This is a genomic window from Streptomyces sp. YKOK-I1 (assembly GCF_054660435.1).
The window spans coordinates 1-52,380 of record NZ_BAAGDR010000004.1; the positions used below are offsets into that span (position 1 = coordinate 1).

Here is a 52,380-nt window from a genome sequence, read left to right on the forward strand (position 1 = left end):
CCCGCGGAGCGGGTACCACATCGCTGCGCGATGTGCAAGCGGGGCGGTCGCTGCGCTCCCGCTGCCCGTGCGGAGCACGGGCGGATCCCTGCGCTGCGCTCCGGGATCCGGTGGGGCCGGCCGCGATGCGGCGCGGCGGGCGCGCGGTGCGCGCCGGGCGGCTGAGAGGGTGTCAGGTACGGCTAGTGGGGGCCTTTCGTTGGGGAGTTGGGGAGTCCTGCGGACTCCGGGCGGGTCCGCTGCGCTCCCCCGCCTGACGGTCCTTCCGGCTGCGCCTCCAGAACCTTGGGGCCCGCTGGTGCGGGCGGGGCTGGCTATGGGGGTGGGGGTCACTCGTTCGTGTCGGGTTCCAGTATAGCGTGTGCATCAGGTTGATGCAGCATGTACCGTTGGCGGAAACACGAGACACCCCCCAACCACACGGGGCGGGGGCACTTTTTGACGATTAGTCAGCGCGTGAATTTCGGTCCACAAGCTAACGCGAGGAATCACGAATTGGGCACCTTCGAGCCTCGGCCAAAGAACGTCACCTCAGATACGAGAAAGGCCGAATTCCGGGGTGCGGAGGTACCTGAGCCGAACGGCCCCTCGGGCCGGGCGGCGGAACCCGCCACGGACATCACCCCGGTTGCTGGTGCTTGTCGTTCGTCACGGCCGGCACCACCCGAGACTCAGAGCCGCTGGTGCCGCCTACGGTCTGCGCGGGCCCACGGGCCCGCACGCGAAGCCCCCTCAGCCGTGGGGGGTCCGGCCGGCGGCTGCGGGTGGACCTCGGCCACCTTAATACTTACGCAGACCAAGAAACCGCAGGTCAGCGGCGTGCACATCCGACGATCTGTCGGTTCAGGAGGTACACAACGCCGTTGATGTGTACCTCCTGAGGAGTCACATCGAATGCTGAATGTCAGCCTGACCGACAGTTCTGGGGGCGAAACGTCAGCCTGGCCGACACTCGCGACGGCGTCCCGTTGAGCGGTCCGTCGGAGCGCGTAGGGGGGAGATCTGTCCCCCTGGGGGGACACAACACGCCGGAATGTCAGCCAGACCGACATATCTGTCGGCGTGGCTGACATACTGCTGCCGTTCAAGATCAGCGAAGTGGAGAGCAGCCTCGTGTCATCCGAGCCACAGCGCCGCCGTCCCGCACCGAAGCGCGCGCCGCGCCGCCCGGAGCTGCCCCTTGACGATGAGATCCAGGCGTGGTCGAAGCCGACCCGGCCGGTTGAGGACCTGGATTCGCTCGCCGGCCGGTACCCGGACCGGCACATCTCGCTGAGCAGCAAGCGCAAGCCGATGGAGTTCTACGACACTCCGGAGCGGCCGAAGGCGTTCTCCATGGACTCGTTGGAGTTCTTCTTCCTGATCGCGCAGTACTTCCGCGAGGCCCTGCCGCTGCGGCTGATCCTGCTGATGATCGCCTGCCAGAAGGCCGGCGGGCGGATCCGCCTGACTCAAGAGGAGATGGCGACGGTCCTGGACGTGCACCGAGGGAAGCTCAACGAGGCCCTCGGGGAGATCATGTCGCACGGCATCGTCTTCAAGGTCCGCCGGGGCATCTACCAGTTCAATCCGCCCTACTCGTACCGCGTAGCTGAGTTCATCCCGGGCACCGAGCTGGTCGAAGCCGGGTACGTCCAGGTCGACCAGGACAAGACGATCGCGAAGATCCGCAAGGATGAGAGCCTGCCGCAGCTGGTGCGGTTCCCGTCGCTGGAGCACATGCGCGAAGCGATCGAGGAACTGCGCAAGGAGCGGGCCGAAGAACGCGCTGCACGCCGACTGGCCCGTGCCCAGCGCCAGGAGGAGGGAACAGCCCAGTGAGCACCTTGAAGTGGGCGGCGACCAACGCCGACAGCCTTCTCGCCGACCTGGACCTGCCGCCCGCCGCCTACCGTGCGCTGCTCAAGCTCCGGGGACGCAGCGAGGCTGGCGGCCTCATCAGCATTGACCAGGCCACCCTCGGTGAACTGCTCAGGCTCAGCCGCCCCAGCGTGAACGCCGCGCTGCGGGAGCTGGAGCTGGCCAAGCTCGTCAAGAAGGTCCGCAACGGCGTCTACCAGATCAACCCGATGCTGGCCGGCCACGCCTCCCCCGAGGACGCCCTGGCCGCCGTGAAGGCCATGCCCAAGGCGGACCGACTCGACAGCAAGACGTACGTGGCGAACTACCACAAGGCCGTCGCCGCTTACCAGGATCAGCTTGCCGAGCAGCGCAAGAAGCGCGCCGCCGCAGCGGCCGCCAAGAAGACCGCGGCCGCCAAGAGGCGCGGTTCGCTGCACGCCGTCAGCTGACCCGGCCGCCCGCCCGGCCGGGTAACACGACATCGCGGCGCTGCACCTGCGGGTGCAGCGCCGTTCGCGTGCTCCGAGCAGTACATCGTTCCCCTGGAGGGGAAACCCGCAGGTGAGCTCTATGGGCGAGGCCGTCCCCCGCCGGTCCTCGCGACCGCGAGGCGGGAGCGGATCCCAAGTTTCTGCCCGCCGGGCGGGAGCGGAGGCGGTGTCTCGGAGCGTACGGGCCTGCGGGACGCCAGGGTCGGTGAGGTTGCTGGCACTGGCGACCCGTACCCCATTGGAGGAGAACCGTGCTGGACCCCGAGGTGGAGATGCTGATCGAGACGGACTCCGACGCGTACGCGCTGTGGAGGGCGTTGAGCACGGTGGTGGCCACCCACCCGCTCGCCCCCAGGCCGGTGCGCGAGGACACCGCGACGGTCTTCCTGTCCGTGCTGGACGCCGACGACCTCGGGCACCGCACCCGCGTCCCGCTCGCCGGGCGCCGGCTCTCCGAGGCCCTGCTCATGCAGCTGCTCGCCGCGGAGCTCCCCGCGCTCATCGAGGCGGAGCTCGCGGGGTACGGACCGGAGCCCAGCTACCTGACGGTGTCGATCGGCGGGGACGTCGGCACGCTGCCGCTCGACACCCGGCTCGTACGCGGGCTGACCGCCCTCGCCGAAGTCACGACAGCGAACGAGTGCGGCCTGGACGGCGAGCGGGGCATCGCCGGGCAGTGCCGGCACTGCCGCGGGACGGGCCAGGCCCGCACCATCTGGCCGCCCGGCCCCGGCGCCCGCGCGGACGACCCGAGCGCGTGAACGGGTCCGCTGCACGGACCGCGGGCCGTGCAGCGAGAGCAGCAACCGGGAGCAGCGGGTGAACCGTTTCGTTGCAGCAGAGCAGCACGACCAGGTCCCGGTCGCGGCGGTTGGCACTGCCGTTGCAGCGCGCGGGGCGGGAACGCGCCGGGGCCCGTTGCTACCCGTTGCTACCCGCTGCTGCCCGACCGAGGCCGGCCTGCTGCCCGTGCAGCACCCTTGGGCCGCACGGGTCGTGCGAATACTGCGCCACAGTCCCCGACCCCGAGCAGCAACCGGCCTTGCACCCTTCACCACCAGGAGTAGCAGCCCGTCGCTCAACCCCGCTGCACCGTGCAGGCCGGGAAGGGTGCAAGGCCGCTGCACACGGGCAACCGGCAGCAACAGCGGACTCCACCGGGAGCACCAGCGCCCCTCGAGGACGGGGGGGCACCGGCGCCGAATCTTGCACCCCAATAGTGGTTAGTACAGATAGCGGTCCTCTGCGGGTTGTAGATCCTTCCCCCCTGAGAGCAGAGCTCGGTCCGGGAGCAGCCGAGAGCACCAGCGCGACGGAACGACGGCGGCAAGACGATCGTGGAACTGCTCCGAGGGGATCAGCGGTGCCTCGGTCCCCCCCGAAGCGCTGTGCGGCGCTGTGAGCGCCTCTGGCGGCCTTGATTGTCGTCCGGAGCCCGGAGGGCGTCAGAACGCCGCAGATGGCCGTACGGGGCCGGGAAGGATCATGTGCACGGAACGCTGGCAGGCCGTCCTCACAGGCGAGGGCAGATCACCGGGTCCCGTTCTGCGAGCTCCGCTCTCAGGGGGAAGGATCTACAACCCGCACCAGAAGCACTATCTGTACTACCCACTAATGGGGTGCAAGACCGGTCCGCGGCAACAGCTCCTGGGAGACGGTCTCGCAGTACGCGAGCGGGACCAGTGCGTGGAAGAGGTTCCCCTCGGAGACGTTCTGGACGGCCATGCCCAGCATCATCGAGAGGCTCTGGAGCGGTCCGTCCTCGCCGCTGCCGTCTTTCTCCAGGCGGGCGAGCACCACGCGGTTGCTCTGGTCCAGGACGTCGTACCAGAAGTGCTTGAGGGCCTGCGGGTCCACCCCGGTCAGGGGCGTGAGCCACAGGTCGGCGTGCGACTGCAGCACCTGCTCGGTGGGCCGGTAGTCCAGGACAACCCCGCAGTGCAGGCGGGAGTCACCGCCGACGGCGACGGTGGCAGCACCCGGCCACCCGGGCAGGTCCTCGGTGTGCGCGGGGCACAGGTACGCGAGCCAGGCCGGGTCCGTCCCGGCCTCAACGGCCGGTCCCTGCCGGATCGAGGTCGCCGTGGTGGAGCACTCCAGCACGATGCGCATCGAGGTGATCTGACGGCCGGCGGACAGCTGCTCCAGGACGGACGGCACGTTGGGCTCCTTCGGCGGCTAGACCTCGATGTACGCGACGACCACGACGGTGCGCAAAGCACTCACCCAGTACAGGAGGCGTACGCGCTCGACTTCGTCGGCGTACTGGCGCAGCTGGGGACCGCTGGCGTCGCCGGGGATCGGCTCGCCGACGTCCGGGTCAACGGAGACGACGACCAGGGAGCGGTCCAGGGCGTGGATCTCCGACTCGCTGCTGATGCCCTCCAGCTGCTTCGCGGCGGAGTCCGAGAAGACGATCCGGGCACGGCGGGGGCCGTGCTGCGGGGCCATCAGGCGACGGCCGGGCGCTGCGAGGCGAGCCGGGCGAGGTGGGTCTCGCGCAGCTCCTCCCACGGCGTGCAGTCCTCCACCGCGGGCAGCCCGTTCTCCGCGATGTCCTCCAGGACGGCGGCGAACTGGTCGGCGTTCTCGCGGGTCCTGGCCGCGTACGCGCGCACCGCGTCGGCGGCCGCGGGCTCCAGCTGCGGCCGGGCGTGGTCGGCGGAGGCGGCCGGCTGTTCGCTCATCGAGGGCTCCAGAGGGCAGAACTGGCGTCTGCTCCCACGGTATCGGCCGCCCCGGGCCTTGGGGACCGCTCCGGACGAACCAGCTCACACGAGGGTGCAAGACCCAGGGTCCGGGCCGGGCGCCGGGTCCACCTGGGTCTGCCCGGGCGATGACACAGATCAGCTGAACAGTGACACAGAAGGCCATGCCCACCAGGGAAAACAGGGGGTCGATGACACAGATCGGCCGGACTGTTCAGGCAGGGAGGCCGGGCACGACCTGGCCGTTGGTGATGTGCGTGCGGGCGGTCAGTGCGTGCCCGTCGCACACGGCGTACCCGCCGCTGCCGTCGTCGACCCGGACGCTGTGGGTGGCCGGCTCCGGGCACCGAGCGTCCAGCCGGTCGTACTCCCACACGTTGAAGCAGGTGAAGTCCGTGCACCAGGCGCGGTTCCCGCTCGACTTCAGCGTGGCGCCGTGCTCGGGGCACACGCCCCACGGCACGACGCACTGCCCCGGGCGGTCGGCGGTGTCCTGGAGGGCCTGGGCGTAGAGCTCGGCTGTGGTGGCGGTGTTCGTGGCGGTCACCCGGGAATTCTCCCAGTGCGCCCGCCGCCCGAGCAGGCGATCCGGGACGAACACGCACCGTAGCCGCCGCGGGCCCCGTGTCACGCTGATCGGCCCGAGCGCCGAAATCGGCCCTTGAGCCCGTGTTTTCGGGCCCGGAGGGCAGCGTGACAGTCGAGCGTGACACCCGATCGGGTGAACGTGACACCGGGTGCGTGACAGCCGTGACACTCACTTTCGGTGATCGCGGTGGGCGGCGCCGACACCGTCCGCACGCCTTGGCGCCGAACCGGACCCGCCACCGTGACTCACTGCGGTGGCGGGAAGACCGCGTCAGGACCGATACCGGGCGCCTCCACCCGCACTTTGAGGCAGTCGCCCAGGCCGTCGGCCAGCCGGTCCGCGACGGTACGGTGCAGCCACCGGGCGAGGTCGTTGAGCGTTGCCAGTCCGCCGTCGCCGAGCCGTTCGAGTTCCCGGAACTGTAGATCGCGTTCCAGTTCGGCGACCACGGTCTTCAGGGCAACGGTCTGGTCGTCGGTCACACGGAGTGCCGGGGCGGTGAGTTCGAGTGTGACGTGGTGGTCGTGTCCGAGGTCGGGGGAGCCGGCGCGGTGGGACAGACGCACCGTGAACGCGTGGCCGCTGGTCAGTGTGGCCTGGTCCAGATCGGCGGTCTGCTCGAGGAAGTGGTGGACGAAGTGCAACCGGGCCGGGTTCACCCAGGTGCCGTCCTTGAGGTAGATGTCCGTGCCGGGCAGGGCGAACTGGGCCATCGCCACCGCTCCCCGACAGTCCCGACAGCCGTCCCGACCCTTCAGGGCGATCGTCGGGTGGTACTTCACGAGGTGCTCGTAGAACGCCAGCTCGTCAGTCCTGAGGCCGCTGCGGTCATCGGCGAGCCCGTGCTTCCACCACGTATCGACGATCTCACGGCACTCGGGGCACGTTGCTATCTCGGATGCCACAGTCACCCGCCAACCCTATCCACCGTGGTAACACCCGGAGCGGGACTCGGGTTGTAGTCGGGATCGTCCTCGCCGGGATGGACCGTCTCGCCGAACGGCGGCTCGGTCCACGCGAGGAAGTGCCCGTCGGCGAGCAGTTCTTCGTAGTGGTGCCCGATGGCGCTGTGCTCTGCCCAGACCACGACGACGGCGCCGTGCTCCTGGCGCTCGCTCATGACACGCTCCCCGCGGAGTCGGCTGGCTCGGTGGCGCGGGTGAGGAACGCGGCGAGGGCGGCCGCGGCTTCGGGTTCGGCGGTGGCGAGCCGGGCCGCGAACGCCAGCTGGCCGGTGTCCGCGGCCGGGACCAGGCGGGCGAGTTCGGCGAGCAGCGCGGCGTGGGTGAGGACGGGCGCAGGCAGGAGGCCGGCGGCTGCTTCGCGGGCGGCAGGGTCGCGGTAGTGCCCGAGGTGCGCGGCCAGGGCGTGGGCGAGCCACGCGTCGACGTCCTGCTGCACGTACGACCCGGCGCGGCGGGTGAGTTCGTCCCGGACGGCTTCATCGCCCTCTCGGGGCTCGGTCTGCTCCAGCGTGCCGAGCTCGCGCAGCGCCTGGAGCTCATCGGCCCGGGCGGCGATCCGCTGGGCTTCGCGCCACTCGGCTTCCCGGACGGCGGCGGCCGCAGCTTCGGCGGCGAACTCCTCCTGGACGACGACGTCGACGCCGGGGTCGTACACCGTGTCCGGGGCCGCGCCGGCGAGCAGCTGGGCGAGGCGCTCCCACTCCGCGAGCTCCGCGCGGCCGCGTTCGTCGTCGGCCAGGTGCTCGTGACGCGAGTCCTGCCGTGCGTCGAAGCGGGCGTCCTCGAGGGCCGCCGCGACGGCAGCCGCCGACATCCCCGTCGCCCGGCGGCGCACGACCCGCCGTCCGATGCGCGCGGGGTCGACCGGCTCGCGGGGCGCGGCCGCGCGAGCGGCGAGAGGCCGACGGGTCCAGGGGGTGCTCATCAGGGCCTCGCAATTCGTCGCCGCAGAAGAAAGGCGGGCCGCCGCAGAGCGCTGCACGACGGCCCGCCGATACGTTTTATAGCAGACCTCGAATTCCGGTTTCTCAGAACTTGAACTCTATCGACCTGACGTGCGTGAAATTCGCCTGGAGACCAGCCGCCCGGGTGCCCCATTCCGTGAAATACGACTCGGTGATGGCCTCCGCGACGACCGGATGCAGATCCTCCTCCGTCGCACCTTCCTCCTGGAGACGGAGGATCTCCTTGGCGTAGGCGGGCGAGATCGGGGTGCTGACGAACCGTTCACGGCCGTCGTCCGAACTGCCCCTGCAGGCGAACCCGAAGTAGGCGTGGACGTTCACCATCATGCCGCCGGAGGTCGCCGCACGCTCCCTTGCCTGCGCCCTGACCTGTGGTTGCCACTCCGATGCGGTCTCCTCCACCAGCGCCGCCTGGAGGCGCTTCTGAGGCTTCTTCAGCTGTCCGGCGCGGTAGCGCTGCACCGTACGGCGCGAGACACCCAGACGTTCGGCGAGGTCCTTCGTCGACCCCTTCGCGCGCGTGAGAAGGAATTTGATCTGGGCTTTCGCGGATTTCGGCGCGGGCCGGGTGACGGTCTGGCGCTCCGCGCGGGTGAGGGCGTCCAGGACCTTGCCGCCGCGCGGGGCCGGCTGCTGCGAGTCGTGCTGATCATCCATGAAGACAGCCTCGGGCAGGTCGCCTGTGGACAGGTGCCGGCGAGCGCGGCCCCGGTGTCGGACAGGCGGCACTGTCGGCGGCTCGAACTACTGTTGGGCCGTGACGACGTACGACTACCCCGACGATCTCCTCAAAGCGCAGCAGTCCCTCAACGAGGTGCGCGCCAGCCTCAAAGCCCTGGTCAAGACGCTGCCGTACTCCGTGGAACCCATGGAGGCATGGCAGCGCCCCGACGGCTACTGGCTCGCCACGTCCCCCGCGCATCCGGCCTCGCCGGGCTGGTCGGAGCAGGAGCAGAACGACGTCGCCGCGCTGCGGGCGCGGGAACGCGGCCTCGCCGCCGCGATCGTCACGCACACGTTCTGGAACGAGGTCTCCGCGCCCGAACGGCCCGATGCCCGCTCCCGGCTCCGGCACGCCCTCGGCAGCGGGGACGGCGAGGGCCTGGAGGCCGCGTAGCCGTGGCGGACACCCCGCACGCGAACGAGCCCGGACCAGTCGGTCCGGGCTCGCAGGCTGTTCGGGGCGTCTAAAGATCGAATTCCAGGTGCTCGATATCGGTGAAGCGCACTTCCTCCAGCTGCCCGGCGCGGCGGCCGTTGTCCTGGAAGTACACCTCCTTGAGCGCTTCGGCCGCGAGCTCCTTGAGCTGCTGGTCGGTGGCGCCGGCCTCCTGCGCGTCGAAGAGGCGGGCAGCGTAGCGGGGCGGCAGGGCGACGGTCAGGTGCCGGATGCGGTCCTGGTCCGTCGACCCGATCGGCGCGGTGTAACCGAGGCGGGCACGGGTGTCGATGACGATGCCGCCGGTGGTCGCCGCCTTCTGCCGGGCCTTTGCCCGGATCTGCGGCTGCCACCGCTTCTTCACCTCGCTCTCCAGGCGCGCGGCGAGGTCCTTGCGGGGGTGCTTGGCCGTGCCCGCCACGTACCGTTCCACCTGCCGCTGGGACATCCCGAGCAGTTCGGCGACGGCCTTGGTGCCCTTGAGCTTGTCGACCAGGTACCGCATCTGCGGGCCTGCGTTCTTGGGTGCCGGGCGGGTGAACGCCTTCTGCACCGCCTTGTCCAGGCCGTCGCCGAACAGGCTCATCGCGGTCTACTCCCCGCTGCTGTGGTGGTCGGTGGTGTGGGTGATCTCGATGTCGGCCCATCCGTCGGCGGCGTAGTGCCAGTTCCCGGCGCTCCTGGCGCCGTGTTCGGCGTGAAGCTCCAGGCTGGCCAGGAGCCTGTTCCAGGGGGTGTCCAGGGCGTCGGCTTCGTCCTCGGTGAGGCCGGCCACCGACTGCTCGGCTGCCCTGGAGACGGCGGACAAGGCGTCCTCGAAGGAGGCGACGCGGGCGGTTCCGGTGGTGACGCCGGATGGTGTGGTGAACGACCAGCGGGCCGCCCAGGAGCGCGTGTCAGAGTGCATGGTTCCGTCCTTGCCTCGCATGTCTCCTACTCTCCGTTGTCGACGTTGGTGACGGTGCCGTCCTTGATGTACCGGGCCAAGTTGAGTTCCGGCGCGTTGAACTGCTCCCGGACGCCCTCGCCCCACAGCAGCTCCTGGGTGCCCTCCCACTTCACCAGGCCGGGGTTGATGCCGAGCTTGAAGCCGCCGGGCAGCGGCTTGCCGTCCCGGTAGGGCAGGAAGTCCAGCGGGCTGGCGCCGTCGACCGCGTACACGACGCAGTCGGACAGGATCGCCACCGGGTACTGCCCGGTGAACGCCGCGTGCCTGACGATCTTCCGGTGCAGGTTGATCCGGGTGCGGGAGATGACCGCCGCCCGGATGTCCGGCCGCCACGTCGGCCGGGACAGCGCCCGCCACGGCTCACCGGCCTTCCAGCCCTCGCCCCGGGGCCGCTCGCGCAGCTTGCCCAGGCCGCTCTTCACGGTGCCCTTGACCGCGTCCACGACGATCGCCAGCTCCGGGTCGCGCTGCCGCCAGCCGGACATCGCCGTCAGGAAGTCGGCCGGGTCCGTGTCCGCGTGCACGCCGAGGTCGGCCATGGTCGCGAGGAAGGCGTCACGCAGCCGGTTGTACCAGGAGTCCAGGTAGCGGCCGGAGTCGTAGCGAACCCACGCCTCGAGCGGCGTGACGTCGTAGCCGAGCTCCACCGCGTACGCCACGGTCGGCGTCGCGTACCAGGCCGGACCCGTCGGACGCTCACCCGACGGCGTGAACGGGCTCGGCAGCAGACTGCCGTCCAGGTCCACCCACTTGTCCTTGCCGACCTTCACCCTCGACAGGTCCACATGGCTGAGGTCCACCAGCCACGCGCCGGGCAGCTTCGCATCGAACACCGGCGCCTTCACCTGCGTCGGCGCACCGAGACCGACGGTCAGTCCGTTGGCTCCGGCGGCAAACGCCATGTTCACGTCGATACCCACCAGGTGCCGCCGGGTGTATTCGGCGTCGGTGAACGGCCGCGCCCAGTCGTACGCCTCCTCGAACAGCTTCTCCGCCGGGGTCCGCGTGTGGAAGCGCGGCAGATCCTTCAGGAGCGGGTGGTTGTCCGGGGCCTCGCACGGCGCGCAGTCCACCGGGTCCTTGCCCAGGCTGCCGGGGTTGTGCTCGGAGTGCCGCTGACCGTCAGCGTCCGGCTCCGAGGCGCGGGTCGGCGGGTGGAGGGCGGTCATCAGCTCCAGGCTGGTGACGCCGGTGGAACCGCGCGGCGTCATCACCCGCGCCGCGTACACACCCAGGACCCGGGCGAGGTCCGCCGGCGCCAACTGCCCGGCGTCGCCCCAGCTGCGGGGATCGAGCGCGTTCCACGACGGGATGCACAGCTGCACGCAGGCCCGCTCCGAACCGGTGGCCGGACGGTAGATCCGCGCCCACGGCCCGAAACCCCTCTTGGTCAGCTTCCAGTCCGCGCGGACCAGCTGCTTGATGACCTTGTGCCCCTCCGGGATCCGCCCGGCGTGCCGCTCTTCCTCGGAGAGGCCGACGGGCAGACCGTAGCGTTCCAGCGCGGACGGGGTGAGGACGATCAGCGGGTCGGCGTCCTTGCCCGGGCCGGACAGCTTCGGCTGGCCGAGCAGGGCCTCCTTGAGGGTCCAGTCGACCAGGGACGGGAGGGACTTGGCGGGCACGTCCAGGACCAGGCCGCCGACGCAGTACGCGAGGACCTGGCCGTCGGCGTCGACGTCCACGACGGCGAGCGGACCGTTGGCGAAGCGCGGGTCGGCACCGGCCGGGGTGTTCGCCGGGGCCGCCTTCCGCGCGGCCGGACGCCGCGACGTCGACGTCGGCCTGGCGGCGGGCGCCGGACGCGACGCGGCGGCCGGAGCGGTGGCGGGACGGGACGGGGTGTTCTGTTCAGTCGTCATGACCGCAGCCTCGGGCGCTGGACCTGTGGACAGAGTCCGCGCTTCCGGCGCCGGGGCGGGAGCGCTCGCGAACGTCGCGGGAACGGCCGTGTCCTGCACGGGTGTTGAGGCGTTGGCATCAGCGGGGTAGAGCTCCGCGAGCTGACTGAGCAGACGGGCGTACGCCTCACGCTCCTTACCCCGCGGCTCGGTCGCCTTGGTGCTGGACTCCCAGCCGCTGACGGTCGCCCGCCGCACCTCCAGCGCTTCGGCCACCTCGTCCAGGGTCAAGCCGTGCGCGACACGCAGCCGCTTGCGCTCCGCCGGCGGCGGCAGCGGGGACCGGGACGCAACCAGCGCGTCGACCCGGTCGAACAACTCGGACATGGAACACCTCCTGTCTCTCAAGCATAACGGAAACCGTACGGATCGCGTACCAAACGCGTACGGATCGCGAACATTGGGCATGATCGTGCTGCTAGGGAGTCAACCGAGCCCCGACGGGTCAGGCCCGTACGAGCGGGCCCGCCGCGGCGACGAAGGCGTTGTGCGCGGCCCGGGCGAGGCCTGCGCGCCGGTCACGGTCGGACCGGTCGGAGGCCTCGTGCAGGGTGAAGGTGACGTCGACGACCCGGTGGGCGAGCGCCAGGACGCGCGGGTCATCGGTCAGCAGCTGGAGCTCGGTCAGGGCCTCGCCCACAGCGGTGCGCGCCTCGAGCGCGGCCGTCTTGGCCGCCTCCCGGTCGCCCTCGGGGGCGACGGCCTCCCGCAGGACGGAGCGCTCGTGCTGCAGGCGGCGCATCGCGGCGAGCCGGGAGAGGAAGCGCACGAACACCTGTCGCAGCTCCTGGCGCTGCTGGACCTGCTGGGCGAGACGGTCGCGGCGGGCGGCGGACCGCTCCTGCAGACGGAAGCCGAGCACGGTCGCCAGCAGCGCTATCAGGGCGGCGACGGCGGACGAAGCGAGTTCCATGGTCATGTCTCCCCGGTGCGGAACGAGGTGGGCGGGCAAGCGGCGAACCCCCGGCGCGCGGCCGGGGGTTCGGGCGGGACTACCAGGAGGTCGGGGCGTACTTCTCGATCAGGCCCATCAGCCAGTCGGGGGTGACGTCCTCGTCGATCCCGCTGCGCAGCGTGACGGTGCGGCCGTCCATGTCGACGACGCCGTTCGTCAGGACGCGGTGGCCGGAGACGGCGGCCTCCCAGGTGGTCTCCGTGGCGCCGGCCTCACACCGGTAGGTGATCCACACGCCGTACGGGGCGACCTTCAGGTCCAAGGTCGGGGAGGCCAGGTGCGGCCTGTCCGCCAGGCGCAGAATCTCGATGTGCTGCTGGGCGATCCGCTCGCCAGGCGCGACCTCGGACCGGATCCGGGCCGCGGTGGTCACGCGGGTGGCGAGCTCGCAGAAGTACCGGTCCTGCGCGGTGCCGGTCTTCACGCTGGCCACCATCAGGTCACCGAGGAACCGGCAGAACGCCCAGGGGCTGAGGGCCTGCACGTACTCCAGGGCGGCGGTGGTGGCCTTCTCCAGGTAGATGAACCGGTGCCAGGCGACCGCCGCGGTGTAGCCGGCCGCGATGACGTCGTCGCCGTCCAGCGCGGCCTGGTCCCGGACCCGCTCACGGGCGATGCGGACGGCCTGGTAGGCGCGGCGGTGCTGGTCACGGCCCTGGTGGAACCGGGGCACGTCGGGGGTGAGCCCGAGCGCCGCGCGCAGCCACCACGCGAAGTCCTCGGCAGCCTCCTGGTCGGCGGCACGGGCCGCCTCATCGGCGACGGCGGTCGGCTTGACCAGGGTCTTGGCGGTGCTCTGCATGGTCTCTCTCCACTTCGGAGGTGACGGTGTACCCCGAATTTATAGGGCGCCCTAGAAATTCGTCAAGGGTACTCTAGAAAACAATCTTGAAGTCCCCTACAGTCGGGGCATGACCACGCAACCGGCAGACCTCATCAACAGCGACGCGTTCGACAGAGCCCTTGCCGACGTCGCGGCCATCAAGGACCCCGTGGACCGGGACAAGGCCGCCCGTGCCCTGCAGACCGCATTGACCGAGGCGATCGCCGAACCCCTCACCCGGACCAAAGCGGTACGGCAGCAGACCGTTCTCGAACTGCGCCAGAACCTCACCCTGGCCAAGGTCGCCGAGCAGCTCGGGCTGTCTGTCGGCCGCGTCGACCAGCTCGCAAAAGGCAGGTAGTCGTGACGGACCGAGACGAGTCGTCGTGGACGCATCCGGACGCCACAGCGGAGCTGCCTCCGAACGCGCCCCCGGGCACGGCGCGGGTGACCACCGGCTCCATGGCCCGGCGCGTGAACGCCCAGGAGGCGCAGGACTTCGGCATCTCCACCGAGCGGGCCTGCCTGGTGATCGAGCAGGTCTTCTACGACGCCGAGGACGACGTCCTGCAGCACACGGTGACCGTCAACTACAGCGGCCACCCCCACGAGATCCGCTACCAGCCCACGGCTGAGGACCTCGCACAGCGTGAGTAGCCGGCACCGTACGGACGCCTTCTCGCGGATCAGCCCCACGCAGGTCCGGCACAGGGTTGCGGGCTGCTCGGTCCGGGCGTCTTTGGTCCCCCGGGGTTGTCAGTGGCGGGAGGTATCGTCAGCCAGTTGAGCGCTCGGCAGCGTGGCTGGGCGCCGACTGGAGACGGAACTCGTCTCCAGTACGGCTGGAGGTTGCATGGCCCTGGACAGACGCCGAGTGCAGACGGCAGTGATCGGCCACGCCGGTTCCGAGGATCCTGCGGTCCTTCCGATGGAAGCGATAGAGCTTGACGACTACCGGGCCCGCCACACCGGCCAGACCTTCTGGTGCGGCAAGTGGCTGAACGGGTGCGGGCACCAGCTCTTCACCAAGCTCTACACCGACCGCGCCTGCCACTTCGCGCACGGGCCGGATCCCGAGCACACCTCCACCTGTGCCCGGCGGGCGGGCGGGGTCTCCAGCGCGGACCACCTGTACATCAAGCATGGCCTGCTGGCCTGGATGGCGGAGCAGGACGTCGCCGCCACGGCCACCATCCCGCGCGAAGCGGACGGTTCCGTCGGCGGGCAAGTGCTCTTCACCCCCGCCGGGCAGGCCGGCCTTCGGGTCCTGCTGTCCGAGCCGGCCGGCCCGCCCGCACCGGCGGGAGAGGACCCGGCCCATCTGGTGCTCGGCCCCGAGATGGCGTCCGACCCGGACGTGCTGCTGCGGCAGGGATACGTCAACCGCATCCAGCTCGTTCCCGACGGCACCCGCCGCCGGATCCAGGTCGGGACCGAACGCCATGGCCGCGCCACCGAGTGGTTCGACCTGCACGAGGTCGGGTTCACGGACGCGGGGCTGGTCACCCCCGCAGTCGAAGAAGTCCGCCGGCTGCGGACCACGCGGCGGCCCATCGGTGTGCAGACGCCCAAGGCGGCGCCGCAGCCCCGGCCGACCGTACGCGCCGCCGGTGACGAGACGCACGGCATCCCCTCGCCGGACCGCGCCGACGTCATGACGGCCCTCGAGCAGGCGGTCGGCGACGGGCGCAGCCGCACGGAGATCCGCCGCTGGCTGAACCGGGCGGAAGAGGTGACACACGGCGGGGCCACCGCCGAAGAGAACACCCTGATCAGGGCGGCAGCCGACGCGCTGCTGAGGCTGGAACGGGCCGTCGGCGTGCCCACACCGCGCGAACCGACCCTCCAGGAACGCAAGGCACTGAAGACGGTCCAGCGGCTGCTGGGCAACTTCGCGGTCCAGAAGCGCCATGGGTTCACGCTGGTCACGCCCCAGCAGCGCCGCCAGCTCGCCCAGGCCGCAGACCAGGCCGCGGCGTGGCTCACCGACGCCCAGCGCTCCCAGGTCAAGGAGTGGCGGACAGCTCCGACAGAGTCCGCCCCCGCACCCGCACCGCGGGCCCCTCAGCCGCCGGCGCGACCCCGGGCGCCGCGCATTCCTCCCGCGGCTTCCCGCCCCGCACGTTTCGACGCGGCCGGCCTTGCCGACGCGGTCCGCGACGTCCTGGAGCACGCAGCCCGCATAGGGAAGACCGTGGCCTTCGCCGATCTGTGTGCTCAGGTCAAGGACCTGGGGGAACTGCCGGAGCCTGATCAGGAGCAGGTGCTACGGCGGGTCAAGCCGACCGCCCGCCCCCGCAGCGCGAAGCCTCAGCGCCCCGCCCTGCTCACCGCTCTGATCACCACCGAGGCAGGAGCCATGCACCCGCTCTACCGGCGGCTGGCCGGCCACGCCGGTCATCACCTGCCCCAGCAGGCCGACACCGCGTGGACCGACACCGTCAGCATCCTTCACGACCGGTACCGCACCCCGTAGCGGCACTGCCCCGCCGCCGATGCCCGCGTCAGCCGAAGGTGTCCCAGGCCCGGGCAAGGCGGATCGTGCCCACGGTGGTGATGACGGCGGGGCCGGTCAAAGTCATGGCGCCGTCGGCCGTGACGGAAATGTGCAGGGTTCCGCCGGGGAGGTCGACACGGTAGTCAGCGGCGCCGGTCTGGCCGGTGTTGCGTCGGTGGGCGGCGACGGCGGCGCAGGCGCCGGTGCCGCAGGCCCGGGTCTCTCCCACGCCCCGCTCGTGGACACGCAGCGCGAGGTGATCCGCACCAAGGACGGCGGCGAACTCAGCGGTGACCCCGAAGGGATAGGCACCGGCCGGTTCGACGGCGGGCGGGATGCTCAGGTCTCCGGCGTCGGCAAGGTCGTCGACGAACACCACGGCGTGGGGGTTTCCGATGTCGACGTGGGTGGCGGGCTGGCTCTTCGCGCCGCTGGTGGTGACGGTGATGCGGTCGGGACCGGGAAACTCGGGGACGCCCATGGCCACGGTGACCGGTCCTCGCAGCTCGTCGCTCCGGGCGGGGACGTCGACGTGCCGGATGCCGGCGCGGGTGGCGATGGCGAAGCCGCCCGGTTCGCAGCGGCCGGTGTCCACGAGGTAGCGGGCCAGGACCCGGATGCCGTTGCCGCACATCGCGCCCGTGCTCCCGTCGGCGTTGCGGTAGTCCATGAACCACTCGGCACGGCCGGCCACCGCGGCAGCTTCCGGTTCGGCGGCGCAGCGGACGATGCGCAGAATGCCGTCGGCTCCGACCCCGGTGTGGGGATCGGCCAGGTCGCGGACGACTTCGCCGGTGAGGCGGAGACGGCCGTGGGGGTCGGGCAGGACGATAAACGAGTTCGCACAGCCGTGCCCTTTCGCGAAAGGCAGGGTGACGGCTGGGGAGGCGGTTTTCATGGGCGGGGGCCTTGTCGTCGTAATGCGATGCGCAGCCAGGCGATCTGTCCGTCGGGGGTGCGGATGACGCCGTATTCGGTGCCGAGTTCGAGGACGGCCAGGAGCCGCGTCCAGTGAACTAAGGCAGCGTCGGTGACGTCGGTCTCGATCCGGACCGCATCCAGCTCCGCCGTGACGCGGGGCTCGGTGCCGGTCACCTCGGTGAGCTGCTGGGCGACCGTCTCAGCGGCCGTACGGATGGCGGCTCTCCGGTGGCGGTCGTAGCCCACTGCACCCACATTCGAATTGGCAATTACTGCGCGCTCTTATTGGTCCACCATTTTTTTATTGGTGGACTAAATTGTCAATCCGTTTCAACAAGGCCGTGGGCAAAGGGAGATGCATGGCTGACCGTCAGGAGGCGGGGTACCTGCGCGTCGCCCAGGCCATCCGGGACCGCATCACCGACGGCACCTGGCCGCCCGGCCACAAGCTCCCCAATCGGCCGACGCTCGCTGACGAGTTCGGCGTCGGGGAGAACACGGTCCGTCAGGCCGTGGAGATCGTCCTCGCCGAGGGCCTGCTGGAGTCCTTCCGCGGCCGCGGCCGCGGGACGTTCGTCCGCGCCCCGCGCGAACGCCGCGTCCTGCCGCGCACGTTGACCCCCACCGCCGCACCTGGCCCGCTCGGGCTCACCCCGGCCGGCTCCCCCGTGAGCGTGGAGGCGGAGAGCACCGCCAAGGTCCCGGCCCCGGCGCCCATTGCTGTCCGTCTGGGCATCAGGGAGGGCGAGCTCTGCGTGCGCACCGACTACGAGGTCCTCGCCGACCTGCGGTGCGTGCTGACGGCCACCAGCTGGGAGCCCTACGACCTGACCAAGGGCACCCCGGTGGTCTTGCCCGAGGGCGGTCCCCTTGCGGGCCGCGGCGTGGCCGAGCGGATGACTCAGATCGGCGTCACCGTCGCGCGCGTCACCGAGGTGCCCCGTCCCGTCCAGCTTGAGCGTGAGTCGGCGCAGCTGCTCGGCACGACGCCCGGAGCGCAGGCGATCTCGATCGAGCGCACGCACTACGACACCGGCGGCCGGCCCGTGGAGACCGCGGACATCCTGGTGCCGGCCGAACGGTGGGACATCACGTACGACATCCCCCTCGCCCCGGTGCCCCGCACCTGACACCGGGGTCGCCTCGGGGGTGCCCGCGCCCACCAGGGGGCGGGCGTTGGCCATCAGCAGACAGCGCGGCCCGAAGGCCGTAGAGGGAGGGGACGGGGTTCATGGCTGCAGCGCGCCGCGACTCTGCAGGGCGGGGCGTCGACGCCTTAGCGTCACCCGCGATCACGAACCTGATCGGGCTCATCGGGATCCTCACCCCGATCACCGCCTGGTTTACCGCCGGCGGGACCACGAAGAACGCCCTCCTGATCGTCGAAACGGTGATCGTGATGGCGCTGGTCGGCTCGCACATCTGGCTGCGCAAGGCATTCATCCAGCTCCGGCGGGCCAATAACCTGCGGGACATGGATGACGCGCACTACTACGACCTGGTCCGCGCACAGCTGGAGCACGAACTCGTCTCCGACTACAGCGCCATCGCCGACGGCCACCTCCAGGTCTACGCCTCGGAGGTGCCACGCCTGTCGGTCCTCCTGGTGAAGACCCTCATCGAGTCCCAGTCACAGCCCCAGCGGATCCTCGCCAGCGACCTGACCACCGACCCCGGTCTGTTGACCCGCCGCCGCGAGTACCTCGCCGCCAACCGGCAGCTGCTCCAGGCCGGCGGCACCATCAACCGGCTCTTCATCGCCCACGAACGCGACCTGCTGCGCGAGGACTACGCCCGCAGCCTGCTCCAACTCATCGAATCCCACCGCGACCTGGGCGTCATCTGCGGCCTGGCCGTACGCGACCGGCTGCGCGCCGACCAGGCCGTGGACGTCATCATCATCTCCGCGGCCGCCGCCCTCGTGGAGGATGAGCAGGGCGACGCCGACTACACCAAGGGCCGCAGCACGGTGCACTTCAAGGGCGTCGACCGGTGGGTCAGCCGCTTCGAGTCGGCCTGGGGCAACGGCGCCGACTCCGCCACCGCGGCACTGCGCACCTACGAGAGCGCCGCCCGCTCCCTGCTCGACTCCGCCTGGGACGACACCCGCATCCGGGAGACCGTCGACACCCTGTAGCAGCGCACCCGCAGCCCGCGTCAAGGCCCGGCCTCCTGCCGGGCCTTGACGCCTTTCCGGAACCGATGCCGGGGAATAAATAGTGGACCAATAAGTACGCTGTGTGATGGTCGGCGGGAGGTGCCCGCCCCTCACCACCCGGGATGACCATGCCCTTGCCCGTGTGCTTAGCCCTCCTGATCAGCGGAGTGGCGCTGCGCCAGATCGACCGCATCCACTTCGCACGTCACCGGCCCTACGCCGCCGACGCCGGCCGCCTCATAGCCCTCCAGCGGACCCGCGCCAACGACCTCACCCCGCTCCTGCTGCTGTCGGGACAGTGGATACAGATCACCGGCTGGTGGATGCTCGCCGCCCACGGCCCCCTCCTGGCCGCGACGGCGGCCGCCGCCGTCGCCGTGCACTTCCGCCACCTCCAGGAGATCAGCCACGCCGCCGTCCACGGCGTCCTCGCCCGCACCGCCCGCACCAACCAGCTGCTCGCCGAGATCGGTGCCCACCACCCCCTCGGCCTCGGCCCCCTCCCCGCGCGCCGCCTGCGCCACGTCCGGGACCACCACCCCAACGCCACCCTGGACCGCGACCCCAACCTTGCAGAACTCCGCCGAGCCGGACTGCGCCCCCACGCCACCCGCACCGCCTACGCGCTGACGCTGATCCACCCGCTCACCCCGCGCGGCCTCCGCGCCACCGTCGCCGGCCTCGCCGCGCACCTGCGCGGTACGGGAGCCTGGCACCGCACCGCCGCCCTGGCCGCCATCGGCGCGGCCGCGTATACGGCCGGCGGCTGGCCCGCCCTGCTGTACGGCCTGCTCATCCCCCGGCTGCTGTTCTACCCCCAGCTCGCCTGGATGTCCCTGCTGGCCGAACACACCTGGTTCGACCCCGACCACCGCACCGGCACCCCGGCGTACGTCGAAGCCGGGCGCTGCCTGCGCCTGTACCCGCAGAGCCGCGCCCTGGCGGCCATCGCCGCCGCCACCTGGCTCCCCTACGGCGACCTCCACCACTACGCGCACTCCGCCCACCCCGGCCTTCGGTGGAACTACCTGGCCGCCGTCGAACGTCACCTACCCCCGCCCCACTACACCCCCGACGGACTCCTGCTCGGGAGGGACACTGTGGCCCGCCGTCACCGCCAGGCGCTCGATGCCGCCGCTGCGGCACCGCATCCACAGACCATCTGACCAGGTACAACGGCTGCGGCCCTGAACACCGACGGGGTGTTCAGGGCCGCAGCCGTATGCGGGCAGGCTCAGAGGGCGTCCGGGTCGATGCCCTGCGCACGCGCGAGGGCGAACAGGACGCGTTCCATCTTGTCCAGACGTTGCGCGATCGGCCGGTCTCCCGGTGCGCCGATGGCGTTGGCGAGGGAGTCGATGTTCCCGAACGCTGTGCGCTGCTGCTCATGGATCGTCGCCAGCGCTTCGCTGTGTTCCGCCAGCGTCCGGCCGGTGCGGAAGGCTTCCGCCTCGAGGTCCCGCAGCCGCGCGTCGTACGTCCCCGCCTCATTCGCCATGCCCACCATCCTGTCAGACCAGCGCACCGGATTGCCTCCGCTGACACACTCCGCCAAGGGTCTGCACGGTCGGCGACCGTGGGGAGAGAGCGGTCAAAGATCAGTCGGCGGCCCTGGCTTGCTCTTGGCGGTAACTGCGGTAACTGGCGAGCATGTCGTTGATCTTCTGCCGCGACTTACCCAACTCCCGCGCGATCCCAGCCTGAGTCCAGTCGCCGCTGTCGACGGCTTCGGCGATGGCGGCGCCGCGCTCATGGGCGAGCGCGGCCTTGGCCGTGTCGATGAGGTTGGGGCAGCGCTTCGCCCGCTCGATGGGCGGCAGTTCGGCGAGCTGCTGAAGGGCGGCGATCAGATCGTTCAGTTCGGGCGTCATGGTCGTCCCTCCACGTGAGGAGGGGCCGGGTTTCCCCGGCCCCTGGGCTGGTCTGTCACATGAACTCGGCGTATCCGCTCTGCCGACCTTCGAGCAGTAACCGTCCGGTCCGCTTGTCGCTGATCTCCAGCTTGTGGCTGCTGTCGTAGCGGGCGGCCCATTCGTCGAACATCTCGTAGGCGGTGTCCTCGTCGACCTGGAAGTTGAACCTCTTGACGGCGACCTTCTCGGCGTTCTTGATCTCGATCTGGTAGGTCTTCATCTCCGAGTCCCTCTCTGCTGTTGTCGTCCTTACGCATACGAATGTACCCCCCTAGGGGGGTACGGTCAACCCTGGGGGGGTACAGAATTCAAGATTTTCAGTACACACCCCTGAACAGGGCTTTCCGCTGCCCCGAACAGGCGGAGCAAGGCGCGCGTAGACGAGAGGTGCGGTGGAGGTGGCACCCGAGGTGCCATGGCGCCCTGCTGCCGCCCCGCTTGTGCGACACCCCCGACTCGGTCTACCAATCACAGAACGTCACGCAGTGGTCCGCAGCGTGCCCGCCTCCGGGACGGCGGCCGCCGTCCCGGCTTCCCGGGCCGCACGCTCCTTTCGGGCCCGGCGCAGGGCGGCGGCCTCGGTCGCCGCGGCCTGGCGGCGGCGCTCGGCACGGGCCGTCTCGATCGCGGCCGGAGCGTCGTCCGGCGGCTCGGGGAATGCACGGAGGCTGAGCGCACGCATCGCGCGGGTCTGCCGGGTAACTGCCTCCGCGATGCCCGGGTCGATGCGGCTGGGCGGCTCGGCGGACCGGTGCGCGGCAATGGCCTGGTGGTAGCCCTCGGGCGCCGGCCTCCGGGGCTCCACCGGCGCCTCGGGCGCGGCCGCGGCCGCCGGACCGGGCTGCGTCGCACGACGCTCGGGCACGGCGCCGGCGGGCAGGACGCGGATCGTGTGCACGGCGTCGGTGCCAGCCGTGTGGTTCGCCGTGGCGATGATCCGGGCGGTGATGAGCCGGAGCTGGGTGGCGTAGGCGGGCGAGTCAGGGCGCAGGTCCAGCTGCCGGGTCGCCGGGTTGTAGGCGATGGCGCTGACGTGGCTGGGCAGCTGGGGGGAGATGGCGGCCGCGATGTCGGTCCAGCGGTCCAGAACGGTTCCGCCGGCGGCCGGAACCTCCCAGGCCCGGTCGGCCATCAGGCCCTGGAGCACGGCGGCGAACCCGCTCGGTTCCCGCCCGTCGCGCCGTACGACGGTCTGCTGGCGGCGGCGCGGGGTGCGGGTCTCGCTGTCGCCGCGCTTCTTGGCGGCCTCGCGGGCCTGGCGCAGGGCAACCCGGGCCAGGTCGATGCCGGACACCTCCGGGGTGGTGCCGCTGGTCTGCTCGGCAGGGTTGATCATCTCGGTCATGTGGGCCTCCTACCGGTATCGGATGGTCGTCAGCGAGCTCTGGGCGAGGCGCTCGATCTGGTGGGCGCGGCGCACCAGGTCCTCGCCGAAGATCCGCAGTGCCGTCTCCTTGTCGAAGCCCGTGACCAGCGTCGTCTCGCCCCGCATCAGCTCGCCCTCGGCTGTGGCGATCAGCGCGGCGAGCTCTTCGGGCCCCAGCTCCAGGCCTGCGTCCTGGCCGTCGTCGACGTGGTCCTGGTCCTGGCGGCGGCCGCCGTGCTCCAGTTCCCTGACCTGGGCGAACGCGGCCTCTACCTCGAGGCGTACGGAGTGGCGGACCGGGGCCTGCCAGTCACCGTCGTAGCGCTCGGTGCGGGCGCGGACCTGTCGGATGCGGTCACGCCGGGCGGCCTCCTGGGCGCCGCGCCACTGCTCGATCGCAGCGGTGCGCTTGGCGGGGGTGTCCAGGACGTTCTCCGCGTTGGTCAGAAGCACGGCGAGCAAGCCGGAGCCCCGACGGACGTGGGCCGCCTCGCCGCGGAAGTGCAGCCAGGCCTTCACGTCGGTGAGGGTCCATCCGGCATCAGCGACGTTCCGGGCTACCCAGGCGATCCGCGGTACTGAGCAGCCGCGCAGCCAGTCCAGCTCCTGGGTGAGCTCGCGGGCCAGCTGGAAGCGACGTCCGACGGTGTTCAGCTTCTGGCGGCCGCCGGCCCTGGCCTTGGACTTCTTCGGGGTCGGGGACTTGCTGACCCCGGAACCGAGCTTGCTCTCAGGGGGGAGGGAAGTAGTACCCGCAGTGGAAAGACCTGAGGTACCGACCTGCATTGGGGTGCAACGGACCTTATCCGAAACAGCCGTCACAGCCCCCTGCTCAGCACCCTTCCGGGCACCCTTCGCCAGGGCCTTCGACGACGACTTCGAGCGCGGTTTGCGGACCTTCCGGGCGGCCTTCTTCGCCAGCTTCGCCATCAGCTCCCGGCCGGCCTCCGCGATCCCGGTCACCGCACGCGTGTACGCGGGCGCGTCCTCATCCCGCAGCACCGTGCGGATCCCCAGCGCGGCGTCGAACGCCACCGGGACCATCCGCGCGAACTCGCTCGCCTGCGCCGTCTCCCCCGACACCCGGGTCCCGCGCACGATGTACGCGAGCAGCCCGGCCTCCCGCAGCATCCCCAGGTGGTACTCCACCGACCGCTCGGACAGGCCGGTGCGCCGCACCAGGTAGCCGACGCCCGGACGGCACGGGAAGAGCTGCGCGAGCTCCTGGGCGACGCGCACCGTCGTCGGCCCGAACGAGCGCGGCCCGTGCGACCGGTACTGCCGCGGCCGGTACAGCCCGGACCCGGCGACCCAGTGGACCGCCTGCATCCACGAGTAGCCCTCCGGCGCGATCCGGCCCGTCGACGTCGACAGCCACTGGGACGCCTCCGGCACGTACAGCGTCGCGGGCAGCACAGCGACCGCGACGTCGTCGGCCGACGAACGCGCGGCGGGAATCATCGCGGCGGCCGGCACCGCCACGGCGCTCACCGGCCACCCCGAAGGGACGTCACGACATGATCCATCCGGCGACCATGGACCAGGTCACCTGTGGATAGATTCCGGAGAGCGGCGGCAAGCCTGTGGATGACGGTTCGGGACGCGGGCGCGGCGGGAGCTGGGACGGAGGGGTGCACACCTGCTACAGGTGTCGTGATCGCGTCCGGTGTGACGCCGGACGGGTGCGAGTTCGGGAAACCGTCCCGAACAGCGGGACGTACCGGGTGAATCGGGCTGTGAGATTGCGTCACACGGGACGCCGTGGGCACACAAAAGCGCACGAAACAGGCATAAGCGGGCTGGCGAAAGCCCGCGCGGTCGTGCAGAATGACGACGTCCTCCTTCTATGAGGGTGGAAATGGCGAAGCCCCTCGTGGTGCTTCGTGGTTCGGCTAGAACCAGAGATCGAACTGTTCGACCGGGTGCGAACCGGACGGACAATCCCTTCAGAGGGCGTGCGAAACCCTCCGGAGACAGATGGGGCGCCAGCCGGGGTGATTGCGAGTCACCTGGGTAGCTGAGCGTCCCGGCGGCGAAGCCGCCCCAGACCTAGGTCATCTCAACCCCCTCTGCGGAGGGCTGGTCGGGATGTGCGGGAACGCGCGAAAGCCCCGCTGACGTGCATCGCGAGTGATCGCGGATACGGCGGGGATCTTGTGTGCGGGCGAAGGCCCACGGGTACAGTGGTGCCATGAACACCGAGGACCTCCTAACCAGGTTCTCTACACCCCCGGTGCTTACCAAGGCGCCGGGGTTTTCCATATTCAGATAGATCTTGATCGCAGCCACCATACCCCCTTGATCACGCTCCGCGAAGAGGGGGGCGTAGGTGAGTCGGCGAGGCGCGTGTGAAAGGGGCATCTCGCGGTGCTGGAACCTGGTCTGACGGTGGCTCAGGGCAAGATGAGCGGCATGCCTGACTCCCCCGCGGACATCCTCCCGGCCACGTACGCGACGGCCGCGCAGCAACGCGCGTACATCGCCGCCATGGAGAAGATCCGCGCGGCCCGGAAGCCCAAGGAGCCCGTCCGCGTCTACATCTGTGCCTCGCCGCACATCGCGCGACGTCCGCAGTGGGACGAACGACTCGCGAAGATCCGCCACCGGCTCCCCGGCGTGGAGCTGCTGCAGTTCGACGACGTCTTCACCCCGGAGAACTACGCACAGAAGTGGAAGGAACTCGCGCCCACCTTCGACGGCCTGGTCGTCGTCGGCCCCACCAAACGCGGCGCGAACGGCCACGTCTACCTTCTGGGTGAAGTCGCCCGCCTCGAGGTCATCGACATCGTCAAGACCGGCAAGCCGGTCCTCCTGCACGCCCGTCGGTACGGGCTCATCCCGTTCGTCGACTGCAAGATCCGCCGCGTCGGCACCCCGGAGCGACTCCGCACGAAGGTCACCGCCCCGGCCGGCTGGGACCCGAAGGACTACGAGCCGACCCTCCAGGCCGCCCTCCGTGCACTGCGGCCACGCCGCACCGACACGGAGACGACGCACGACGACGCTCCCCGGCACCTGGCCCATCCGTTCGCCGCACCTCCCCAGTAACGTCTTCGGTCCGCTGTTGACTACAAACGCGCAGGTCGCGCTTGTAGTGCCCATGATCCGAACAGAATTCTCCGGATTCGCCAAGAGGGTTATGCCGGATTCGCCTGACCTCCCGCCCGGCGGGCAACTTTCCGAGCCGACCGCCCGCCTGGCGGGAAGCAGAGGACCAGAACAGCATTCACGATCAACGTCCGATGCACCAGGAAGAGGGTCTTCCGGTAGGAACGTACAAACGCTCCGACCGACACCGCCTTGAGACCACGGAGCCGACGTTCGGGAGACGCAGTCGTCAGCCACCAGAGCTCCTCTACCAGCAGGCGCGGACGCGGTCAGCGTGGCATGCGACGTGACTCCCTGTCTGGTGACATTCGCCGGTGACATCCGGATGTCACCGGCGAATGTCACCCCAAATGCGCGGGCATGACCATCCGGCAGCTCGGTGCTGTCGTCGTGGGCGATACCCGCTCCGACCGAGTAGGCGTCTGCAGAAACAGGGCGCAGTGCGGCCACATCGGCCGCCCACTGCGTCCAGCGCAGGTCCTGGTCTCGGTCGGGCGCGTACATCAGCCGCGCTCCTTGGGGGCGTAGCGCACGAATACGACGTCACCGATCGCGCGGACTTCCAGCACCTTCATCCTGGCGGTCGTCCCGCCCGGGTAGGCGGCGGCACCGAGGAAACGGGCCGCTTCCGGCTGGCCGACCAGGAGTGGGGCGATGGCCAGGTGTACTTCGTCGGCGAGGTTCTGCGCCATGAGCTGGGTGTGGATGGTGCCGCCGCCCTCCACCATGAGCCGGCCGACGCCGCGGCGCCCGAGCTCATCGAGGACCAGGCCCCAGTCGAGTTCGGGGCCGACGCCGACGACGTCGGCCAAGTCGCCCAGCGTGTTGCGCACCTTCTCCACCACGCCGTCCACGGTGACCACCAGCTTGTCGCCGCCGTGGTGCCAGAAGTTGAGGTCGGCGGACAGGTCGCCGGTCGCGGTGACCGTGACCTTCAGCGGGTATTCCGGCTTGCCATCGGCGACGCGCTTGGCACGCCGTTCCGCGCTGTTCACCAGCAGACGCGGGTTGTCCCGACGCATGGTGTTCGCGCCGATCAGGATGGCGTCGCTTTCGGCGCGGACCTGGTCGACGCGGTCGAAGTCCTCCGCGTTGGACAGGCGCAGCCGCTCGGGGCTGGTGTCATCGAGATAGCCGTCGACCGACATGGCGGCGGACAGCATGACGTACGGGCGGGCGGTCATCAGGTCAGGTCCGTTTCTGTTTCGTGGACGAGGATGGAGTCGAAGGCGGCGCGGAACTCACCAACCTCAGGCACGCGCTGCCAGGGGATCAACGCCTTGTCGAGCCGCGCGAGTTCGTTGGTGATCCGGCCCGAGCCGGTGTCCGCAGCAACGGTCAGTGCGTGCATGCCGATCGTCGCGGCCTGCTCCGGAGTCCGGGCGCCGGCCAGGGCGACTGCCTGCCGCGCCATGTAGACGCCACGGTCACGGTGGTAGCCCTCGGGCATCAGCCGGATCGCGGCGGCGAATCCGTCCGCGGCCTGGTCGTGCTTGCCGAGGGCCTCCAGGCCCTGGGCGCGATGGATCTCCACGTACGACGCGTTCAGCCACACCCCCCACGGGGTCGGGTCGGCGGCCGCACCATCGAGGGCGTTGCGGACATCGTCGATGGCCCGCTCGCTCTCGGCAGCGTCGCCACGCAGCGCGTGCCCGTAGGCCTCGTACGTCCGAGCGACGGCAGCGAGCCGGCTCCGCGGCCGCGCCATGCGCTGGGCGGCTTCAGCGAGATCGACCACATCGACCAAATCCGCCGTGTCGCCAGCCAGCTGGGCCTTGCGGGCCATCACGTACGTGCTCAGGTCGGCATCACCGACCGTCTGCGACCACTGCATCGCCCGGTCCAGCCAGTGCGAGGCCGCCTTCGGATTGCCGAGGTCCTGGTAGAGCCAGCTGAGGAACTCGCCGTACTGCGTCTGGAGCTCCATCAGGTCCCGCCGGTCGGCACCCGTGGCCTCGCGCCGCAGCTCCTGGATGACCTGGATGTGGTCGCGGACCGCCTGGAGGGCGTGGCGCGGCCCGAGCAGATTGTCGTTGTCGATCAAAAGGCGGCGCGTACGGCGCAGGTGTTCCACCGGCGTCGAACCGTACGCGGACGCTGCCCGAGCCTTACGAACCAGGCCCGGCACGGCACCCGAGTCCGCTACGGCCGGCGAACCAGCGCCGACGGCGGCCACAGCCCCGAGCCCCACCCCGGTGCGCAGCAGCGCACGCCGATCCAGAGCCACCCAAACCACCGACCCATCATTCAGACGACACGGGATAGAGATCCCCTCACCGTCCGAAGCTGCCTGGTCCGGCAACCCCAAAGCTAGATCAACAGACGACTTGGCCACATGGACCGACGGATTGGCCACATGGCCACGCTCGTCATCGATCCGTTCCCACAGGCGGAACAGCATGCCGTTCGCACCCAAGACCCGGTCCAGCAGTGCGGCTTGGGAGCGGTCGGCCTTCCTCTGGGCACGTTCGAATCGTGCCAGGTGGCTGTGGTCAAGCATCGCCCGCTCAGCCAGATCGCGCAGGCTTAACCTGCGCAGCTTCCGGAGCTCACGCAGTTCGTAACCCCAGTTGTGCAAGGGCGACACCCAAGGCGTCAACTCCCTTGGCTTCTGTGCCATCCCGCCCCAATCCTGTGGCTGATGTGGCCACTTCGTCCGGCCACATGTCAGATCTGGAACTGATGCCTCCCTCAGACCTAGAACCGGACTGCAAGCAGTTGAGCCCGGTCAGGGAGGTGTTACTCAGTGGTCTTCTTCGCCCCCGTCATCGTCGGTACCCGAGAGTCGGGCACTGGCGTGGCGACGGATGGAGTAGCCGATCTCGAATTCCTCGGCGCTCATCCTGGTGTCATTGACCTCAACGACCCCACCGGTGGGCGAGGTTGTGACGCGCACGACCCGCAGGAGCGGAACGCCGACGTCGACTGGCAGGTCCAGAGCTTCGGCCTCTTCAGGAGAAGGCATGCGGGCCGAAACGCCCTCACTCCACTCCAGGGGGCGATGGCCCATCTCTTCCAGCCGGTCGTAGATGCCGCCTGGGCCGGTGTCAGCTTCGGCGAGGCGGGTTCCTCGAGCGAGCTCCGCCGGCAGGTAACTGGTCGCCAGCTGCTTGGGCTTCCTGGTCTCCGGATCACCCATCACCCGATCTCGGATGAGTACTTCGGAGCCGGCGCCGAGGCCCATCAGGGCTGCAAGGTCAACCGGCACGACGCCCCATCGGACGGTGGGAGTCTCCAGGGCCACCCACGGCTGGGCGGTCGGGTCGAAGTAGTAGCCGATCTCGTCTCGGAAGACTTCGCGCGACCGGGTGATGCGCCTCTTCTCCGGACGTTCGCGAACGATGGTGCCTCTTCGGCGTACCGCCATCACCAAACCCTCTTGCTCCAACAGGGCGATGGCGCTCCGCACCGTTTGGTAGCCAGCTCCGTACTGATCCTGGAGCTCGGTCAGCATAGGGAGCTTGTCGCCCGGAACGTACCGCCCCACGCTGATCTGCTGCCGCAGGTCAGCGGCGATGTCGCGGTACGAAGCGGGCATCGATGCCACCTCTCGAAGTGCTGCTCGGTCTTGATTCTAGAGATAGCTCTATCAGGCCGCGATGGGCAGGCACAACTGATCGGCACGAATAGAGCTATCGCTATTGACTCCACGCCTCCGCGTGGTCTCTACTAGGCGATAGCGATAGCCCTAACGCTCCGTTGAGCAGGGGCTACGCGCTCAGCACTACCGCAAAACAGCAGGAGTCACCGTTCTTCAGAGCGGGGCAGTGGGGTGAGCCGAGCTCCCCCGGCCGGAGGCGCCTGTACCGAATATCGAGCACCACAGATCCACCTCGTACAGCGCTGCTGCGCTGTCTGTCCGCCAGGACTACTAGCCGAAAGGCCGGGCCTGGCGCGGCAGAGAAGGCAGCACTCGCACCCCGATCCCCCACGTCAGGAGGCATTGATGCCCCGCATTCGTCCCGGCCGAGTCCGGACCAGGAACACCAACCGCCGTGAGGCGCTCAAGCTCAGCAGCATGGCCCCGGAGGACTTCAACGTCCGGCCCGGCGAGGCGAAGTCGATTGCCTGCCCCGACTGCCGCACCTGGCGCCGGATCATGGGCGACAAGGTCCTCAAGATTCGCGAGCACTGCATCTCCGACAAGGTCGCGGAGGGCGAGAAGCACGTCACCTGCCCCGGCAGTGACCAGCTCGTGGTCGTCGACATCGACGTCCGGCGCTGGCAGGCCCGGCAGAACCGGCTGCTGCGCGACGCGATGCCGCAGGAGAACCGGCGCGCCGCCCAGCAGTTCTACAAGCCGCTCCCGGCACCGGCCGCTCCGGTCTCCCGGATCAAGGCGGAGGTCACGCTGGAGACGGCCCGCCAGTCCTACCTCGCCCACCGCAAGGGCTGCACGCGATGCGTCGGGGGCCGGCACTGCACGGACGGCGGCATCCTCGCCCGCCGGTACGTCCTCGCGCTCAACCAGGAGCCCGCCCGCCGCGAGGCCCTCAAGGAGCAGGAGCGCCAGGAGCAGCGCACCGCGCGGAAGCAGACGGCGCCGGCCGTCCGCAAGGCGCAGTGGGCCAGGCACGGCGGCACGGCAGTCGAGACGGCGAACAACCGCTGCGCGGACCGGATCCCGGGATCGCTTTCCGAGTTCCGCGGCCCCCAGCTCCCGCTGGCACCGCAGCACATGGAGGCGCACGACCGGCGCCAGGCCGAACTGGGCAAGCAGTACGCGCAGAGGAAGTCGGCCGCGTCAGCCGCCTGACCCGCACACCGAGACGAACGACCACGGCCCCGGCCACCCCGCGAACTGGGGAGGCCGGGGCCGTGGCTGCTCGTACGACCAGCCGAGTTGACCAGCAACATGAAGGGGACCGCCGCATGAAGCTGCCGTTTGTACGACGCGCGACCGCAGACGCGTTACGCGACAAGCTCGCTCGTGCCGAGGAGGAAGTCGTCGCCCAGGTCGCGAGTGTCGAGGCGAAGGACGGCGAGGTACAGCGCCTGACCGACGAACTGAGCGAAGCTCGTCTCACCCGGGAGGCGGCGCAGGGCGCGTACGAGATCGCCAACTCCCGGGCGGCGCGTGCCGAGGAGCGGGTCACCGAGCTGGAGGCCCGTCCTCGGTGGGTCCGGAAGCAGCCGGATGCGGGTGAGGCCAGCACGGGCGGGCCCGGGCCGGAGGACAGGGAGTACGCCTTCAAGGTTCTCAACTGCGCGTTTCCGCAGTTCGCCGACATCGTCACGCAGAACGGCGGTGTCCTCCCGGACGAAAACTACGAGGCGCTGTCGATCTACGTGAACGGTGCCTCGACGTACTACGGCCTCAGCGACGCAGAGGTTGAGGAGGTCGGAGTCCGGCACGGCATTCCCGCGCCGATCCTCCAGAAGGCGAAGGACTTCGTGCCCCGCGCTCTTCCGGCCGGCGCCGTCTGACCAGCTTCCGCACGATCGACCACGGCCCCGGCCGGCCCGAGGTAATCGGGTCGGCCGGGGCCGTGGCTGCTCGTACGACAGCCAGGAAGGCGACGGCCTCAGGGATTGCGCCCCTGAGGCCGTCAAGGACCTATCGGGAGGCCCTGTGAAGAGCATTTTGGCATCCGCTCGGTTAGCTGGCGGACTGATCGACGATCTGGAGCGCGAGGACAACGAGCGCGGCCCCGAGCCCGACGAGACCGAGGGCCAGCTGCTGCGCCTCGTCATCCCGCAGGCCGGTGCCGGTCAGGTCCGTCTTCCGCTGAACGGCGGCGGGTTGCAGTGCGCCGACTGCGGCGGTTGGTTCGGCGTCACCTTCTGGACCTGCGACGCCTGCAAGGCCCTGCGGCAGCTGTTCGCAGCGCTGGGGAGGGTCGGCCGCTGATGACCAAGCCGCCGGCGGACGACCTGTTCGTCCGCTACATGGAAGCGTTCGCCGACTCCGAGGAGCACACCACCAGCTGCGCGGCCTGCCAGGCCGGACAGCAGTGCACGGAAGGCGGCCCGCTGCACGAGCGGTTCGCCGGGCTCCAGGACGCGCACCGCGAACGCCAGTCGAAGCGGCAGCGCCGCTGACCTCCGGCATTGCCCGTCGTCCCCGCCCTCACCGGCGGGGCCGGCGGAGAGCGTCGGGATGTCACCCCGCTCCGGCCGTCCGGCCGCCGCACCACGCGAACAGCCCCAGGGTGGCCGCCCTGGGGCTGTCTCGTACGCAACGGACCTATGGGAGGCCCCATATGAACCGCTCCGTCATCGTAGCCACCGTCCAGGCGACGCGCGCCGCCCAAGCCCCTGCTGCCGACCTGCCGGTCAACAGCAACTGGCGGGTCCGCGGCGCCTGTACCCAGGAGGACCCCGAGCTCTTCTTCCCCATCGGCAACACCGGCCCGGCCCTCCTTCAGATTGATGAGGCCAAGGCGGTGTGCCGCAGGTGCCCCGTGCTGGAGAGGTGCGCGGCCTGGACGCTGGAGACCGGTCAGACGCACGGCGTCTCGGGCGGCATGTCCGAGGCCGACCGCCGCCGCATCAGGCGCCGCACCGCCCGCCAGGACCGCAACGCCTCCTGAATCTGGTCTGACGGCTGCCTGATCCGCCCGCACCGACCGCTGCACGTTGGCGGCCGGGACGGGCGGTGACGGGGAGCCGGACAGCCCGGACCGACAGCCCAGGGAGGCCCTGATGGGCACGACGACCACCCCGCTCGACACCGCGACGATCGACGCCAGCATCACTCGGCTGCCGGACTCGCTGTGCACGCACACCCCGCACTGCCCGACGGCCGACAGCTCCGACGCAGAGGCCGCGCAGGTCGTGGCCGCCCACCCGGAGCAGGGCTGGAGCCTTTTGTGCAACGCCGTGCTGGTCTTCGACGACACCGGCGACCTGCTCCCCGACGGCCGGGTCATCGGCCCGCACCGTCCCCTCGCGATCACGGCCTGACGACTGCCTGATCCGCTCGCACCGACCCGCCGCACCACGGCGGACCGGATCGGGCGGTGACGGGGAGTCGGACAGTCCCGTTTCGCTCCCGCCCGGCGGGAGCCACGGACAGTTTCGAGCCCGCCCCCCAGCACACCCCCGGACCCGCCGCCCGCACCACGGGCAGCGGGCTTTTCGGCACGGCCCGCTCCGGGAAGGCAACGGCCCCTCGGGGCCCACTTCGGCCCCACCGACCGCCGTTTCGGGAGCAGCCGCCCGCGTTTCGGGAGCGGCCCCCACCGTTTCGCCCACACCCTGAACGACTCATTCCGGAGGCCCTCATGGCGATCACCGACTGGCCGCGAACCGCGGCCGACCCCAACCCCGACTCGGCTTCACCGGCCGCCGTTTCGGGAACGCCCAAGCCGGTTTCGGGAACGCCCGGCACCGTTTCGGACGCGCCGGACTTCGCTTCGGAGACAGAAAGCGGAACCGGAACGAAGCACTCCCCGGGGAAGCTGACCGGGAGCCAGAAGTGGGCTGCCGGAGCGATCGTGATCGCCGCGCTCGCCCTCGCGGGCATCGGCCTCTACCTCAGCTTCGAGCACGTCGCGGACTTCGCGTTCAAGCAGCTCCGCTTTGGCACGCTGGGCAAGGGCCAGCTGTTCGCGGTCGGCGTCGACGTCGGCATCATGGTGATGATCGCCGTCGACCTGCTGATGGCCTGGCTCAAGCGCCCTATCAGCTGGATTCGCTACCCGGTGTGGCTGCTGACCGGCGCGACGGTCATCCTCAACGCCGCGTCCGGCGCCCCGGAAGGGGCCTGGCGGCTGCTCGACTACGTTGCCGCCGGCGCCCACGGCGTCGTGCCGATCCTCTTCATCACGGTCGTGGAGATCGGGCGCACCTCGATCGACCGCATGGTCCGCCCTGACCAGGCCGAACGGGACTCGATCCCGTGGCTGCGGTGGATCCTCGCCCCCGTGGCGACGCCCCGGATCTTCCGCCGCATGCGGCTGTGGGGCATCACCTCCTACCCGGAGATGATCCGCCGGGACCAGGAGCTCATCGCCTACGAGCTGTGGCTCAAGCGCAAGCACGACGGCGATCTGTCCAAGGCGTCCGAGGATGAGCTGCTGCCGATGACGATGGCCCCGTACGGCTACACCGTCGCCCAGTCCCTGGCCATGCCCGATGAGCAGGAACAGGCAGCTCAGGAGCGTGAGGAGGAAGCCGAGCGCCGGCGCCTGGACGCGGAGACGCGCAGCGAGGTCGCCCAGGCCGAGTCCGCCGCCGAACGCCTGCGCGCCAAGGGCAAGGTGGAGGCGGTCCGCGCTGAGGTCGACGGCCAGACCGGCCAGGCCCGCGCGCACGCCCGAGCCCAGGTCAGCGCCGCAGAACGGGCCGCTGAGCTGGAGGAGGCGGCACTGCAGACGGCCGTCGTCGCCGAAGCCCGCGCCCGTGAGGCGGAGGCGGAGCGCAAGGAGGCTCAGGAGCGCCAGGCCAAGGCCGCCGCCGATCTGGAGACAGCCGAGCTGGAGCGCCAGGCGGCCGATAAGCGGAGGCTCGCGGCGGAGGCCGACCGGGTCGCAGCGGCGGAGGCTCAGGCGATCGAGACGAAGAGCATCGCCGAAGCCCGGAAGGCTGCTGCCGAAGCTGACGCGGACGCTGCCGAAACGGAGAAGGCCGCTGCCGAAACGCGCCGCCGCACTGCCGAAGCTGACCGTCTGGCGGCGCAGGAAGCCGAGCGCATCGCGACCGCCGACGCGAACACGCAGGCGGCCCGCAAGCGTGAAGCCGAAGCCGAACTCGCCGCTGCCGAAACGCGGCTCGCCGCCGCCGAAGTCGAGCGGCGCGCGGTCGAAATCGAGGACGCCGCGAAGCTGCTCCCGCGCGAGCGGGCGGTTCGCAAGGTCGCGCGCATGGCGCTCGCGGGCGGCCTGGTGATGGCCGGCCTCGGTCCGGACGAAATCCAGCCCGCGCTGTGCCGGGTGGTCTCGATCGCCGACGTCCAGCGCGAGACGGCGGTGTCCTCCACGGACACGGCCTCGAAGTACCGCCAGGAGGCGGCCGAACTGCTCGCCGGCGGCTACCGCCCGGAGCAGTGACCTGCACAAACGAGCGGTTCGACGGTTCCACCGGCCCCCGAGACGAAGTCAGCGCCTCGGGAGCGCGGTGAAGGCGCCGAAACGCCACCCCAAACCCTGCCAGATCCCCCCGGCCCCGAGAAGGAGAAACCCCAGCTCATGGATATCAACCAGCTGTTCACGGATGAGGGCCTGCGGGCCTTCACCGCGCAGATGCGCGACCAGCACATGAAGGACGCCCAGCAGTACGGGCAGATCGCCGACATCATCCGCCGCCGCCTCGAGAACGAGAAGATCGACGGCGACCGCTGGATGTCCAGGAAGCTCCGGGCCTGGAAGGTATCGCGGCAGGTCAAGGCCATGCAGAAGGCATCCGAGGGCGCGGCGAGCTCCGCGGAGGCGCTGTACGCGACCTACAAGAACGAGGTCCTGGAGCTCCCTCAGCGCCGGGCGGTGGCGGCGGCCCGGAAGGCTGAGCGCAAGCAGAACCGCCAGGCCGCCGCAGGTGCGGCGGTCGCGAAGTCCCTGGAGAAGTCGGTGACGTCGCTGACCGGCGGCCCGACCCAGCAGGTCCCGGGCCAGATCCCCCAGGCGCGGCCGGCGGAGTTCGTCTCCCCCGACAGCCCCTGGGGGCAGTGGCCGATGGCCTCCGGCGGTGACCACGCCGCCCCGACCAGCACGATCAACGACTACTTCCCGAACGGAGGAGAGCGGCGTTGACGACGCCTCGGCAGACGCAAAACCGTGCGAAGCACTGGAACGCGCGGATCGCGGAGGCCACCAACGACCAGGAGCGCGCCGGGGTCTGGTACGACGCGTGCCGGACTCTGGCCCGCCAGGCCGAACGCGACGGCAAGCCCGACCTGTGGCGCGCGCTCACCGCGACGCTGCACGACTTCTACAAGCGCAACGGAGGGTGACGAAGTTCTTCTTCATCACCGCTCCTACCTCGCCGGCCGGCGGCCCCCAATGTGCGCGCGTGTCGTGCGCGCGCGAGGGTGCCCCGGGCGGTGACCGTCTGTCAACTCCGAGAGGGAGACGTCATGGCCGACGACGACGGCCCCAACAACTTGATCCACTTCCCCCGCGTGGGCTACACCGAGCCCGCCGCAACCCCTCCGGAGACGCCCGATCCGGGCCCCGCCGATGTGCCGTTCGCGGCCCCCACCGACGCCTCCGAGGACTCCAACGAACCGTTTGCACTCGCGATCCGGACGTCTCCGCTGGACACCCTCACGGCCCTCGCCGAACCCGGCCTGGGGGCCCCGTTCACTGGTGACTCCGAGGCGGATCCGGCCCCCGCGCAGGCCTCGCAGACGGTCCCGGCGACGTTCCGGTCCGAGACCGCGCAGTCCGCCGCGCCGCGCCTGGGCGCGCTGTCGCTGGCCGCGATCCTCGCGGTGTCGGTGGCCGCGATGCGCGGCATCCACAGCGCCATCGCCGGACGACGGGAGTCGCGGGAGCAGCGTGAGGCGGTCGCGAAGACCGCGTCCACGGGAAAGGACGGCTCCGGGAGCGGGTCGAAGAAGCAGGTGCAGCCCAGCCACGAATGGGGCCGCAAGTCGCTCCAGTCCGGCCCCGGCGGTCCGGCAGGGCGCTCCGGCGGCTCCGGTCCCGGCCGGTCCTCGCGGGGCGGCAGCGGGCCGTACAACGGCTCGGGCGGTGGCAGGCGCAACGCGCCGACGACCAGGTCGCCGGGCAGCTCAGGAGGCGGTTCCGGCGGTGGCCGGGGCGGGCGCGGAGGCGGCTCCGGATCCGGCTCGGGCGGCAGGGGTTCCGGGGTGAACTCGCCGCGGCGTACTTCGCAGAGCGGCGGCCCCGGCTTGAGCCTGAAGAAGAACAACCGCGGCCCGGGTTCGTCCGGCTCCGGTGGTTCGGGAGGCCCGGGCGGCAGCAGTGGCGGCGGGAGGAAGCGCGGTCCCGGCGGCTCGGGGTCCGGGTCGGCTGGTGGCGGTTCGAGCACGAACCGCAGGCGCGGCCCGGGCGGCACCGGTTCCGGCGGTTCCGCCGGCGGGACGGGTACGAAGCGGGGGCCCGGCGCTTCCGGTTCGGGCACCGGCAAGACCGGACCCGGCAGCAAGAGCCCTGGCAAGGGCTCGGGCACCGGGGCCGGGACGGGCACGGCCGGCGCGAAGGGCCCCGGCTCCGGGAAGGGAACGGCCTCGGGTCCCAAGAGCGGGACGAAGAAGTCGCCGCGCGGGACGACCGGCCCGTCCGGGATCCTGCGCAAGAAGCCCGGCACCACCACCTCCGGCACCGGCCCGAAGTCGAAGTCGAAGGGATCGGGCAAGACCGGCCCCGGCGGCTCCGGCACGACGGCGCCCGGCAAGGGCGGCGGCAAGAAGGGCAAGAAGTCGTCCAAGCGCGGCGGTACGGGCCCGGTCGGTCCCGTACACAAGACGCCGGGCGGGAAGTCCCGCAAGGGCAAGAAGGTCACGCTCACGCCAGGGATCGCGCACGGCACGTTCGCGGCGATGGACAAGTACGGCTGCCGCTGCGGCAAGTGCCGCCGATTCAAGCGCGAGTACAGCCGGAAGGTCCTCGGGGCCATGAAGTCGGCGGCGCGCGGCCGGACGACGCTGGGCGAGGCGATCCATGAGACGGCGGAGAAGCGTCTCAAGCGCCGTCGCAGGAAGCTGTCCCCGGTGATGACGAAGGTCAAGGTCAAGAAGCCGAAGAAGAAGTCGGGTTCGAAGACCACGGCGGCGGCCGGGGGCACCAAGCTCGCTGGTCCGGCCGCGACCGGTCCCACCGGTCCGGCGGCGACGGCACCGGCCAAGGGCGGCAGCTGGAACACCGCCAAGGCCAGGGCCCGCAAGCGCGCCCGGATGCGGACGCGTCCCGTCCCGGTGCCCAGCCCGGCCCCGGCCGGGGCGGGCACGGCGCCGACCGCGCCACCGAAGCCGACCGCCCCGCCGGTCACCCCGGCGACGGCACCGGCCGCGGTCACCGGCACAGGCGCCACGGTCACAACCATCGCACCGGGCACGGTGCCGGGTACCGGTGAGCCGCGCGTGTCGCCGTTCGAGGCGATGGGCATGGCCACGGCGGTCCCCGGCGAGGCCGGTGCGATCACAGTCGAGCGGGCCGACTCCCCCGGGTCGGGCACGCCCGCCGGCACCTCAAGTACGAAGGAGAACAGTGTGGGTGACGCGTCCAAGACCGGCGGCCTCGTAGCGGCGAGCCCGGAGCGTGATGCCTGGATCCAGCGGTGGGGCAGCGGCGGCATCGCGGACATGGACGCGCAGCACGAGACCGAGGTCACCCTCGACGACACGCTCGATGTCCTGGAGGAGCTCACCAAGCAGTCGTTCAAGGCGCACGAGACGTGCAAGAAGCTGTCCCGCAAGGCGCGGGAGATCCGGTACGAGCTGGACGAACTCGCCGCGGACCTGCGCTCGACGCACAACGTCATCGGCCGTCTGACCGGCGCCGCGATGGCGCTACTGGCGGAGTCCATGGAGCTGCTGGCCCGCAAGGCCGACGAGATGTCGGTGAAGTCGCTGGCGGCGGCGGAGGTTTCCGAGACGGTGGAGAACGCGATGTTCGACGCCTACCGGCCGCTGCAGCAGGCCACCGAGGACGCGGGCCTGGCCGTGCCCGCCGCTCGCATCCACAACGAGAACTGAGAGGAGATCAGCACGTGAGCGACAACCTCCCCGCCGTCCCGGGCATGAACAGCGGAGGCGGCGCCAGCAGCGGCAACGGCTTCCTCGCCCTGGCCGGCCGGACCATCAGGCTCGCGGCCTCCGCCCTCTTCCTCAAGGAGGGCATGCACCTGCTCCGCTCGCACATGCAGGCCAACGCCAACGCGGCCAGCCGCCTGTCGGAGATGAACGACCAGGCCGAAGTCGAGGCCCGGTTCACCTCCATGATCATGGACCTCTCGACTCAACTCAACGGAGTGGCGGAGGCGTCCGGCGAGATGGTGAACGCCGCCGACGCCGTCGACACCAACGCCCGCGGCTTCAACTCCGCGCACGACCGGGAGTACCGCCCCGGCTACGAGGCCTCCAACGGCTCCGGCGTCAAGCAGGCCAAGCCCGGCTACTACCGGCGCACCGGCCGCCGCCGCTGAACAACCCCACCACCCCACCGAGGGGCCGCGCCCGCCACCGGCGAGCGCGGCCCCTCCCCCATTCCGCCCCATGAACGGAGGCAGTGTTGAGCACCATCGACCAGGCGGCGCCGGCCGCCGACACACCCAAGAGCGTCCCGGGCCACGTCATCTACCGGCGCGTCCTGGCCGAACGCACCTCCTACGCCCTTGCGGCCGCCGGAATCGCCGTCGGCCCGCAGCTGGACGACTCCGTGCTGTCCTACCTCGCCAGCGGCGGACTCGCCGCGGGCACCATCGCCTGGCTGTACGCGAAGACCAAGGACCCCGACCAGGGCCTGGACGTCATCACCCGCGCGCAGCGCTCCATCCCGTTCCTGACCGCCGCCGGCACCTACCTGGCGAACCTGATCACCCCCGGCTTCAACTGGTGGGAGGTCCTCGCCCCGGCCGCCTGGGCGGGCCTGATGGGATGGATGGCCCCGCTCACCCGCAGCGCGGGCCTGGTCCTCGAGCTCACCGAGCACCAGGAGCAGTTGGCCGACGGCGGCCCGCGCGAGCCGGTGACGTACGAAGAGTTCCTCGCCGCGAAGTGGGCGCAGGCCACCGGCGGCGACACCCGCCTGGTCAACATCCAGCCGTACCGCGCCGACCGGCCCGACTTCGAGGCCGTCATCGTCGCCCAGGCCGGGAAGGCCGTCCCCACCTACACCGAGACGCAGCTCGCCGCCACGTTCGACTTCCCCCTGGGCACCGTCGCCCTGCGCCCCGTCCAGGGTTCCGGGCCCGGCCGCATGCGGGTGGTCGCCCGCCCCACCACCGAGGACACCGAACGGGCCGCGGAGGGGCTGCGCGGACTGTGGGAGACGGCCGTGTGCAGGCCCGGCGGCGCAGCCCCCGGCGTGCAACTGGTCGACTACCGGGCCGAACCCCACCGGATCGTGCTCCTGGTCGCCTCCCCCGCGGGCAAGGAGATCCGCCTGCCGCACACGGCGATCTGCTCCGCCTTCGGCATCGACGACCCCTCCCGCCTGGTCATCGAGACGGACGGCATCCGCATGGGCGTCGTCTCCGTCTACAAGACCAACCCGCTGATGAAGGTCCGCAAGGCCACCGTCGAAGACCTGACGATGGACGACAAGGGCCGCATCACCATCGGCATCTGCCACGACGGCAAGCCCGCCCGGATGCGGCTGTGGGACCCCAGCCAGGGCGCCCTGCGCGGCATCACCGCCGGCGTCACCGGCGCGGGCAAGTCCGTGCTGCAGAACCTGATCCTCGCCGCGGAGAAGCGCTCCGGCGTCGTCTCCTGGGTCGGCGACGTCCAGGGCGGCATGTCGCTGCCGGAGGCGGAGGGCCGGGTCGACTGGTTCGCCAAGGGCCCGGTGGAAACGCTGGTCATGCTGACCGTGGCGCACGCGGTCATGAAGTACCGCGAGCGGATCTCCAACGAGATGGGCCGCGGCGACTTCGCCCTGGGCAAGCCGTGGCCGCTGATCAACATCACGCTCGATGAGATCAACCGCCTGCTCTCGCACCCCGACGAGGACATGCGGAAGCTGGCGGCCTACCTGATCGCCGACATCCAGAAGACCGGCCGCAAGGTCGGCATCGGCATCCGGCTCGCCGTCCAGTCCCTGCACCTCAAGGACCTGGGCGACGACGACGCGATCCGCCAGCAGGGCAAGGTCGGTGCGCTGTTCCTCATGCGCACCGCATCCTCCTCCACCAAGGAGATGGGCCTGGACGGCATCGCCCCGACCGGCTTCCAGATGGAGAACATCCCCGCCCGGATCTACGAGAACGGGCAGATCGAGGCGCTGTTCAGCGGCAAGGACGACGAGGACGGCGAGTCCACCGCAGGCATGGCGTACATGTTCCTCGACGGCCGGGCCAAGTTCATGCGCACCTTCTTCGCCCAGAAGGTCGACGGCGTCTACCCCGACCTGATCGAGCTGTACGGCGAGGACCCGCCCACCGGCCTCACCGACGGTGAGGCCAAGGTCGCCGCCGCCGCTGCCGAGCTCTACACCCTCCGGCACAGCAACCCGTTCGCCGACTGCGACACCCTCGCCCAGGCGTTCGGCGGCGCGAAGAAGAGCGCCGGCGCCAGCGCCCCGTCCGAGCCGTCCGACACGGACGGCGACGACGACAGCGGCGAGGCGTCCGCACTGTTCGACGCCCCGTTCGGAGCGCCCTTCGGTGCGGAAGCGGACCCCGGCGAAGAGCCCGGGCTGCAGGACCAGATCTACACGCTGCTCGCCGACGGGCCCATGAGCCTCAAGGAACTGCGCGAGGCACTGCCCGGCTTCCAGCCCTCCAGCGTCAGCAACGCCTGCACCCAGCTCAAGGCGAAGGGCCTGGCCAAGCCGGTCAAGCGCGGCGTCTGGCAGCGCGACAACTGACCACCAACCGACCCCAGTTCACGAAGGAAACCGATCACCATGGCCGTGTCGCTCTCCCTTGTCCTGCTCACCGGCATCATCGTCGTCGTCCTGTGGCGCAGCGGCTACCTCCGGCTCTGGCCGACCATCACGGTCGCCCTGTTCGGGTTCAGCCTCGCCTCCACCGGCATCGCCCCGGGCATCCGCGACGCGATCACCTCCGTCGCCGGGTGGATCAGCTCCATCTCCTTCTGACCCGTCCCGAGGTCACGGACACGACCGCAACGCCTCTCCCCGCCCCCTGCGCCCTCCCCGCCACCACGGCGGGGAGGGCGCACCCGTCCCAGCACCGTGAAACGGAGAACACCGTGGACTTCAACCCCACCGCCGGCCGCCCGATGTCCGAAGCCGAAGCCGCAGTCGCAGCCCGGCAGATCTTCGAAAAGAGCTTCGGGCCCGACCAGATGGCGAGCAGCGTCGGGCCCGAGCCGGTCCGGCACTTCCCAACGTCCTTCCGCGACGAGAGCCCGACACCCACCCACGGCGACGCCCCGCCCGTGTGGCAGGACGACAAGCGGGTCGTGCCCCCGTGGGCGGCCGGCCTGGCAGTCGCCTCCATCGGCGTCGGCGCCGGATCCACCGGTCTCGGCTGCGCGGCCTGGCTGCTGTTCAAGGGCCTGGCCCTCGTCAGCGTTCCCGCTCTCAGCCACTTCGCGCTCATCGTGATCGCCCCGTTCGCCGGCGCGGCGATGGTGCTCACGGCGGCCGGCACGGCCATCGCCAAGGCGAAGAGCAGCAGCACGACGAACGTCTACGAGGGGTCCGTCGTGCAGAACACACAGATCAACAACACCAGCCACCAGCGCGGGATGTTCTCCCGCACCCGCAACGACGTCCGCTGACCCCGGGCGCCCTGCCTCGTATCCGACACCTCGCCCACGGGCCGGGGGCTCGGGTGCGGGACAGGCCGTCCGGCCCCGCGGTCACTCGTAGTCGATCCAGATCCGGCCGTCGTCGTCGACCTCGGCACCCCGGATCTGCCCGTCGACGATCGCGCCGCTGACGACCACCTCGACGTCGTAGTCCACGTCGATCCACAGCACACCGTTGTCGTCCGTGTACGCGGGCCAGATCTGGCCGTCCGTGTCCACGACCTCATCGAAGACGACTTCTTCCGGCTCATCACGGGTGAACCACCCCATCGCAGCCGCCTCCCTTCGCTTCCGGGCCTGTCGCTCACAGCTTGGCCCACTCGCACGCTCCGTGAACACCGCATCGACAACAAGGAGTTGCCCCGTGCCGTCCAACGTCAACACCGGCCAGGACCGCCAGGAGCTCGCCTACCTCCCCGTGCTCTACACGAAGACCCCGCCCAAGGAGCCGCGGTTCGCCGCGCTGCGCACCTGGTGGACGAAGGCGTGGGAAGAGGAGGGCGTCCTGAACACCATGTGGGAGGACATCCTCAGCGCCCCCGAGGACGGCTTCCGGTACATGGCCCCCTGGCTGCGCACCGTCCTCACCCTCGCCGGGATCTCCTTCGTCGTGCTGCTGGCCCGAGCCGCCGGCGAAGTCGTCCTCGAGGCGCTGCACCAGCTGCTCACCGCCGTGCCCAGGGTGCAGGTCGGCGTTGACACCTCCAGCGGCGTGTTCGCCGTCGTCGACCAGCCGGTCCGCACGTACATCGCGCAGCACGCAGCCGGCCTGCCCGTCGCGGCCTCCACCGTCTACACGTTGTGGCTGCTCACCGGCATCGTCGCACTGGTCCTCGGCTACCTCTCCAAGAACAACGGGGTGCGCGCGACGTGGTCGGCACACGGCGCGGCCACCGCGTGGATGGTCTGGTCGGCCACCCCGGACACCAGCCGCCCCGTCGCGGTCGCCCTCGCCGTTCTCGCCTGGACGTTCCTGTCCGCGTTCGCGATGCGCGGGCTGACCCTGCGCCGCCGCGTCGTCGTCGGCCGCCCGGCGAAAGTCACCGTCAAGCCCGAGATCCACGTCCCGGTGCAGCCCCCGGCCCCGGCCGCCGATCAGCCCCCGCACCGCTGCTGCCCGTTCCGGGACTGACCTCCGGACGCTCCGCCTGGTGCTCGCCCACCCGCTACAGCGCGGTGGGCGAGCACCGGACAGGCCGTCCGGCCTTACGCACCACCGTCCCTGTCCCCACCACCTTGCAAGGAGATTCGCCATGCCGGACAACACCCAGACCCCGAAGCCGGTGCAGGGCTATTTCATCCCTGCACAGCCCACCGCCCCGGCCAAGCCGAAGATGCCGCTGCCGAAGCGCGCCGCCCTGGCCGCCGCGGCCGTCCTCGCGATCGTGCTCGGTTCTCACGCCAACGCGGACGGCCAGCCCGCCACCCCGTCCCCGAGCCCATCGGCCACCACGGCCGGGCGGTGACCGCGGTGGAACTCAAACTGCCGTGGATGAGCCGCTCCGACCGGCGCCGCTGGCGATCCGCCCGGACCATCAGCGACCTCGGTGAGCTGATGGCCCTCTGGCTGGAGGGAAAGATCGCTTCCCGCCCCGGCTACCAGCCGCGCTACGGCCCTGAGGATGAGACCGCGCACCTGGTTCCCACCCTCGCCGCCCTGTGCCGGGCCGGATACATCACGACCTGCTCGCAGCCCGGGCTTGTCGGCACCGGTGTGGACGGACTGTGGTGGGAGCAGCGCGCCGCAGTCGAGCTGGTGGTCACCGACCCGAAGCTGTTCCACCGCCTGGTCGACCCCGCGTACGCCGCGGGGATGTTCGTCCGGATCAACGACTACCGCCCCGGCGGCGGCGTCCAGGAGCAGCCCGTCGCCGTCACCACCCGCGACGGCGAGACCGTCACCGAGTTCGGCGGACGAATCAGCCGCGCGGACATGGCCATTCAGTGGCCCGGCCTGGACCGCGACCTCTACCGCGAGGTCAGCACCGGCATGTACGTCTCGATCGTCGCCCCCGAGTACGGAACCGCCGGCGAGTGGATGTGGGTCGTGCTCGACTTCCTCACCGGCCTGCGCCACAACGACCCGACCGACCCGTGGGCGAGCAGCACCCAGCCGACCGGCCCCACCAGCGGCTGACCCTCTCCCGTTACTCCGGTCGCTCCGCCTGGTCCTCGCCCACCCGCCACAGCGCGGTGGGCGAGGACCGGACAGGCCGACCGGCCGCCAGCACCGCCCTGCGTCCCGCCGACGGCGTTCGTCGGCGGGACGCGCTGCTTCCCGCCCACCGACGCCTGGAGGTTCCGCCCGTGCTCATCCCCAGACCGCGCCGCCGGATCGGCCGGCCCCGCCCCTTTCGCCCCGGCCCCCGCTACCCGCAGCAGCCCCGCCAGCTCCCCGGTGCCTGGAGGCCGTGATGGACCGCCCGGCCGAAGACGCCGTCGACCTGGTCGACGTCGACCCCTACGACGACGGCAGCTTCCCGGAGTTCCGCAATCTCCAGGCCCCCGGCGCCGTGGCCGTGCGCGCCGCGGTACGAGGGAAGCAGCCCGTCCCAAAGGAAGGGCTCGCCACCCGCCGCCAGTTACGGGCGCTCGGCCTAAGCCCCGGCGGCCACGATCCCGTCGCCCGGCTCATCTGCCGGGGCGGGAACCGGTGGGCGTGGCTGTACCGCGTCGACCTGGCGGTCCCCAAACGGATATCCACTCTCGCCCAGGAGATGGCCCTGGACCGGGCGATGGCAGCGAGGCAAACGTGTCCCGAATGCCGGAATCGGTACTACGCGTGCCTCCCGCTGCGCACCCAGGGCCGCTGCGACCCCTGCGAGATGGGCATCGAGCCCAGCCCCGACACCGTCATGATCCCGGCCCCGGACACCCACCGGCTCGCCGCCTGACCAACGACCAGCTCCGAAGGGAACCCCATGTTGAGCCTGCTCACCCGCAACCGCCGCACGATCGTCGAACCGCCGGCCCCCGAGCCGGAGCCGTGGCCGGAGAACTGGGCGCCCGACGGCGTCATAGTTACTGAGCGCTACCACAACCAGGTCCTGGCCGTCGTCCTCGTGTACACCACCGACGCGAACGGGTCCTGCTACGCGGTCGCCTGCCTGGGCTGCCACTACCAGACCAGGAGCAACAGCCGGAGCACCTACCGCTCCCTCTACTCGCTGGCCGACGCGGCGGAGGTCGCCAACGAGCACGCGTCCACGTGCCGGGCACTGCCCCGCCCGCTGCTCCCTCGCCCGGACGACAGCGACGCCCGCGACCTGCTGCACAAGTGGGTGCACGGCAGCCGCAGCACGAAGGAGGACGTCATCTTCCGCGTCTGCGAGTTCGATCTGGCCCGCCTGACCCTTCAGCGCACCGGCGCCTGGATCGAGACCGAGCTGAAGCGTCTGGCCGCCGCCGAGCCCGACGTGCTGCACGCCAGCCGAAGCGAGTACAGCGGTTTGGTTCTGCGTATCCTCCGTCGGCCTGCTGATCAGCGCTGACCGGTGCGCACCCGAACCGCTCTGCTGCTCGCGGCCGCCGTTCCGCTCATGGTCACGGCGGCCGCCGTCGCACTCAAGGCCGGCTCCTGGGAACTGGTCGCCAACCGGCACGAGATCCGGCTGTCTCCCCGGCCCCGCCCGGACTGCCCCGAGTGCCGGGGCGAGGGCGGCTGGTGGAGCGAGGGCCTCTACCCAGGCGGCGAACTGTGCTGGTGCTGGGACCGGCCGACACGGACCCTCCGGCTCCTGCCGCGACGGGACCCCTGGCCCGACGAACCCCCGTTCTGACGGATCCCCGTGCTGCCCCGGCCAGCGACAAGCGCTGGCCGGGGCGGTGCGGAGGACCGGACAGCCCGGTCGCTCCGGACCCCCGAAGGAGCTGCACATGACCGAGACCCTCACGCCGCCCACCACCACGGTCGGCGCGGACTCGCCGCTCGCCCTCCTCTTCGACATCGCCCGCGAGATTGGAACGGTGGGCGAAGACGAACAGCGTGACGACGCCGAAACCGCCGCCCTGGACCACATCTGGAACGCCTACCCCGACACCCTCGGCAAGGTCCTGCATGCAGAGGACTGGAGCGGCCGGCCCGCCCTGGCCGGGGCCGGACTCCAGCCGTGCGCCGTCGCCTACCTGGACGGCGGCCTGTGGCTGCACCACTCCAGCGACGGAGACCGCGAGCACGGCGTCCTCACCCTCATCGCGCCCTGCACCTGCGGAAACGGCTACATCGACACCGTCCTGGACGGCGAGTCGGACCTGCTGCAGGTCCTCACCGAGCTGCGCGCCACCGAAGGCCGCTTCCCGCACCACGGCGACGACCTCGACTGCGACAGCCAGCACCGTCTGCGCGCCTGGAGCGACGTCCGGCCGTGACAGCACGAAAGGGGCGGCTGGCGCGCCGATATCGCGCCAGCCGCCCCAACTCCCCTTCACCCTCTGCGAGATCAGGAGAACACCAGCATGCCCCGTCTGCCCCTCACCACCGAGCGTCTGGCCCTTTTCGGCACCCTGCTGAGCGTCTTCGGTGAACTGCACCCCTTCTGCGACCACTGGGTGCAGGGCTCGAAGTCCGCGATGAACAAGCGGCTGTACGGCGAGGACCTGGTCCACGCCGACGGCTCCCCGGCCGATCCGGACTCCCCCCACCCGACCATGACCGAAAGCCAGCTCGGCAGGCGTGCGGTGACCTTTCACGTCGCCTCCTACACCGCCGTGCAACTGGCCGCGACCGTCGCGGTCACCCGGGCGTTCGGCTACCGCGTCAGCCCTGGCGCGCTGCTCGCCGGCACGGTCATCAACGCCGGGACACACGCCGCGATCGACCGCGGCGCCTTACTGATGTGGCTCGCCCGCAAGAGTGGCAAGACCGGCTACATCGAGCACTGCAAGGCCGTCCGCGTCGACGACAAGGACCAGGTCACCTCCGAGCTGACCGGCCCGGGCAGCGCGTGGATGGAGCTGGACGCGGCCCTGCACCGCGCGATCGGCGTCGGTGCCGCCGCCGTCACCACCTGGCTCACCACCCGCCCCGGCTCCCGCCGGTGACCCGTACCCGCCTGGAACGCGTCCGCGCCTCGGTCGGCATCGCCCAGCTCGCCCTCCAGCAGATCGAGGACGACCTCACCGCCGCCGACGTCACCGCCGCCGAACTCGCCGAGAGCCTCCGCGAGTTCCACAGCGAGACCGACCCGCAAGACGGCGTCCTCGGCAAGCTCGCGCAGCTGTTCACCCGCTGCGCACAGACCGCCGACCGCCTCAACGAGGACGACGACGGCGACACCTCCGCCCCGCTGAACGACGCAACCGAACTGCTCACCGAGGGCGTTGCCCTCCACCTGCACTGGGCGACCCGCGCCCTTGACCCCCAAGGAGAAGCCGAATGACCGCGCCGGCACCTGCCTACCCGGACCTGCCCAAGAACGCGCTCGTGGTGCTGATCGGCGCATCCGGCTCCGGGAAGTCCACGCTCGCCGCGACCTGGCCGCCCCACCAGGTCGTCAGCCTCGACAGCCTGAGGGGCGTGATGGCCGACGACTGCGGAGACCAGAGCGCCACCGCCGACGCGGTCGACGCGATGCACCTGATCGTCGACCGCCGGATGGCCCGCGGCCGGACCACGGTCGTCGACGCCACGAGCGTCCACGCCAAGGACCGTGCCCCGCTGGTCGGCCTCGCGAGGCGGCACGCCAGGCCGGTCATCGCCCTCGTCGTCACCACCCCGCTGGATGTGTGCATCGAGCGGCAGCAGGCCCGGCCCGCGAACCGGACCGTGCCCGACGGCACGGTCACCGCCCAGCACCAGGCCATGACCGGCTCACTGGCGACCCTGGACACGGAAGGCTTCACCGACGTCGTCTTCGCCGACAGCCTCCACCGCCTGGAGCCGGTCCTGCGGCGCGCCCGCGACACCCACCGCGCCGAACTCGGCTGGGACAGCGGCGAAGGCCTCGGCGACCTGTACTGGGTGCGGCACTACTTCGGCCCCGCGGTGCTGCCGTTGTGGACCTGGCACACGGACGCCAACGCCGAAGGCAACCGCGTCGGAGAGATCCGCCTCGGCCCCGACCGCATGATCCTCGGCCTGTGCACCGACGCCGAAGGCGACGGCGGCGTGGGTTTCGACCTGCTGGTGGCCTGCCCGCACGACGACGACTGCGCCGCCCCCGCGTGGACGCCGGTCTACTCGGCCGCCGACCTCCTGGCCGCGCACACCGGCACCGGACATCACCCGGACGCCTTCTGCAGCGTCCACGGCGGTGCTGACGACGTCGACCAGGAAGCCGACGACCACACCTACAGCTACGGCCCGGACGACGACCCCGACGGCCGCGCCGACCTTGAGGCACAGGCCATGGCGGCGGTCCGCGAATGACCACCAAGCCCAACATCCCGGCCGCGTGCGGCTGGGACCAGGCTGCGTACCGATGCGGCCGCTGCGGTGCCGAGCACACCGTCACCACCGAGGACGACTACCTCAAAGCCGTCGGCCTCCACGGCGACGCACACGCCGTGTGGGACCGGCTGAATTCCATGGAACGCGACGCCCTGGTCTGGGTCCTGCGGACGATCCTGTCCGCGCCGGCTCTCGCCGTCGAAGTCCTGGCCCTCGCCGACCGGCAGCAGCCCATGGGCGGCGGCACCCGGTGAGCCGGGCCGCGCCCGGGCCACACCCGCACCCGCTCACCCCGGCCGGTCTCCCGGCCGGGGACCAGTGGTGGCACGGCTGCCCGTCCTGCCACCTGCCCGTCCAGGGCGGTACGGCCGGCCTCGCCGCGCACCGCCGCACCGTCCACACCCGCGCGGGCGACCCGCGCATCCCGATCACCATCCAGCTCTGAGCGGCCCCCGCCGCCCGAACCCCTTTCATGGAGGACCGCATGGCACGCACCAAGCCCGTCACCTGGTACATGGCCACCCCGACCGACGGGATCCTCGAACGCAGCCGCCAGGCCGGAAACCCGGTCAACCTCGCCGACGCCGTCGGCCAGGTCATCGACCACCCCACCCCGTGCCGCACCAAGTGGTTAGACGAGACGAACGACTCGTACTTCCGCATGGTCAAGCGGGTCGGCGAGGTGCTGGAGGACATCTGCGTCTGGCCCGTCACCTGGCCGGTCCGCCTGTGGATCGTCGAACCGGTCGGTGACACCGGCAACTGGGGCCAGCGCTACTACCCCTACCGGCTGCTCTCCCACCAGATCCGCATCGTGGAGGAGACCGACGCCTGGCAGGCCCTCGGACGCAACGGCCGCGCGGTCCTGGACGTCATCGACCACCAGATCCCCGAGCGCGCCGCCCGATGGGCCGCCGACTGGGACGCCGACCCCGAGGGCATGGCCGACCGCTGCTGGAACTGGCACCTGTGCGGCGGCCACACCAGCGCCAGCGGCATGTGGGCGAAGTCGATGGTCAGCGCGAGCTCCCACGCCCGGCGCGAGTCCGCCGCCCAGCAGTGGAACGAGTGGATGGCCATGAACAGGGCCGACCAGGTCCTCGCCGAATCCGGCGCCAGCCGGCGGGCCCTCAGCTACGCCCGCGGCCGCGCCGCCGACCTGGCCGTCGCCGCCCAGCACGAGGTCCACTTCGACGCGTACATCCTCGACACGCTGCGCGCCGCCGAACTCGACACCGTCCCCGTCAACGCCTGACAGGCGCCCGTGCCGCCCGCGGCCCGCTCACCACGCGGAACGCGGGCGGCACGACGGCCCTGCACGATCCACCCCGACTGCCTGTAAGGACGGCGACCATGGCCACCCAGACCCGTCACACCGACACCTTCGCCGCGCTCATCGCCTGCTTCACCACGGACCTCGCCGCGCTCACCCGTGAGGAACCGCCGACCGACATCACCCCGACCGGCTTCGTCGACCTCGTAGAGCGCGCCATGCACGTCTTCAGCGCAGCGAACCGCGACCACCTGCAGCGCGCCGGCGAGGAACTCGACTACGCGCGCGGTCACCTCATCGACGCGCTGACCCTCACCGGGGCCGACCAGCGCGACCGGCTGGCCCGGGCGCGCACGCATCTGCGGTACGCCATCGCAACCACCCGCTGACACCGCGCGTTGAGCGCACTCTGTGCTGCCCCGGCCCCCGGCAACCGCCGGGGGCCGGGGCGGTCGCAGTGGCCCCTCAACCACGAGATCTGCGAAGGGAGATGGACGTCATGGGCCTGCCCTACTTCGAGGTCGACGTCCCGATCAGAAGCACCACCCAGCCCGGCCTGTCCGGCCGGCACGTCTTCACCGGCCAGGCCGACAGCCACAGCACCGCGGTACGGATCGCGCACGAGGTCTACGACGCGGCCCGCGCCGCACAGGAGGCCGGAGGCGAGATCCCCGGAAAACGTTCGGACGGCTGGGGAGTCCGCGGCTACCGGCCCGGCTGGGAACTGGACTGGCCCGCCGCGACCGCTGACCGCTGGAACAACCCGTACAGCGGGCTCCGCGCCGCCGACGACGGCGACCTCGAGCTGTAGCTCCGCCCCGGGACAGGCGCACATCGGCGTCCAAACCAGTTCGCCTGCCCCGGGCCCATCCATCCCGTACGAGACGAAAGGGAGATCCCCAGTATGGGCTCCACCCTGCACACACGGGCCCGATTCGGGCAGCGTGCACTCTTACTGACCACCGCCGCCGTCCCCTTGACCGGCTGGACGGTTCACGCCGTCGCCCTGCACCGGCGCCTGACGGCCTCGCAGAAGGACCCGCTGACCGGGCTGCTGCGCCGTGACGCCTACACGGCCCGAGCCCGGGAGGTCCTGACCCGCCACGGCGACCACACCGTGGTGGTCCTGGTCGACGCCGACCACTTCAAGGACATCAACGACACCCTCGGGCATCCGGCCGGCGACACGGTCCTTGCCGCGTTCGGCACCCGGCTCACTGCCTGGGCGGGCCGGAACGCGTCCGTCGGCCGGTTGGGCGGTGACGAGTTCGCCATCGTGCTGCCGATGATCCCGGGCCGCCGCGAGGTCCGCCTGGCGACGCTGGTGCGGATGCTGAACACACCGGTCGTCCTGGACGATGGCCGCCGCGTCCCCGTCGCCGCCTCGGTCGGCGCCGCGACGCCGGACACGATCGGCACCTGCGACCTGTCCGCACTGCAGCGGGCCGCCGACGCCGCCCTGTACGACGGTAAGCACTCCGGCCGCGCACACCTCGCCACCCAGGAGCACACGAGCCTGCCGTCCATCAACGGCCGGCGCGCGGGCCGCCCGGGCACGGCGGTGTGGGGGCAGGCCGCATGAGCGCCCCTACCGCGGTACTGCCCGAGGGCGACTGGATCCGCGGCATCACGATCCGCCAGCCCTGGGCGACCTGCATCCTCGCGGGGAAGAACCCGGAGAACCGCCCCAGGCCCTGGCCGTGGCGCGGCTGGGTTCTGATCCATGCCGGGCAGAAGCTGGAGCGCACCGCCCTGCGCGACCCGCTGGTCGCCACTGCGATCCGCGGCCGCGAACTGCACCTCGGCGCGGTCATCGGCGTCGCCCGCCTCATCGACTGCCATCTGGACCAGGGGCCCGGGCAGTGCACCAGCCCCTGGGCGCAGCGCGACGTCCACCACCTGGTCTTCGCCGACGTCCACGAGCTCGCACTGCCCGTGACTGCCACGGGTGCGCTGCCCGCCTGGAAGCCGGCGCCGGACCTCGTGACCCAGGTGGTCCAGCAACTGCCTCACCTGCGGCCGTAACCCGCCGCCATCGCGTGGAACGCGGCTTGACCGATCCGCCGTGCCGCTGAAGTCCAGAGCCTCTGGCCAGGACGGCCCACGCCCGAATCCCCCTCTCGCATGACCATTCGGAGGGCTCATCCATGAGCCGAACCACCAACCCCACGGCCCCCCAGGCCGATCCCCGGATCCCCTTCCCCCACACCGAGGAACTCCTGGCATGCCGGGAACACCCGGCCTGGTTCGTCCACGAGTACGGCCAGACGACCGACGGCGACGCCGACCGGATCGAGCGCGCCAAGGCCGCCTGCGGCGGCTGCCCCATCGCGGCCGGCTGCCTCAAGTGGGCGCTCGCCAACCCCGACCTGACGCCCAGCGGGATCTGGGCGGCAACCACCGCCCGGCAGCGGACCACGCTGCGCCGACGCCTCCAGATCCGTCTCGGACTCGACTGGGTCGGCGCCGTCGCCCAAGCCGACCGGCAGTGTGCCCGCCGCAGCAGGCCCCCCTCGCCAGCCCCGGACCCGACTCCGGCCGCGAGCCCGATGTGGGCCCGCTACGAGCCCTGGCGCGAGCCGGTCACCCCCGACCAGCAAAAACGCAACCTCGAACTCCTGGACATCGCCCAGCGAAAGACGAGGGCGGCATGACCACCGACTGGCACCGGGCCCTCGAGACCACGCCCCGCCCCCACCGGCCCAACCCCCTCGAACAGCTCGCCGCCGCAGCCCGCGTCACCGCACGCCGCGCCGCCGACAAGGACGACCTGGCCGAGCTCCTGGACGCGATCGGCGCGCCCACCGACGCCGACACCCTCACCACGCTCCTGCCTCACCTTTCCGACACCGCCACCGGAGACCTCATGACCACCCAGGCCCCCCGCGCCAACGCCTACGCGGCAGCCGCCGCCGACATGCTCCACCGCGGCGACAGCCCCGACCAGGTCCGCACCACGCTCGGGCTGTCCGACGCCGAGATCGCCGAAGCCGTCCAGCAAGCGGAAGCCGAACTCGCCCAGAAACCCGCAACCACCCCGGACGCGGACGGCACCCCCACGGGC

General features: G+C 70.9%; 68 protein-coding genes (1 of these 68 only partly in view). 44 read left to right on the plus strand and 24 right to left on the minus strand.

Annotation, left to right across the window (positions count from 1 at the left end; all coding sequences use genetic code 11):
• Positions 1 to 1,062 precede the first annotated feature (1,062 nt).
• The 3 genes from ACYQ8Q_RS44810 to ACYQ8Q_RS44820 all read left to right on the plus strand — a co-directional run bounded on the left by ACYQ8Q_RS44810 (position 1,063) and on the right by ACYQ8Q_RS44820 (position 3,094).
• A complete protein-coding gene (locus ACYQ8Q_RS44810) occupies positions 1,063 to 1,821 on the plus strand; it encodes a hypothetical protein (protein ID WP_460073945.1) in 759 nt (252 codons plus the stop codon).
• Positions 1,818 to 2,291 carry a MarR family transcriptional regulator gene (locus ACYQ8Q_RS44815; protein WP_460073947.1) on the plus strand — a complete coding sequence of 158 codons (474 nt, stop codon included), beginning with the start codon at positions 1,818 to 1,820 and terminating at the stop codon, positions 2,289 to 2,291. The genes ACYQ8Q_RS44810 and ACYQ8Q_RS44815 overlap by 4 nt, the downstream gene beginning before the upstream one ends.
• 293 nt (positions 2,292 to 2,584) lie before the next feature.
• Positions 2,585 to 3,094 (plus strand): hypothetical protein, encoded by a 510-nt coding sequence (locus ACYQ8Q_RS44820; RefSeq protein WP_460073950.1) that lies wholly within the window; start codon positions 2,585 to 2,587, stop codon positions 3,092 to 3,094.
• 850 nt (positions 3,095 to 3,944) lie between these two features.
• Here the strand turns inward: ACYQ8Q_RS44820 and ACYQ8Q_RS44825 are convergent.
• The 8 genes from ACYQ8Q_RS44825 to tpg (ACYQ8Q_RS44860) all read right to left on the minus strand — a co-directional run bounded on the left by ACYQ8Q_RS44825 (position 3,945) and on the right by tpg (ACYQ8Q_RS44860) (position 8,217).
• Positions 3,945 to 4,493, minus strand: coding sequence for a hypothetical protein (locus tag ACYQ8Q_RS44825; protein ID WP_460073952.1), 549 nt, complete (start codon positions 4,491 to 4,493; stop codon positions 3,945 to 3,947).
• Between the two features lie 18 nt (positions 4,494 to 4,511).
• Positions 4,512 to 4,784: a hypothetical protein gene (locus tag ACYQ8Q_RS44830; protein ID WP_460073955.1), complete on the minus strand. Its 273-nt coding sequence runs from the start codon at positions 4,782 to 4,784 to the stop codon at positions 4,512 to 4,514.
• Positions 4,784 to 5,020: a hypothetical protein gene (locus ACYQ8Q_RS44835; protein WP_460073958.1), complete on the minus strand. Its 237-nt coding sequence runs from the start codon at positions 5,018 to 5,020 to the stop codon at positions 4,784 to 4,786. The genes ACYQ8Q_RS44830 and ACYQ8Q_RS44835 overlap by 1 nt, the downstream gene beginning before the upstream one ends.
• 235 nt (positions 5,021 to 5,255) lie before the next feature.
• A complete protein-coding gene (locus ACYQ8Q_RS44840) occupies positions 5,256 to 5,588 on the minus strand; it encodes a hypothetical protein (RefSeq protein WP_460073960.1) in 333 nt (110 codons plus the stop codon).
• A 287-nt stretch (positions 5,589 to 5,875) separates the two neighbouring features.
• A complete protein-coding gene (locus ACYQ8Q_RS44845; RefSeq protein ID WP_460073962.1) occupies positions 5,876 to 6,541 on the minus strand; it encodes a hypothetical protein in 666 nt (221 codons plus the stop codon).
• On the minus strand, positions 6,538 to 6,750 hold the full coding sequence (locus ACYQ8Q_RS44850) for a hypothetical protein (protein ID WP_460073965.1): 213 nt from the start codon (positions 6,748 to 6,750) through the stop codon (positions 6,538 to 6,540). Before ACYQ8Q_RS44850 ends, ACYQ8Q_RS44845 begins: the two co-directional genes overlap by 4 nt.
• Positions 6,747 to 7,520 carry a hypothetical protein gene (locus ACYQ8Q_RS44855; protein ID WP_460073968.1) on the minus strand — a complete coding sequence of 258 codons (774 nt, stop codon included), beginning with the start codon at positions 7,518 to 7,520 and terminating at the stop codon, positions 6,747 to 6,749. The genes ACYQ8Q_RS44850 and ACYQ8Q_RS44855 overlap by 4 nt, the downstream gene beginning before the upstream one ends.
• A gap of 103 nt (positions 7,521 to 7,623) precedes the next feature.
• Positions 7,624 to 8,217: a telomere-protecting terminal protein Tpg gene (gene tpg, locus ACYQ8Q_RS44860; RefSeq protein WP_460073971.1), complete on the minus strand. Its 594-nt coding sequence runs from the start codon at positions 8,215 to 8,217 to the stop codon at positions 7,624 to 7,626.
• A gap of 100 nt (positions 8,218 to 8,317) precedes the next feature.
• Between tpg (ACYQ8Q_RS44860) and ACYQ8Q_RS44865 the strand changes: the two genes are divergently transcribed.
• A complete protein-coding gene (locus tag ACYQ8Q_RS44865) occupies positions 8,318 to 8,677 on the plus strand; it encodes a nucleic acid-binding protein (protein WP_460073974.1) in 360 nt (119 codons plus the stop codon).
• A 70-nt stretch (positions 8,678 to 8,747) separates the two neighbouring features.
• Here the strand turns inward: ACYQ8Q_RS44865 and tpg (ACYQ8Q_RS44870) are convergent, their stop codons facing one another.
• From tpg (ACYQ8Q_RS44870) to ACYQ8Q_RS44890, 5 genes are all read right to left on the minus strand, one after another.
• Positions 8,748 to 9,305 (minus strand): telomere-protecting terminal protein Tpg, encoded by a 558-nt coding sequence (gene tpg / locus ACYQ8Q_RS44870; protein ID WP_460073977.1) that lies wholly within the window; start codon positions 9,303 to 9,305, stop codon positions 8,748 to 8,750.
• A gap of 6 nt (positions 9,306 to 9,311) precedes the next feature.
• Entirely contained in the window at positions 9,312 to 9,626 is a 315-nt protein-coding gene (locus ACYQ8Q_RS44875; RefSeq protein ID WP_460073980.1) for a hypothetical protein, read from the minus strand.
• Between the two features lie 26 nt (positions 9,627 to 9,652).
• Positions 9,653 to 11,896, minus strand: coding sequence for a telomere-associated protein Tap (gene tap, locus ACYQ8Q_RS44880; protein WP_460073982.1), 2,244 nt, complete (start codon positions 11,894 to 11,896; stop codon positions 9,653 to 9,655).
• 118 nt (positions 11,897 to 12,014) lie between these two features.
• Positions 12,015 to 12,482, minus strand: a complete 468-nt coding sequence (locus ACYQ8Q_RS44885) for a hypothetical protein (RefSeq protein WP_460073985.1) — start codon at positions 12,480 to 12,482, stop codon at positions 12,015 to 12,017.
• Between the two features lie 79 nt (positions 12,483 to 12,561).
• On the minus strand, positions 12,562 to 13,326 hold the full coding sequence (locus tag ACYQ8Q_RS44890; protein WP_460073988.1) for a hypothetical protein: 765 nt from the start codon (positions 13,324 to 13,326) through the stop codon (positions 12,562 to 12,564).
• A 109-nt stretch (positions 13,327 to 13,435) separates the two neighbouring features.
• Here ACYQ8Q_RS44890 and ACYQ8Q_RS44895 point away from each other — a divergent pair, with 109 nt between their 5' ends.
• From ACYQ8Q_RS44895 to ACYQ8Q_RS44905, 3 genes are all read left to right on the plus strand, one after another.
• Positions 13,436 to 13,708 (plus strand): sigma factor-like helix-turn-helix DNA-binding protein, encoded by a 273-nt coding sequence (locus ACYQ8Q_RS44895; protein WP_460073991.1) that lies wholly within the window; start codon positions 13,436 to 13,438, stop codon positions 13,706 to 13,708.
• A gap of 2 nt (positions 13,709 to 13,710) precedes the next feature.
• On the plus strand, positions 13,711 to 14,004 hold the full coding sequence (locus tag ACYQ8Q_RS44900; protein ID WP_460073993.1) for a UTRA domain-containing protein: 294 nt from the start codon (positions 13,711 to 13,713) through the stop codon (positions 14,002 to 14,004).
• 271 nt (positions 14,005 to 14,275) lie between these two features.
• Positions 14,276 to 15,823 (plus strand): hypothetical protein, encoded by a 1,548-nt coding sequence (locus tag ACYQ8Q_RS44905; protein ID WP_460073995.1) that lies wholly within the window; start codon positions 14,276 to 14,278, stop codon positions 15,821 to 15,823.
• 28 nt (positions 15,824 to 15,851) lie between these two features.
• On the opposite strand, the gene dapF is transcribed toward ACYQ8Q_RS44905, so the two are convergent.
• Complete coding sequence (gene dapF / locus ACYQ8Q_RS44910) at positions 15,852 to 16,742, minus strand: diaminopimelate epimerase (protein ID WP_460073998.1); 891 nt, start codon at positions 16,740 to 16,742, stop codon at positions 15,852 to 15,854.
• Positions 16,739 to 17,011 carry a hypothetical protein gene (locus ACYQ8Q_RS44915; protein ID WP_460074001.1) on the minus strand — a complete coding sequence of 91 codons (273 nt, stop codon included), beginning with the start codon at positions 17,009 to 17,011 and terminating at the stop codon, positions 16,739 to 16,741. The genes dapF and ACYQ8Q_RS44915 overlap by 4 nt, the downstream gene beginning before the upstream one ends.
• A gap of 113 nt (positions 17,012 to 17,124) precedes the next feature.
• On the opposite strand from ACYQ8Q_RS44915, the gene ACYQ8Q_RS44920 reads away from it, so the two are divergent.
• From ACYQ8Q_RS44920 to ACYQ8Q_RS44930, 3 genes are all read left to right on the plus strand, one after another.
• On the plus strand, positions 17,125 to 17,895 hold the full coding sequence (locus ACYQ8Q_RS44920) for a GntR family transcriptional regulator (protein ID WP_460074003.1): 771 nt from the start codon (positions 17,125 to 17,127) through the stop codon (positions 17,893 to 17,895).
• 101 nt (positions 17,896 to 17,996) lie between these two features.
• Positions 17,997 to 18,902: a hypothetical protein gene (locus ACYQ8Q_RS44925; protein WP_460074006.1), complete on the plus strand. Its 906-nt coding sequence runs from the start codon at positions 17,997 to 17,999 to the stop codon at positions 18,900 to 18,902.
• 149 nt (positions 18,903 to 19,051) lie between these two features.
• Positions 19,052 to 20,089 (plus strand): fatty acid desaturase, encoded by a 1,038-nt coding sequence (locus tag ACYQ8Q_RS44930; RefSeq protein WP_460074009.1) that lies wholly within the window; start codon positions 19,052 to 19,054, stop codon positions 20,087 to 20,089.
• A gap of 68 nt (positions 20,090 to 20,157) precedes the next feature.
• On the opposite strand, the gene ACYQ8Q_RS44935 is transcribed toward ACYQ8Q_RS44930, so the two are convergent.
• From ACYQ8Q_RS44935 to ACYQ8Q_RS44955, 5 genes are all read right to left on the minus strand, one after another.
• The gene (locus ACYQ8Q_RS44935) at positions 20,158 to 20,421 is read right to left on the minus strand and encodes a hypothetical protein (protein WP_460074011.1); all 264 of its coding nucleotides are present in this window, start codon (positions 20,419 to 20,421) and stop codon (positions 20,158 to 20,160) included.
• A 100-nt stretch (positions 20,422 to 20,521) separates the two neighbouring features.
• Entirely contained in the window at positions 20,522 to 20,794 is a 273-nt protein-coding gene (locus tag ACYQ8Q_RS44940; RefSeq protein ID WP_460074014.1) for a hypothetical protein, read from the minus strand.
• Between the two features lie 55 nt (positions 20,795 to 20,849).
• Positions 20,850 to 21,056: a hypothetical protein gene (locus ACYQ8Q_RS44945; RefSeq protein ID WP_460074017.1), complete on the minus strand. Its 207-nt coding sequence runs from the start codon at positions 21,054 to 21,056 to the stop codon at positions 20,850 to 20,852.
• A gap of 258 nt (positions 21,057 to 21,314) precedes the next feature.
• Positions 21,315 to 22,181 (minus strand): DciA family protein, encoded by an 867-nt coding sequence (locus ACYQ8Q_RS44950; protein ID WP_460074020.1) that lies wholly within the window; start codon positions 22,179 to 22,181, stop codon positions 21,315 to 21,317.
• A 9-nt stretch (positions 22,182 to 22,190) separates the two neighbouring features.
• The gene (locus tag ACYQ8Q_RS44955; protein ID WP_460074176.1) at positions 22,191 to 23,663 is read right to left on the minus strand and encodes a helix-turn-helix domain-containing protein; all 1,473 of its coding nucleotides are present in this window, start codon (positions 23,661 to 23,663) and stop codon (positions 22,191 to 22,193) included.
• 951 nt (positions 23,664 to 24,614) lie between these two features.
• Here ACYQ8Q_RS44955 and ACYQ8Q_RS44960 point away from each other — a divergent pair.
• A complete protein-coding gene (locus tag ACYQ8Q_RS44960) occupies positions 24,615 to 25,250 on the plus strand; it encodes a hypothetical protein (RefSeq protein WP_460074023.1) in 636 nt (211 codons plus the stop codon).
• Positions 25,251 to 25,813: 563 nt separating this feature from the next.
• On the opposite strand, the gene ACYQ8Q_RS44965 is transcribed toward ACYQ8Q_RS44960, so the two are convergent.
• The 3 genes from ACYQ8Q_RS44965 to ACYQ8Q_RS44975 form a co-directional block, all read right to left on the minus strand.
• On the minus strand, positions 25,814 to 26,494 hold the full coding sequence (locus tag ACYQ8Q_RS44965; protein ID WP_460074026.1) for a RibD family protein: 681 nt from the start codon (positions 26,492 to 26,494) through the stop codon (positions 25,814 to 25,816).
• On the minus strand, positions 26,494 to 27,930 hold the full coding sequence (locus tag ACYQ8Q_RS44970) for a helix-turn-helix domain-containing protein (protein WP_460074029.1): 1,437 nt from the start codon (positions 27,928 to 27,930) through the stop codon (positions 26,494 to 26,496). Before ACYQ8Q_RS44970 ends, ACYQ8Q_RS44965 begins: the two co-directional genes overlap by 1 nt.
• A gap of 123 nt (positions 27,931 to 28,053) precedes the next feature.
• Positions 28,054 to 28,848, minus strand: coding sequence for a GntR family transcriptional regulator (locus tag ACYQ8Q_RS44975; protein ID WP_460074032.1), 795 nt, complete (start codon positions 28,846 to 28,848; stop codon positions 28,054 to 28,056).
• Between the two features lie 408 nt (positions 28,849 to 29,256).
• Here ACYQ8Q_RS44975 and ACYQ8Q_RS44980 point away from each other — a divergent pair, with 408 nt between their 5' ends.
• The 14 genes from ACYQ8Q_RS44980 (at position 29,257) to ACYQ8Q_RS45045 (ending at position 41,625) form a co-directional block, all read left to right on the plus strand.
• The gene (locus tag ACYQ8Q_RS44980; protein ID WP_460074034.1) at positions 29,257 to 30,066 is read left to right on the plus strand and encodes a hypothetical protein; all 810 of its coding nucleotides are present in this window, start codon (positions 29,257 to 29,259) and stop codon (positions 30,064 to 30,066) included.
• Between the two features lie 116 nt (positions 30,067 to 30,182).
• Positions 30,183 to 30,737: a hypothetical protein gene (locus tag ACYQ8Q_RS44985; RefSeq protein WP_460074035.1), complete on the plus strand. Its 555-nt coding sequence runs from the start codon at positions 30,183 to 30,185 to the stop codon at positions 30,735 to 30,737.
• A gap of 145 nt (positions 30,738 to 30,882) precedes the next feature.
• The gene (locus tag ACYQ8Q_RS44990) at positions 30,883 to 31,161 is read left to right on the plus strand and encodes a hypothetical protein (RefSeq protein ID WP_460074038.1); all 279 of its coding nucleotides are present in this window, start codon (positions 30,883 to 30,885) and stop codon (positions 31,159 to 31,161) included.
• Positions 31,161 to 31,352 (plus strand): hypothetical protein, encoded by a 192-nt coding sequence (locus tag ACYQ8Q_RS44995; protein WP_460074040.1) that lies wholly within the window; start codon positions 31,161 to 31,163, stop codon positions 31,350 to 31,352. Before ACYQ8Q_RS44990 ends, ACYQ8Q_RS44995 begins: the two co-directional genes overlap by 1 nt.
• A gap of 161 nt (positions 31,353 to 31,513) precedes the next feature.
• A complete protein-coding gene (locus ACYQ8Q_RS45000; RefSeq protein ID WP_460074043.1) occupies positions 31,514 to 31,843 on the plus strand; it encodes a WhiB family transcriptional regulator in 330 nt (109 codons plus the stop codon).
• Positions 31,844 to 32,024: 181 nt separating this feature from the next.
• Positions 32,025 to 32,216 carry a DUF5999 family protein gene (locus ACYQ8Q_RS45005; RefSeq protein WP_460074179.1) on the plus strand — a complete coding sequence of 64 codons (192 nt, stop codon included), beginning with the start codon at positions 32,025 to 32,027 and terminating at the stop codon, positions 32,214 to 32,216.
• Positions 32,217 to 32,536: 320 nt separating this feature from the next.
• Positions 32,537 to 34,303 carry a DUF2637 domain-containing protein gene (locus ACYQ8Q_RS45010; protein ID WP_460074046.1) on the plus strand — a complete coding sequence of 589 codons (1,767 nt, stop codon included), beginning with the start codon at positions 32,537 to 32,539 and terminating at the stop codon, positions 34,301 to 34,303.
• 138 nt (positions 34,304 to 34,441) lie between these two features.
• Entirely contained in the window at positions 34,442 to 35,002 is a 561-nt protein-coding gene (locus tag ACYQ8Q_RS45015; RefSeq protein WP_460074048.1) for a hypothetical protein, read from the plus strand.
• Positions 34,999 to 35,202 (plus strand): hypothetical protein, encoded by a 204-nt coding sequence (locus ACYQ8Q_RS45020; RefSeq protein ID WP_055718396.1) that lies wholly within the window; start codon positions 34,999 to 35,001, stop codon positions 35,200 to 35,202. Before ACYQ8Q_RS45015 ends, ACYQ8Q_RS45020 begins: the two co-directional genes overlap by 4 nt.
• Positions 35,203 to 35,325: 123 nt before the next feature.
• Positions 35,326 to 37,911 (plus strand): hypothetical protein, encoded by a 2,586-nt coding sequence (locus ACYQ8Q_RS45025; RefSeq protein ID WP_460074052.1) that lies wholly within the window; start codon positions 35,326 to 35,328, stop codon positions 37,909 to 37,911.
• A 14-nt stretch (positions 37,912 to 37,925) separates the two neighbouring features.
• Complete coding sequence (locus tag ACYQ8Q_RS45030) at positions 37,926 to 38,360, plus strand: conjugal transfer protein TraB (protein WP_460074054.1); 435 nt, start codon at positions 37,926 to 37,928, stop codon at positions 38,358 to 38,360.
• Positions 38,361 to 38,446: 86 nt separating this feature from the next.
• Positions 38,447 to 40,744 (plus strand): winged helix-turn-helix domain-containing protein, encoded by a 2,298-nt coding sequence (locus ACYQ8Q_RS45035; protein WP_460074056.1) that lies wholly within the window; start codon positions 38,447 to 38,449, stop codon positions 40,742 to 40,744.
• A gap of 39 nt (positions 40,745 to 40,783) precedes the next feature.
• The gene (locus tag ACYQ8Q_RS45040) at positions 40,784 to 40,978 is read left to right on the plus strand and encodes a hypothetical protein (protein ID WP_460074058.1); all 195 of its coding nucleotides are present in this window, start codon (positions 40,784 to 40,786) and stop codon (positions 40,976 to 40,978) included.
• Positions 40,979 to 41,091: 113 nt separating this feature from the next.
• The gene (locus tag ACYQ8Q_RS45045; protein ID WP_460074060.1) at positions 41,092 to 41,625 is read left to right on the plus strand and encodes a hypothetical protein; all 534 of its coding nucleotides are present in this window, start codon (positions 41,092 to 41,094) and stop codon (positions 41,623 to 41,625) included.
• 81 nt (positions 41,626 to 41,706) lie between these two features.
• Here ACYQ8Q_RS45045 and ACYQ8Q_RS45050 read toward each other — a convergent pair whose 3' ends face one another.
• Positions 41,707 to 41,925, minus strand: a complete 219-nt coding sequence (locus tag ACYQ8Q_RS45050) for a hypothetical protein (RefSeq protein WP_460074062.1) — start codon at positions 41,923 to 41,925, stop codon at positions 41,707 to 41,709.
• A gap of 94 nt (positions 41,926 to 42,019) precedes the next feature.
• Here ACYQ8Q_RS45050 and ACYQ8Q_RS45055 point away from each other — a divergent pair, with 94 nt between their 5' ends.
• The 19 genes from ACYQ8Q_RS45055 to ACYQ8Q_RS45145 form a co-directional block, all read left to right on the plus strand.
• Complete coding sequence (locus ACYQ8Q_RS45055) at positions 42,020 to 42,787, plus strand: hypothetical protein (protein ID WP_460074063.1); 768 nt, start codon at positions 42,020 to 42,022, stop codon at positions 42,785 to 42,787.
• A 121-nt stretch (positions 42,788 to 42,908) separates the two neighbouring features.
• Entirely contained in the window at positions 42,909 to 43,121 is a 213-nt protein-coding gene (locus ACYQ8Q_RS45060) for a hypothetical protein (protein ID WP_460074065.1), read from the plus strand.
• 26 nt (positions 43,122 to 43,147) lie between these two features.
• The gene (locus ACYQ8Q_RS45065; RefSeq protein WP_460074067.1) at positions 43,148 to 43,792 is read left to right on the plus strand and encodes a DUF6919 domain-containing protein; all 645 of its coding nucleotides are present in this window, start codon (positions 43,148 to 43,150) and stop codon (positions 43,790 to 43,792) included.
• A 277-nt stretch (positions 43,793 to 44,069) separates the two neighbouring features.
• On the plus strand, positions 44,070 to 44,549 hold the full coding sequence (locus tag ACYQ8Q_RS45070) for an RRQRL motif-containing zinc-binding protein (RefSeq protein WP_460074069.1): 480 nt from the start codon (positions 44,070 to 44,072) through the stop codon (positions 44,547 to 44,549).
• A 27-nt stretch (positions 44,550 to 44,576) separates the two neighbouring features.
• On the plus strand, positions 44,577 to 45,146 hold the full coding sequence (locus ACYQ8Q_RS45075; RefSeq protein WP_460074071.1) for a hypothetical protein: 570 nt from the start codon (positions 44,577 to 44,579) through the stop codon (positions 45,144 to 45,146).
• Positions 45,147 to 45,149: 3 nt separating this feature from the next.
• On the plus strand, positions 45,150 to 45,434 hold the full coding sequence (locus tag ACYQ8Q_RS45080) for a hypothetical protein (RefSeq protein WP_460074072.1): 285 nt from the start codon (positions 45,150 to 45,152) through the stop codon (positions 45,432 to 45,434).
• Between the two features lie 97 nt (positions 45,435 to 45,531).
• Positions 45,532 to 46,023, plus strand: a complete 492-nt coding sequence (locus tag ACYQ8Q_RS45085) for a hypothetical protein (protein ID WP_460074074.1) — start codon at positions 45,532 to 45,534, stop codon at positions 46,021 to 46,023.
• Positions 46,024 to 46,110: 87 nt separating this feature from the next.
• Positions 46,111 to 46,695, plus strand: a complete 585-nt coding sequence (locus ACYQ8Q_RS45090) for a hypothetical protein (protein WP_460074075.1) — start codon at positions 46,111 to 46,113, stop codon at positions 46,693 to 46,695.
• Complete coding sequence (locus ACYQ8Q_RS45095; protein ID WP_460074077.1) at positions 46,692 to 47,033, plus strand: hypothetical protein; 342 nt, start codon at positions 46,692 to 46,694, stop codon at positions 47,031 to 47,033. The genes ACYQ8Q_RS45090 and ACYQ8Q_RS45095 overlap by 4 nt, the downstream gene beginning before the upstream one ends.
• Positions 47,030 to 48,022: an AAA family ATPase gene (locus ACYQ8Q_RS45100; RefSeq protein WP_460074079.1), complete on the plus strand. Its 993-nt coding sequence runs from the start codon at positions 47,030 to 47,032 to the stop codon at positions 48,020 to 48,022. Before ACYQ8Q_RS45095 ends, ACYQ8Q_RS45100 begins: the two co-directional genes overlap by 4 nt.
• Complete coding sequence (locus ACYQ8Q_RS45105; protein ID WP_460074081.1) at positions 48,019 to 48,297, plus strand: hypothetical protein; 279 nt, start codon at positions 48,019 to 48,021, stop codon at positions 48,295 to 48,297. The genes ACYQ8Q_RS45100 and ACYQ8Q_RS45105 overlap by 4 nt, the downstream gene beginning before the upstream one ends.
• On the plus strand, positions 48,294 to 48,488 hold the full coding sequence (locus tag ACYQ8Q_RS45110; RefSeq protein ID WP_460074083.1) for a hypothetical protein: 195 nt from the start codon (positions 48,294 to 48,296) through the stop codon (positions 48,486 to 48,488). Before ACYQ8Q_RS45105 ends, ACYQ8Q_RS45110 begins: the two co-directional genes overlap by 4 nt.
• 39 nt (positions 48,489 to 48,527) lie before the next feature.
• Positions 48,528 to 49,298, plus strand: coding sequence for a hypothetical protein (locus ACYQ8Q_RS45115; RefSeq protein ID WP_460074084.1), 771 nt, complete (start codon positions 48,528 to 48,530; stop codon positions 49,296 to 49,298).
• Positions 49,299 to 49,396: 98 nt separating this feature from the next.
• On the plus strand, positions 49,397 to 49,705 hold the full coding sequence (locus tag ACYQ8Q_RS45120; protein ID WP_460074086.1) for a hypothetical protein: 309 nt from the start codon (positions 49,397 to 49,399) through the stop codon (positions 49,703 to 49,705).
• 101 nt (positions 49,706 to 49,806) lie between these two features.
• Positions 49,807 to 50,127, plus strand: coding sequence for a hypothetical protein (locus ACYQ8Q_RS45125; protein ID WP_460074088.1), 321 nt, complete (start codon positions 49,807 to 49,809; stop codon positions 50,125 to 50,127).
• A 93-nt stretch (positions 50,128 to 50,220) separates the two neighbouring features.
• Positions 50,221 to 50,898, plus strand: a complete 678-nt coding sequence (locus ACYQ8Q_RS45130; RefSeq protein WP_460074090.1) for a GGDEF domain-containing protein — start codon at positions 50,221 to 50,223, stop codon at positions 50,896 to 50,898.
• Positions 50,895 to 51,341, plus strand: coding sequence for an ASCH domain-containing protein (locus ACYQ8Q_RS45135; RefSeq protein ID WP_460074092.1), 447 nt, complete (start codon positions 50,895 to 50,897; stop codon positions 51,339 to 51,341). The genes ACYQ8Q_RS45130 and ACYQ8Q_RS45135 overlap by 4 nt, the downstream gene beginning before the upstream one ends.
• Positions 51,342 to 51,463: 122 nt before the next feature.
• Positions 51,464 to 51,970 (plus strand): WhiB family transcriptional regulator, encoded by a 507-nt coding sequence (locus ACYQ8Q_RS45140; RefSeq protein ID WP_460074093.1) that lies wholly within the window; start codon positions 51,464 to 51,466, stop codon positions 51,968 to 51,970.
• Positions 51,967 to 52,380, plus strand: the beginning of a protein-coding gene (locus ACYQ8Q_RS45145; RefSeq protein WP_460074095.1) for an Lsr2 family DNA-binding protein. The gene runs 537 nt beyond the window's last position; 414 of the gene's 951 nt are visible here — the first part of the coding sequence; it begins with the start codon at positions 51,967 to 51,969; its stop codon lies beyond the right edge, outside the window. The genes ACYQ8Q_RS45140 and ACYQ8Q_RS45145 overlap by 4 nt, the downstream gene beginning before the upstream one ends.

What these genes read in the sequence shown, in the direction of transcription:
- ACYQ8Q_RS44830 (WP_460073955.1), bottom strand. Translation starts at nt 4,784, where the DNA reads ATGGCCCCGCAGCACGGCCCCCGCCGTGCCCGGATCGTCTTCTCGGAC.
- ACYQ8Q_RS44835 (WP_460073958.1), bottom strand. Translation starts at nt 5,020, where the DNA reads ATGAGCGAACAGCCGGCCGCCTCCGCCGACCACGCCCGGCCGCAGCTG.
- ACYQ8Q_RS44850 (WP_460073965.1), bottom strand. Translation starts at nt 6,750, where the DNA reads ATGAGCGAGCGCCAGGAGCACGGCGCCGTCGTCGTGGTCTGGGCAGAG.
- ACYQ8Q_RS44855 (WP_460073968.1), bottom strand. Translation starts at nt 7,520, where the DNA reads ATGAGCACCCCCTGGACCCGTCGGCCTCTCGCCGCTCGCGCGGCCGCG.
- tpg (WP_460073971.1), bottom strand. Translation starts at nt 8,217, where the DNA reads ATGGATGATCAGCACGACTCGCAGCAGCCGGCCCCGCGCGGCGGCAAG.
- tpg (WP_460073977.1), bottom strand. Translation starts at nt 9,305, where the DNA reads ATGAGCCTGTTCGGCGACGGCCTGGACAAGGCGGTGCAGAAGGCGTTC.
- ACYQ8Q_RS44875 (WP_460073980.1), bottom strand. Translation starts at nt 9,626, where the DNA reads ATGCACTCTGACACGCGCTCCTGGGCGGCCCGCTGGTCGTTCACCACA.
- tap (WP_460073982.1), bottom strand. Translation starts at nt 11,896, where the DNA reads ATGTCCGAGTTGTTCGACCGGGTCGACGCGCTGGTTGCGTCCCGGTCC.
- ACYQ8Q_RS44885 (WP_460073985.1), bottom strand. Translation starts at nt 12,482, where the DNA reads ATGGAACTCGCTTCGTCCGCCGTCGCCGCCCTGATAGCGCTGCTGGCG.
- ACYQ8Q_RS44890 (WP_460073988.1), bottom strand. Translation starts at nt 13,326, where the DNA reads ATGCAGAGCACCGCCAAGACCCTGGTCAAGCCGACCGCCGTCGCCGAT.
- ACYQ8Q_RS44895 (WP_460073991.1), top strand. Translation starts at nt 13,436, where the DNA reads ATGACCACGCAACCGGCAGACCTCATCAACAGCGACGCGTTCGACAGA.
- ACYQ8Q_RS44905 (WP_460073995.1), top strand. Translation starts at nt 14,276, where the DNA reads ATGGAAGCGATAGAGCTTGACGACTACCGGGCCCGCCACACCGGCCAG.
- dapF (WP_460073998.1), bottom strand. Translation starts at nt 16,742, where the DNA reads ATGAAAACCGCCTCCCCAGCCGTCACCCTGCCTTTCGCGAAAGGGCAC.
- ACYQ8Q_RS44920 (WP_460074003.1), top strand. Translation starts at nt 17,125, where the DNA reads ATGGCTGACCGTCAGGAGGCGGGGTACCTGCGCGTCGCCCAGGCCATC.
- ACYQ8Q_RS44925 (WP_460074006.1), top strand. Translation starts at nt 17,997, where the DNA reads ATGGCTGCAGCGCGCCGCGACTCTGCAGGGCGGGGCGTCGACGCCTTA.
- ACYQ8Q_RS44930 (WP_460074009.1), top strand. Translation starts at nt 19,052, where the DNA reads ATGCCCTTGCCCGTGTGCTTAGCCCTCCTGATCAGCGGAGTGGCGCTG.
- ACYQ8Q_RS44935 (WP_460074011.1), bottom strand. Translation starts at nt 20,421, where the DNA reads ATGGCGAATGAGGCGGGGACGTACGACGCGCGGCTGCGGGACCTCGAG.
- ACYQ8Q_RS44940 (WP_460074014.1), bottom strand. Translation starts at nt 20,794, where the DNA reads ATGACGCCCGAACTGAACGATCTGATCGCCGCCCTTCAGCAGCTCGCC.
- ACYQ8Q_RS44945 (WP_460074017.1), bottom strand. Translation starts at nt 21,056, where the DNA reads ATGAAGACCTACCAGATCGAGATCAAGAACGCCGAGAAGGTCGCCGTC.
- ACYQ8Q_RS44950 (WP_460074020.1), bottom strand. Translation starts at nt 22,181, where the DNA reads ATGACCGAGATGATCAACCCTGCCGAGCAGACCAGCGGCACCACCCCG.
- ACYQ8Q_RS44955 (WP_460074176.1), bottom strand. Translation starts at nt 23,663, where the DNA reads ATGATTCCCGCCGCGCGTTCGTCGGCCGACGACGTCGCGGTCGCTGTG.
- ACYQ8Q_RS44960 (WP_460074023.1), top strand. Translation starts at nt 24,615, where the DNA reads ATGCCTGACTCCCCCGCGGACATCCTCCCGGCCACGTACGCGACGGCC.
- ACYQ8Q_RS44965 (WP_460074026.1), bottom strand. Translation starts at nt 26,494, where the DNA reads ATGACCGCCCGCCCGTACGTCATGCTGTCCGCCGCCATGTCGGTCGAC.
- ACYQ8Q_RS44970 (WP_460074029.1), bottom strand. Translation starts at nt 27,930, where the DNA reads ATGGCACAGAAGCCAAGGGAGTTGACGCCTTGGGTGTCGCCCTTGCAC.
- ACYQ8Q_RS44975 (WP_460074032.1), bottom strand. Translation starts at nt 28,848, where the DNA reads ATGCCCGCTTCGTACCGCGACATCGCCGCTGACCTGCGGCAGCAGATC.
- ACYQ8Q_RS44980 (WP_460074034.1), top strand. Translation starts at nt 29,257, where the DNA reads ATGCCCCGCATTCGTCCCGGCCGAGTCCGGACCAGGAACACCAACCGC.
- ACYQ8Q_RS44985 (WP_460074035.1), top strand. Translation starts at nt 30,183, where the DNA reads ATGAAGCTGCCGTTTGTACGACGCGCGACCGCAGACGCGTTACGCGAC.
- ACYQ8Q_RS44995 (WP_460074040.1), top strand. Translation starts at nt 31,161, where the DNA reads ATGACCAAGCCGCCGGCGGACGACCTGTTCGTCCGCTACATGGAAGCG.
- ACYQ8Q_RS45000 (WP_460074043.1), top strand. Translation starts at nt 31,514, where the DNA reads ATGAACCGCTCCGTCATCGTAGCCACCGTCCAGGCGACGCGCGCCGCC.
- ACYQ8Q_RS45010 (WP_460074046.1), top strand. Translation starts at nt 32,537, where the DNA reads ATGGCGATCACCGACTGGCCGCGAACCGCGGCCGACCCCAACCCCGAC.
- ACYQ8Q_RS45015 (WP_460074048.1), top strand. Translation starts at nt 34,442, where the DNA reads ATGGATATCAACCAGCTGTTCACGGATGAGGGCCTGCGGGCCTTCACC.
- ACYQ8Q_RS45025 (WP_460074052.1), top strand. Translation starts at nt 35,326, where the DNA reads ATGGCCGACGACGACGGCCCCAACAACTTGATCCACTTCCCCCGCGTG.
- ACYQ8Q_RS45040 (WP_460074058.1), top strand. Translation starts at nt 40,784, where the DNA reads ATGGCCGTGTCGCTCTCCCTTGTCCTGCTCACCGGCATCATCGTCGTC.
- ACYQ8Q_RS45050 (WP_460074062.1), bottom strand. Translation starts at nt 41,925, where the DNA reads ATGGGGTGGTTCACCCGTGATGAGCCGGAAGAAGTCGTCTTCGATGAG.
- ACYQ8Q_RS45060 (WP_460074065.1), top strand. Translation starts at nt 42,909, where the DNA reads ATGCCGGACAACACCCAGACCCCGAAGCCGGTGCAGGGCTATTTCATC.
- ACYQ8Q_RS45065 (WP_460074067.1), top strand. Translation starts at nt 43,148, where the DNA reads ATGAGCCGCTCCGACCGGCGCCGCTGGCGATCCGCCCGGACCATCAGC.
- ACYQ8Q_RS45070 (WP_460074069.1), top strand. Translation starts at nt 44,070, where the DNA reads ATGGACCGCCCGGCCGAAGACGCCGTCGACCTGGTCGACGTCGACCCC.
- ACYQ8Q_RS45075 (WP_460074071.1), top strand. Translation starts at nt 44,577, where the DNA reads ATGTTGAGCCTGCTCACCCGCAACCGCCGCACGATCGTCGAACCGCCG.
- ACYQ8Q_RS45085 (WP_460074074.1), top strand. Translation starts at nt 45,532, where the DNA reads ATGACCGAGACCCTCACGCCGCCCACCACCACGGTCGGCGCGGACTCG.
- ACYQ8Q_RS45090 (WP_460074075.1), top strand. Translation starts at nt 46,111, where the DNA reads ATGCCCCGTCTGCCCCTCACCACCGAGCGTCTGGCCCTTTTCGGCACC.
- ACYQ8Q_RS45100 (WP_460074079.1), top strand. Translation starts at nt 47,030, where the DNA reads ATGACCGCGCCGGCACCTGCCTACCCGGACCTGCCCAAGAACGCGCTC.
- ACYQ8Q_RS45105 (WP_460074081.1), top strand. Translation starts at nt 48,019, where the DNA reads ATGACCACCAAGCCCAACATCCCGGCCGCGTGCGGCTGGGACCAGGCT.
- ACYQ8Q_RS45115 (WP_460074084.1), top strand. Translation starts at nt 48,528, where the DNA reads ATGGCACGCACCAAGCCCGTCACCTGGTACATGGCCACCCCGACCGAC.
- ACYQ8Q_RS45120 (WP_460074086.1), top strand. Translation starts at nt 49,397, where the DNA reads ATGGCCACCCAGACCCGTCACACCGACACCTTCGCCGCGCTCATCGCC.
- ACYQ8Q_RS45125 (WP_460074088.1), top strand. Translation starts at nt 49,807, where the DNA reads ATGGACGTCATGGGCCTGCCCTACTTCGAGGTCGACGTCCCGATCAGA.
- ACYQ8Q_RS45130 (WP_460074090.1), top strand. Translation starts at nt 50,221, where the DNA reads ATGGGCTCCACCCTGCACACACGGGCCCGATTCGGGCAGCGTGCACTC.
- ACYQ8Q_RS45135 (WP_460074092.1), top strand. Translation starts at nt 50,895, where the DNA reads ATGAGCGCCCCTACCGCGGTACTGCCCGAGGGCGACTGGATCCGCGGC.
- ACYQ8Q_RS45140 (WP_460074093.1), top strand. Translation starts at nt 51,464, where the DNA reads ATGAGCCGAACCACCAACCCCACGGCCCCCCAGGCCGATCCCCGGATC.